This window comes from Nocardioides sp. AN3, assembly GCF_054653495.1.
In genome coordinates this window covers 57672-115342 of sequence record NZ_BAAIGC010000013.1, presented here as the reverse complement: position 1 = coordinate 115342, position 57671 = coordinate 57672, and the positions used below count along the sequence as shown (strand labels likewise).

The following is a 57671-nucleotide window of genomic DNA, read 5'->3' as shown; positions in this document are numbered from 1 at the left end:
CGGACGGAATACGTGGCGCAGCGTGTGACGCGATGCTCGAAGTTCGCACGTTTCTGTTGACACCTCGCCTCGTGCATTCATAGCATGCGGACCACAGAGACCGCTTATCGGTACCCATATCGCTCGGAATCACTATTAGACCGGCATTCGGAGCCGCAAGATCGAGAGGCGAAAAGTCATGGATCGCGCAACCCGTAGGGGGTTGGACGCTCAACGGCGCACCCTCGGGCCGATTGAAAACAACCTGATCGACGAGTGGATGTCAGGGGCCATCAGCCGACGAATGTTCGTAAGAGGCGCCAGCATCATCGGACTGTCGGTCCCGGCGGTCGGCCTACTATCGGCATGTGGAACAGGGAGCGCCAGTACGTCGGCAGCTGGGGTGCTGCGGATCGGCGCGCTGACTCCACCCAACGGGGAGGTCAACCCCTATGCACTGCGAAACCGCGCTGATGCGGTGCCGATGTCGGTGGTGGGCGAGTACCTGTTCCGAACACGCAAAGACGGTGGACTCGAACCCGAATTGGCCGTCGAGTGGTCGCCGAACGATGACGCCACGGTGTGGCGCATCAAGCTCCGGCCGGACGTGACGTTCCATGACGGCAGCCCGATGACGGCTGCGGACGTCATCGGATCGCTCAAGCGATTTGCGGACCCCAAACTGTCGTCTGCCGGAGCCAACGCTGGGTTGCATGACCTCATCAGCCCCGAGGGGCTTTCGGCCGAGGGTGACCTCATGGTCGTGTGCCGCCTCAATTCGCCGAGCGGGACATTCCCAAGCATCCTCTCGTCTGGTAGCTACTGGCCGATCATCCACCGCGCGGACTACAAGGCCGGGACCTTCGTATCGACGCCCCAGGGAACCGGTCCGTACGTCTTCAAGTCGTATGACCCGTCCTCGGGAGCGTCTTACACCCGCAATAATCACTACTGGGGTGGCAAGGTGCCCGCTTCCGGCGTCGAGATGACGTTCTTCGCGGACGACTCCAGCGCGAGCACGGCGATGCTCGACGGGCAGATCGATATTCTTCCCAACATCGTGTATTCGAACGCCACCGCGCTTCTGAAGGCCAAGGACCTCAAGGTCCAGAGCGTACCGTCGACCGAGAACAGGTGGCTTTCGTTCCGCTGTGACCGACCGCCATTCGATGACGTCCGAGTCCGTCAGGCTGTCGCCTACGCGATCGACCGCCAAGCGCTCGTCGACACTCTCCTCGGAGGCTACGCAAGCATCGGCAACGACTCGCCGATTGCCCCCGGATATCCGGCGTACGACTCGACCGTGCCGCAGCGCCAGCGAGACCTTGACCGTGCAAGGAGTCTGCTGGCGGACGCTGGGCAATCAGACCTGACGTTCGAGTGGAGCACAACCCCGGATTACGAACTGCTAAAACTAGCCCAGCTCGCGCAGCAGCAGTTGCGTGAAGTCGGCATCACGACCACCATCAACGTCCAGCCAGCCTCTGTGTTCTATGAGGAGCCTGACCCCTTCGACAATTACGCGGCAGCTATGGTCTATGGAAGCCCGCGTCCCAACATCGACGGATGGCTCCGATATGGATACGTGTCGGGGACAAACCGGTCGAAGTATTCCAATCCAAAGCTTGATACGCTGGTCAAGCAATTGACAGCAGCTGTCGACATCGAATCCCAGCGGCGCGTTTGCCGTGAGATCCAGTTGACGTGTCTCGACGATACGCCCGCTGTCATGCCCTACTTCCCCGACAAGTTGGCGATGACGTCGAAGGCCGTGGATGGCTACGACGTTCGACCCGAGAACGTCGTCGACCTCAGGAACACCTCGGTCAAGCGCTAGTCCTGGTCTTGATCCGGTTGCGTGAATCCACGCGACCGGATCAAGAATCCGTTCCACATCGCATCGGCCAGCTACGAAACCCACATCGAGGAAACGTGCTTGCACTCTCAGAACTTCGATCGCGTTATCCGGACCTGACCTACTTCCTCCTGTTTCTGATCCGCAGGATCTTGCTCGCACTGGTCACGCTTGCCGTACTGTCCACTCTGGTGTTCTTTCTCGTGAACATGCTTCCCGGTGACGTGGGGCGGATTCTGCTGGGGCACGAGGCGAGTGCGGAATCGGTCGCCAGACTCAACCATGAACTCGGGTTGGATCGCCCCCTCCTCGACCAGTACAAGGACTGGATCACTGGCCTGCTTAGTGGCGATTTGGGGACCTCGATCCAGTACAAAATCCCTGTCGCCGACCTTCTGTGGACGTCGCTGTGGAACTCGGTGCGACTGGTCTCTCTAGCGCTTCTTATCGCGTTCGTGTTGGCAGTAATGTCCGGAATGATCGCGGGCCTGAGGGCGGGTCGAGCCCCGGATCGGGTCCTGACGATCACTGGTTCGGTCTTCCTGGCTGTGCCGGACTTCGTTTTCGGAATCGGGTTCATCGTCATCTTCGCGCTCGGGTTGGGGTGGTTCCCGACGAGCGCGCGGATCCCCGAAGGCACTCCGCCACTGGGCTACCTCCATTACCTGATCCTGCCGGCGATCGTCATCGCGTTGTACGAGTATGCCTTCCTGCAGAGGCACTTGCGCGCCAGCGTGATCGAGACGCTGCAGTCCGACTACACGCGGACCGCTTATCTGATGGGCGGGAGGTCGATCCACGTCGCACTTCGGCATGTACTGCGCAACTCCCTCGCCCCGACACTCGCGGTGTTGGCCGTCCATGTCGGAGCGCTGATCGGCGGCTCGGTCGTCGTGGAGGTGATGTTCAACTACGACGGCGTCGGGAGGAGAATCGTGACGGCCGCCGAGGCGAAGGATTTCCCCTTGCTTGGCGCGTGCGTTCTCGCAGTCGGGACCATCTACATCGCGGCGACCTTGGTCGTCGACATCGTTCAGGCCTGGACGAGTCCGCTAATTCGGCGTGTCAACGGCTAGGGGCCTCGATGAGTGACAGCATGTTGGTGATCGCTCCCACTGGCGACGGAGCTCAACCAGGGGACCGAGTTCAACCACGTTCTCGGAGGCTGTGGCGCCGGATCTTCGGCTCCTGGGCGGTCTTGGTAGGGACGGGCATCTTGGCCTTCTGGGTGTTGTGCGCACTCTTTCCCGACTTGGTATCTCCGCAGGACCCGCTTGCGGTCGGGGGAGGCATCTCGCAGGCGCCGAGTTCGGCGCACTTGTTCGGCACAGACCCATTGGGCCGTGACGTCCTTTCCAGGGTTCTCTCGGGATCTCGGGAGATACTGATCCTGGCTCCGCTCGCAATGGTCATTGGTGTTGCCGGGGGCACAGTCCTGGGCCTTGTCGCCGCGTACTGCGGGGCTTTGGTCGACGATGTCATCGGGCGGCTGACGGATGCGCTTCTCGCGCTGCCGGCCATCGTGGTTTCCGTTGTCGTGTTGACGTCACTTGGTCAATCCAAGTGGCTGGTGGCCACTGTCGTGGGATTTGCCTTCGTCCTTCGGGTTAGTCGGACTGTTCGTGCGGCGGCTCTGGTTGAGAGTTCGATGGATTACGTGACGGCGGCGAGACTGATGCGGGAGGGCGGTACTCGCATCATGGCTTCGGAGATAATGCCGAACGTCCAGGGAACGATCGCTGTCGAGGCCACGGCTCGACTGGGTACGGCGATCTTTGTGATCTCCGGGCTGACCTTTATCGGGTTCGGGGTCCAGCCGCCACAGCCCGATTGGGCACTCGACATCAGTAGCAACTATTCGCTTCTGGCCGCCGGGATCTGGTGGCCTGTCGTATTCCCTGCCTCGTGCATCGCGCTTCTCGTCGTATCCGTTTCCCTGATCGCCGACGGTGTGAGGAAGGTTCTCGATTCGTGAGCGTTCATGAAGCTGAGTGCGCCTTGAGCGTCAACGATCTGCGGATCTCCTACAGCAACGGTGAAGATGTGCATGACGTTCTGCGCGGCGTGTCTTTCTCGGTTGGCAAGGGCGAAACCTATGGAATCGTTGGCGAGTCGGGTTGCGGGAAGTCGACTCTCGGCTACTCGGTCGTTCGCTACCTCGCGGGCAATGCGATGGTGCGATCGGGGTCGATCCACATCTCGGGTCGGGATGTGAACCAGTTGCCGCCAAGCGAACTTCGGAGACTGCGTGCGCGGAAGGTGTCGGTCGTCTACCAGAATCCCGGCGCCGCGCTCAACCCGACGATCCGTATCGGCGAACTCCTGGAGGAGGCGTTCCGGTTGGCCGGGGTCGCAAGATCAGAAGCGCGTTCCCGGGCGCTGGCGATGTTGAAGGCGGTGAAGCTGACGGACCCGGAGTCGGTGATGAAGCGCTTCGCGCATCAACTCTCTGGGGGAATGCAGCAGCGTGTGGTGATCGCCATGGCGCTTGCCAAGGATCCAGAGTTGCTGATCCTGGACGAGCCGACGACCGGCCTCGATGCCACGGTCGAGGCCGAGGTTCTGGACCTGGTCGGAGAACTTCAGAGGAAGTTCGGCACCGCGGTGCTCCTGATCAGCCACAACATCGAGGTGGTCCGCCGGGTCTGCGCACGCGTGGGCGTACTCTACGGTGGCCGGATTGTCGAGGAAGGCGCGACCAACGACGTCCTCGAACGTCCGTCCCATCCGTACACGGCTGGTCTGCTGGGTTGCCTGCCACAGCTGGGTGTCGACAAGCGGCGCAATTCACTGCACACCATCCCTGGCCACCCGCCCGAGCCGTCGACAAAGATCGCAGGGTGCCTGTTTGCTGAACGTTGCCCTCGAGTCGAAGAGGTGTGCCGCGTCGACGAACCACAGTTCACCACGGTGGGACGTGGTCACAGGGCTCGTTGCCACTTCGCCGAAGAGATAGCGATGGTACCCGCGGTGGCGGCAGGGGTGGAGTCCGGTGCCCGCGTAGATACGGACCCGATTCTGCGGGTCCGGGGAGCGACGAAGACGTACCTACAGAACGGCAGGACGATCGCCGCGCTGACGGATGTTTCTCTCGAGGTGCGACAGGGCGAAACGTTGGGTCTGGTGGGTGAGTCAGGGAGCGGCAAGACCACCCTGGCCAAGGCGATCCTGGGGCTGATCGAGTTGACGTCCGGGACTGTCGAGTTAGACGGTCGGGAGCTTCCGCGGCTTTCGCGTAGGAACATCGAGTCGGTGCGCGCCATTCAGCTCGTGTCCCAGAATCCGAGCACCGCCCTAAACCGGCGACACAAGGTGCGGCACATCCTGACGCGAGCAGTCGTCAAGTTGGCTGGAAAGTCCCGCCGTGATGCTCGTGAGGTCGTCCCTGCTTTGGCTGGCAGGGTTCGTCTGCCGGCCAACACGCTGGAGCGGCGCGCCGCACGGCTCTCCGGGGGGCAACAACAGCGAGTGGCGGTCGCTCGTGCCGTCGCGGGCGAGCCCCGGGTGGTTGTCTGCGACGAGCCCACGTCGTCCCTCGATATCTCAGTTCAAAGTGCGATCCTGAATCTGCTGGTGAGCATGCAGCGTGAGCAGCAGCTCTCCTACGTTTTCGTCTCCCACGACCTGCGAGTCATCCGCTACATCAGCGATCGCGTGGCTGTGTTGTACCTGGGTCGTCTGATGGAGGTCGGCCCTAGTGACCGTGTGTTCTTCGGCCCCAATCACCCCTACACCGAGGCGCTGCTGTCCTCGCTAGGCTCGGCTGCCGGCGGCAAAGCTGCGAGGATCCGCCTCGAAGGCGAACTGCCGAGCGCTGCGGACATGCCCACCGGCTGTGTGTTCCACACGCGATGCCCGAGGAAACTGGGTGATGTCTGTGAAACGACGGTGCCGCCGTTGCGGGACTTCGGCGCCGAGCACATGGTCCGATGCCACATCCCAGAGGGCGAGCTCCGCACGCTGCAGATATCTGCCTGTGCACCGGAGGTGAAGGTCTAGCGATCCTTGGTCGCTAGAACTTCGAGGGCGGTCTTGAGTTTTCAGGCTGCGGTTCCCAGGCGTGCCGTGTCGAGGTAGCCGCGGACGTGCTGGTCGATGGTCGCCAAGGCGTGGCGGAGGTCGGGTGGGGCGGGGGGTCGGTCGGCTGCCGGCAGCGGGCGCAGGACGCAGTCGTGGATCTTGGTGTAGAAGATCGCGACGCGTTGCCCGTCTGGGGTGAGGTCGTAGGTGTTGGTGCCGGGTCGTCGTTGGATGAGCCCGTTGAGGCGGAGTCGGGCCAGGTCGTAGCTGGCCTGGTTGACGGTGTAGCCGGTGCTGGTGACGCCGAGCAGGTGGTTCACCTGGGCGCGGAGGCTCCGGTTGGTGAATCCGAGGGCGTTCAGGCCGACACATAGGGCGCCGAGCAGGGCCATGACCCGAGGATCGCCGAACCGTAGCGCGGGCGACCTCCTGCCGTCCTGGGTGAGGGTGGGCTGTGCGACCCGCTCAAAGGCTGGGCTCGCAAGGACACACCCCTGCCCGACACGTTCAGTATCGAGCAGACGACGGTTGATGTCGCGGGACATCGCCTGCAGCTCGTCGAGGTGCTGCAGCCGACGCGGGCAGCGCAGGTCGGTGGGCGAGTTGATGACGGTCTCGATCCGCAGGGCCCGGCCGTCCTTGAGGTACTGCTTGATCCGGGAGTGCTTGTAGAAGGTGTTCACCGTGATCTCGGTGTCGCGGCTGACGACCTTGGTGTTGAACACGTCTTGGGTCCGGCGCTGCGGGCCGCGTCGGATCTGGCGGCCAAAGATCAGTTCCAGGGTGTCGGGACGGCCGATGGTGAGGTTGTCCACGATCAACGCTTCGAAGAAGGCGCGGGCCCGGCGTGGGGCATCGAAGACGATGGTGCGAGAGGTCTCGATCTGCCGCATCGACAGCTCCCACCAGTAGCCTGCTGCCCGGTCAGCGTCGGTCAGGGGCCGCGGCAAGATGCTCATCCATCGTTCGAAGAAGACCCCGATGGTGCCCGGTCCGAGCCGGTCACAGATCGCCTGTAAACGATCGTGATCATCGCAAGTGGCGAATCCGTTCGACAGTTCGGTGAACCCGATCCCGGCGTGGGTTGCCTGACGCTTGGCCCACTCGTGCCCGTTGAGCCAGACCTTGACCGGATAGGGGAAGTAGGAGCAGATCTTGATGAACGCGGGCCCGAAGTCCTCATCCCAGAGGTAGAAGTAGAAACACGTGACCCGTCGGTCGGCCTTGGTGAAGGAGAACCACGGCAGGTTGGTGGAGGTCTGGCGCTGGGTGGCGGCGAAGACGTTCTGGAACTCTTGTGCCACCCCGACCGCGGCCACCCCGGAGCGACCGGTCCGTGCCTGTGCGCTCACGTAGCGGCGCATCACCTCCTGCTTGCGTTCCCCCTTGCCGAATCGCACGACCGGGATGTGGTTGGCCGTGGCGAAGGCAGAGACCTCCCGCCGGAATGCGGTGCCGATCTTCTCCATGATCGCGGGCGAGGGGATGGGGTAGCCCAGAGGCTCGGTCATGAACGAGACCACCTGGCCACCGACCTGCAGGTTGGGCACATAGCCGTTCAGGTAGATCCGATCCAGACACTCGATGTCGAGACCGACGTGGCCCACGAGAAGGTCGTTGATCGTGACCGGGGAAGCAGCACTTGCAGCCATCCCCACAGCCTGACCCGCACCCGGCAGCGCGGCCAGCCCCGGACTCGGTGGTCAGAGGCGCAGCCTCACTGGGAGACTGCCGAACAAAGGGTCATCGGGCGCAGCGGAGGCGTTGCGGCGAGCGGAGCGCCCGCCAGCCCTGTGACTTCTCGCAACACCGAGCACACAGCTGCCGGGGCCCCTGGTCACTGCTACCGGCCGAGCAGAATGCCCGCCCGGACCCGGCCGGGGCCGGGTTCGGGCGCGCAACGGTTCCGGCTGTCTCGACGGCTGTCTCGGTTCGGGGGCATCGGGATCAAGTCTGGCGGCTGCCTCGGCGCCGCGTGCTACAGCATCGGCAGTCGCGGTAACCCATGTCCTTGGGCCGACTGGGGACGGTCGTCGGCGAATGTCCACGGGTTCTCCTGCGGACTATGTGCGGACTAAACTGCCTCGAAAAAGGTAAACCTGCAGGTCACAGGCCTGTTCGTGACGGGCTGGCCTGTAAGCCGCGTGGTGGAAGAGACCCGGCGACCGTGTCGGGGAAAGCGTCTAACGGTCCGTGAGACGGTCGAGGCGAAGCGTGCCCTCCGGACCAACCGACGCTCGGGCTGACGCGCCGAGACTGCCCGCCGGACGCGCACCGCGGGTCTTTGAGTCCACCAGCGCCCATGTGCATGACGTGACGTCGGGCGAACCGACCCCACAGCGGCGAAACGCTAGGGCCGGTCGTCCTCGACGATCTCGCCGCCGACCACCCCGTCGTCATCGGCGGACACCGGCCCGGCGGCGGTCGTGTCCTGCTCGACGATCACTGTCTGGGTTATCACCGGAGGCGCAACGGCGTCGCTCGGCATCAGCGGGGCACACCGCCGGCGGCGCCGAGCGTCAGCATCAGACCGGCCCACACCTTCGCGACCCGAGGGCCCCACTTCGACTCACCGAGCCGATCCCACCAATCCCGCTCCTGCCGGTAGGAGCCCCACAGGATGTTGACGCCCCGCTCGACGCTGGGCGTTCCGAAGATCAGCGCCTCAGTCAGCGCGTCCTGTACCTCACGCAGCCGCGCCAGGATGAACTGAACCGCCCTGGGTTCCTTGGAGGCTCCCGACCTTGGAAACGAGGATGGAGCCATGGGAAACACGGATGCCTCTGGGAAGCCGACGACTCGTCGGTACTCGCCTGAGGAGAAGGCCAGGGCGGTGCGGCTGGTGCGGCAGCTGCGCAAGGAGATCGGGACCACGCATGGGACGGTCCGGCGGGTCGCGGACCAGATCGGCTGCGGGGTCGAGTCGCTGCGGACCTGGGTCAAGCAGGCCGACATCGACGAGGGTGTCGAGCCGGGCCTGACCACGGCGGAGGCCACGCGGATCAAGGAGCTTGAGCAGGAGAACCGCGAGCTGCGCCGAGCCAACGACCTGCTCAAGCGGGCCTCGGCTTTCTTCGCGGCGGAGCTCGACCGCCCCTCGAGGTGATCGTCGCGTTCGTCGACGAGAACCGTGACCAGTTCGGAGTCGAGTTCATCTGCAAGATGTTGCAGGTGGCTCCGAGCAGCTACTACGCCGCGAAGAAGCGGCAGACCGCCCCGTCCCCCCGTGCGGCCCGAGACGTGGTCATGATGCAGGTCCTGTTGACGATGTGGATCGCGAACCGGAAGGTCTATGGGGCCCACAAGCTCTGGAAGGCCGCCCAACGTGCCGGCCACGACATCGGCCGTGACCAGGTCGCCAGGCTGATGCGCGAGCTGGGCATCGAAGGCGTCTCCAGGCTGCGGAAGAAGGTCTTCACCACCAAGCAAGACCCCGACGCCGCACGGGCGCCGGACCTGGTCAACCGCAACTTCACGGCCGACCGCCCCGATGCCCTCTGGGTGACCGACCTGACCTATGTCCCAACCCGCTCCGGGATGGCCTACGTGTGCTTCATCGTCGATGCGTTCAGTCGCCGCATCGTCGGGTGGCGAGTCGCATCCAACATGAAGACCGAGATGGTGCTGGACGCCCTGGAGATGGCCCGGACCTCTCGCGGCGGACACCGGCTGATCGGCCTGGTGACGCATTCGGATGCGGGCTCTCAATTCACCTCGGTGAGGTTCACCGAGCGGCTGGCCGAGATCGGCGCTCGGCCCTCCATCGGGACCGTGGCCGACTCGTTCGACAATGCACTGGCCGAGACGACCAACGGGCTCTACAAGACCGAGTGTGTCTACGGCCCCGACACCGGCGGCTGGGACGACGTCGATGACCTCGAGCTCGCCACGCTGTCGTGGGTGCACTGGTTCAACGAGGACCGGCTGCACAGCCACTGCCACGACGTACCGCCAGCGGAACACGAAGCAGCGTTCTATGCTGCCCAACAAGCCGACCCCGCCGGGGTTGGAATCCAATAGAACGAGCCTCCAAGGAACCCAGGGCGGTTCAGCCACAGCCGGGCGCCCTCGCCCAGGTCGAGGAAGTCGGCCTCCGCGCTGTTGCGCGCGCGGGGCTGGCGGTCCAGCGGCCCGGGCGGCTGGGGTGGGAAGTGCTCGTCGTTGATCTTCGGTGTGCCCGGGGTGGCCCGGGCGTGGCGGGCGACCTCGAGTGGCCCGTCATCGGCGACGTGGACGATGACGAGCTGCTCGTCGGTGCCGACACCCTGGACGCGCACCCACACGGTGGCGCCCAGCAGCGTGTGGGGCACTGAGTACTGCCCGGACTCGAAGGTGACCATCGGGGTGTTGCCCGGCACCTGCCTGGTGGTGCCGAACGCGACCGTGTGCGGGGTTGCGGCCACCGGGTGCAGGCGGGCGCGTTCCTCGGCGAGCATCTCGACAGGCGGGCGCCGGGTGAGCCGATGCGGGCGGGTGTTGACCTTCTCGCAGAACTCCACACAGGCGGCCTCGAGCTCGGCGAACGAGCCGTAGGACTCGCGCAGGTTGGTGTCCTTGGGGACCAGGTCGGCCTTGCTGATCTTCACCGACGCCTCCGTGCCGCCCTTGGACGCCGGATCGGCCGGGACGCAGGTGTGTACCGTGACTGAGTAGTGCTCGGCGAAGGCGACCAGTTGCGGGTTGCGGACCGGGATCCCGGCGATGTGCTCTACCGTGACGGTCTTCTCGTTATCGGTCAATACATAGGTCGGCACCCCGCCCAGCCGCCGAAACGTCTGATCGAGGGCGGCGAACACGCTCGGCATGGTCTTGTCCCGCAAGGCGATCACCACCCGGAAGCGTGACCAGGCCAACCACGCGACAAACAGCACCGTCTTGACCCCGTCGACGACGGGGCCGTCGCCGTAGTCGTACTGCAGCCACATCCCCGGCTCGGTGATCCAGGGCCGGTGCACCCGGACATGCCCAGCCCGATACGCGCGCTTGACGGCGGCGACCGCACGGCGGGTGGTCCGCTCCGAACCGGCATACCCCAAGGCGAGCAGCTTCTCGTGGGCCACATCAGCACGGACCTTCCCGAGGCTGTGTTCGACCCACTCCTCGACCTTGGGCAGGTGCTCATCGATCAGCTGCGGACGGGCCACCGCCTGATCGAGCTCGCCGCCGGCAGCCCGTCGTTCGACATAGTGCTTGACGGTGTGGTGGGAGCAGCCGGCCAGCTCGCCGGCATCACGCAACGACCCGGTCAGGTCGTAGGCATTCAGGATTTCCATGATCTCCTCGGCAGACTTCAACTCATCCCTTCCTCGGGAGCGGTAGCGACTTCAAGCACCGCTCATCGCACCCGAGGAAGGGGCCTCAACCGCGGACCGCGGCAAGGAAGACGACGTCGTGTCGGGCAGATCCCATGACCGTCAGTGGGCAGTTCTCATGTCCGCCAGCGGGCAGCTTCGTGGCCGTCTCCGGGAATTTTCTCGTGGCCGCCGACAACTTTTCGCCTGGAAATCGGCGCGACGAACCGCTCGAGGACGAGCCCATCACACCCCCCGACTGAGCCCTCAAAACGGTCGATCGAGAGGTTCCGAGGACTAGTGAGCCGGGCCGCGGCTAGCCTCCTCTCGCCCGCGGAACGTGCCGCTGGATGGTGGGGGAGGCCTGTGTGACGTTGACCAGAGGTTGGTATCCCGATCCTGGCGGCGATGGCGAGCGGTTCCACGACGGAGTCCGGTGGACGGGTGTCACCCGCGGCGGAGCGGCGGCACTACCGGTGACTGGGCGGACCCAGACGGTGGTTCGCAGGCGACGCGGCCGGCGTCGGTCCAGGGCGGCCGGGGCCGTCATGGTGGCGGCATTGGTGCTGCTAGCTGCCGCCGCGGTTGTCCTCCAGAAGGGGCCACTGGTGCCGCTGGCGCACAGCCTCGGCATCGGCGGACCCGACCGCCTCCTTCCTGCCGTCGATCCATCCCAGGAATCGGACGCCTTCGTCATCCTGAAGGCGGACGCCGTCGGTGATCCTGTGACCTACGACCCGTGCCGACCGATCCACTACGTCATCAACTCGGATGGCGCGCCCGCCGACTACCCGACGTTTATCCTGCCTGCGGTCAACGCTGCTCAGGAGGCGTCCGGGCTGAGTTTCGCTTATGACGGCCTCAGTGACGAGACCTGGGATGACCGACAGAGCGGTGCGGCCTCCGGTCCAGTGGTGATCGCCTTTCCGACGAGCGTGGAGGAGGGAGACGTCTCAAAGGACACCGTCGGGCTGGGAGGTAGCACGGCGCTCACGATGAACGGGGCGTTGATGCCGCACTACGTCACAGGCGCGATCGCGTTGAAGCGCGACTGGTTCGTACAGCAGAGCGCGGAGCACCACACCGCCGAAGAGCAGGCCGTCGTGATGCACGAGCTCGGGCACGTCCTCGGCCTCGGGCACGTCGAAGACCCCGATCAGCTGATGTACGCCTCCAATCGGGGGCAGCTGACCTACGGTGGCGGCGACCTCAATGGCCTTGCCAAACTCGGCTCCGGGGACTGTGGCAGCTGACCTCCGAGGGCACGTGCCGTTCGGGAGAACAAAGGCGTCGCGACGCTCCACATTTCCGATCAGATCTGTGGCGACTCCGGACGGAGCCGCCACCAATCACGCGGGTCCCTCGGTCGGGTACGCGCCCAGTGCCTGGTGCCGCTTCCGGGCATGGGCGCGACGCAGCAAGGGCGACCGGGGGAAGCCTCGGGCTCGCCTCGTTCTACGCGGAGACAGTCCCCGGTGGCTGGGTCGGCCGGGTGGCTCTTCAGCGCCGGTCGGCGCGAACATCGGCGCCGAAGTGGGCCTGTCGGATTATGAGTACGGAGCGCGGCGCTGCGTGCGGCACTGCCCGGCCCCCACCAACGTTCTCAGCGTCCGCCGCGCCCGAAACAAATCGCTGACTGCGTTCGACATGGCGCGTGGTCGGCGCGATCTATCGAATAGCAACCGGGTAGCATTCTGCCCGAAAGGCGATGGTCCTTGATCTGCGTTTCTGCAGGTCAAGGGCCTTTTTCGTGCTGGTGGGTGATACTGGGTTCGAAGGAGAGCCCCCTACCACTTGCCGGATGAAGCGAGTTCGCTCATGCGCTCGGCGTGCTGCTTCATGCGGCTCTGCGCCGCTCGCACGTAGCGCTGCGCTGCCTGAGGCGTCGAGTCGCCGAGAAACGCCTGGATCTCGGCCTCGGTTGCGCCCTGCTGGGCCATGAGTGTCGCACCGGTGGCGCGCAGGTCGTGGAAGTGCAGAGTGGGGTGTCCGGCGGCAGCGCGGGCGGCGTACCAGCCGGACTCCCGCGGCGTGAAGAGGTGCTTCTGCTTAGCGGTCTTCTGTCTGCTTCTGCACTGTGCTGGCGAGCGCTTGCACGTTGAGCAGGTGACTTTGCCGTAAAACGTCGACGGGGCGAGGTGGCGGGCGCGGACGGTATTGCCGTCTTCGTCCTCGTCGGGACGGCCTGCGAACAAGAGGTGATCTCGATGCGGCGCGAACTTGTCGAGGTGCTCGCGCAGGGAAGGCATCAGCGCGGTCGGGATGTGCATGTCGCGGTTTCCGGCCTCGGACTTCGGGCCTTTCACGAGGACACCGTCGATCCTCGACCTGGACACCGAGCGGCGCACCACGATCATTTGCTGTTTGAGATTGATGTCTTTCCTACGCAGCTCCACGATCTCGGAAAAGCGCAGGCCGGTCCACAAGCCGAGGAGAACCAGCAGCCTCCACTCAGGGCGGATCGTCGCCAGGATCAGCTCTAGCTCTGATCCGCTGACGAGCTCGACGCGCTTCTTGCTGGGCAGGGATCCGCCGCCGCGGACCGCGAACGGGTTCACCTGACCGACTAGCGGGCCGTGGGCGCCGGTCGCGGTGTTCATGATCGCGCGGCCGAGAGCGTAGGCGTGTGCCCGAGTCGTTTCGCCGGTGTGACCGGGCCGGCGGCGTCGGGGCTTCAGGTTGTCGTACCAGAGGTTGACCATGACGGGCTCGATCTCGTCGAGGGGGAGTGGCCCGAAGGTCGGACCCAGGTAGTCGCGAAGGAGGTCGATGTAGTGGTCCTTGGTGCGACTCGCGAGTGGTTTGCCTTTCACCTTCCGCCCCATGATCCAGGTAGTGGCGTAGTCGTCGAACGTCGGCAGGCGCGCGGCCTGCCGAGCCTGGAGCTTCGCCGATCTACGGGCGGCCGGTGACGTCCAGAGTCCGGAGCTGATGAGCCGGCGCTCGTCGGTCAGCCAGGCCTCGGCGTCCTCACGGGTGTCGTAGGTCGAGGGTGCACTATGGAGGGCGCCGTCGGGGCCTGAGTATCGGGCCCTTACGCGGCCGCTCGGGAGCTTGGCGAGCTGTCCGAACCCTCGTCTTGGTGCCACGTGGGGCCTCGTTTCGTGTCGCATACGTGTCGAAATAGAGTCCAAATTTGGTGATTCGTGACCACTGTTGTCCGCGGATGAGCGAAGAGTTTCCGCAGGTCAGAGTGCTAAATTACCTGGTCACGTCAGGATTTCACAAGGGCACGCGCATTGGTTCAAACCCAGTATCGCCCACCATCGGAAAATGGCCCCTGATCAGCGGAAACGCTGATCGGGGGTCGTTCTGCTTCAGAAGTTGCATCGGACATGCATCGGATCGGAGCCGATTTAGTCGCCGGATCGAGCGCTCGGGATTCGATCCCAGATGCCTCGAGGTCCTCCGGCGTCGAGGCACTCGCTGACGCGCTCACCGCGATCCTGCGCGCCTGACGACGGGCTGGCCGCCCAAGCACGTGGCCGACCCCGTGGGTCGACCAGAAGGTCTCACTGGTGTGACGGCCCGGTCGCGGGGGCGGTTGTCGCGCCTTCGCGTCATTGAGGCGTGGAACTCGTCGTCTATCCGGCGGTGCCTGATGACGCTGATCTCACGCGAGATCGGTCTGCCACGGGGCCCTGGAGAAGTCCGATGTTTCGAACACCACGCTCGGACACTCGACGGATCTGAGTGTCTGCTCTAGTGTTCCTGATGTTACGTACAGGCGATATCAAGCAGGGATGTACTGATTGCTACATCGGTTGCTCGATCGCGGGGGAGAGGAAGCACATGCGTAAGAGATGGTGGATCGGTGCTGTGGCCGCGGCACTCTCGGTCGGGCTGGCAGCCTGTTCCGGCGTGACCGGCGGCAGCCCTGCCGGGAGTGGTGCCGCCAAGGGTGGAGATCTTGTCATCGGGCGCGATGGGGAGGGAACGTCGATGGACAGCACCTCGGCGGCGATGGAGAACTACTCGATCGCGGTGGTCCAGCAGATCGGCCAGTCGCTGTTCACGGTGACCAGCGACGGGCAGAAGTTGGAGCCCCTGCTCGCTGCGAGCTACACGATGTCTCCGGACGGTGTCACGTACACGATCAAGTTGCGTGACGACGTGAAGTTCTCCGACGGCGCGCCTATGACGGCCAAGGACGTCAAGTTCTCCATCGACGCGGACACGGCGGTCGGTGACGCCGGATGGGGCTTCGTCAACGCGGCGATCAAGAACGTCGCCGTCGTCGACGATCACACGGTCACCATCACGCTGAAGCATCCATGGGCGCCGCTGATCGCCGACCTGTCGATGTTCAGCAACGCGATCGTGCCGGCGAACTACGGCGGCAAGTCGAAAGAGGCCTTCTATCAGGCTCCCGTGGGCACGGGGCCGTTCAAGTGGGGGGAGTGGAAGAAGGGCGAGTACATCAAGCTCGTCAAGAACCCGAACTACTGGCAGCAGGGCAAGCCGAGCCTGGACAGCGTGACCTGGAAGGTCGTGCCGGATGCCAACACGCGCCAGCTGCAGCTCCAGGGCCGTCAGATCGACGTCGACCAGTTCCCGGCCTGGTCGAGTTTCTCGACCCTGAAGGCGACGCCCGGCCTCAAGGCTGAGGCCTTCCCGTCGACCGAACTCGACTACATCATGATGAACACCAAGCGGGCGCCGTTCACCGACGTGCACATTCGTCGCGCGATCGCTGACGCCGTCGACCGCGAGGCCCTCGTCAAGGCTGTGCTGTACGGCAACGGTGAGCCGGCGAACTCGATGCTCTCGCCGGGCACACCGTTCTACAACAAGGACAACCCGGGCCCGACCTACGACCTGGCGAAGGCCAAGCAGGAGATGGCGGCGTCCTCGAAGCCGAACGGCTTCAGCACCACGCTCCTGATCAAGTCCGGAGATGCCAACCACGCCGCGATCGCGCAGATCCTGCAGTCCTCGCTCAAGCAGATCGGCATCGACTTGAAGATCGCGCAACTCGACGCGACCGCGAACAAGCAGGCCCGCATGAAGAGCGACTTCGACATGGCGCTGAGCGGTTGGACGATGGACATCCCCGACCCCGACCAGTGGACCACCTTCGCACTCGACCCGAACGGCGGCGCGAACTCGGCGTTCACGTTCTACGACAACCCGCAGATCCTCTCCCTGAACAACCAGGCGCAGCAGGAAGGCGACCAGGCCAAGCGGGCCTCGTTGTACAAGGAGATCCAGGAGAAGGTCCTCAACGACTCGTCACTGGTGTACCTGTACTACGTCCCGTTCGCCTACGCGTACTCGGACAAGGTCTCGGGCTTCTCGGTGACACCGCTGGGCGCCACGCACCTGGAGGACGTCCACAAGTCCAAGTGAGCGTTGCGGGCGGGAACGCGGCTCAAGCGTTCCCGCCCGCAACCGGCAAGGGGGTGTACCTGTGCTGCAACGACTCAACTTCATTCCCGGGCGCCTCGTGCAGGCGATTCCGGTCGTCTTCGGCGTGACGATCTTGGTCTTCTTCCTCTCGCAGTTGCTGCCAGGCAACCCCGCGGTCGCCATCCTCGGGGACAAGGCGACGCCCGAGCGCCTCGCGGCACTCAACCACCAGCTCGGGCTCGACAAGCCCGTGTGGCAGCAGTACCTCAGCTACCTCGGCCGGCTCCTGCACGGCAATCTGGGCGACAGCATCATGTACCAGCTGCCCGTCTCGGGGTTGGTGATGAAGGCCCTGCCGGTCACCTTGCTGCTCGTGGGCTATGCGATTGCGTTGGCCCTGCTGATCAGCGTGCCGCTTGCGAGCCTCGCAGCATCGCGGCCGAACGGCGGCCGTGACCTCGGCGTCCGAGGCTTCACCTTGCTCGGGCAGGGCATGCCGCAGATGTGGGTCGGCATCATGCTGATCCTCCTGTTCGCACTGCACTTCCGGGCCTTCCCGGTGGGTGGGTACGGCAGCGGCATCGACCTGATTCGCGTGCTGTTCCTGCCAGCGCTGACACTCGCCATCGCGCTGACTCCGACGCTGATCCGCAGCCTGCGCGCGTCGATGATGACGGTGTTGGACGCGGACTTCATCGCCACCGCCCGATCGAAGGGAAGTGGGGGACTGGCGCTCTACCGCGGTCACGTCGTCCGGAACGCCTTCCTGCCGGCCATCTCGGTCATCGGCGTGAATCTCAGCTACCTCGTCGGCGGCTCGATCATCATCGAGAAGGTCTTCGCGCTGCCCGGCCTCGGCTCGTTGATGATGGGGGCTGTCTTCGCGCGAGACTTCCCGCTCATCCAAGGCGTCACCTTGTTCGTAGGGCTGATGGTCGTGATCGTCGGCATCTTGACCGACGTCGTCTACGCCCTGCTGGACCCGCGAGTGAACCTGGGGCGTGGGAACTGATGAGCGCCCTGACCGCCCTGATACAGGGCAAGACCCCGTCGACCCGTGTCCGGAGCCGCAGTCGTCGACTGCGACCCTGGTACGCCAACACGTCGCTGATCGCGGGGCTCATCGTCACTGGCACTCTCATCGCCGTTGCTGTGCTCGCTCCCTGGCTCGCACCGCACGATCCGCTGAAGCAGGACCTGAACCATGCCCTTCAGGGCCCGAGTGGGTCACACTGGCTCGGCACCGACAAGTTCGGCCGTGACGTGCTGTCCCGGCTGATCTGGGGAGCGCGCGTCAACCTCCGCATCGGCTTCCTCGCGGTCCTCATTCCGTTCGTCGTCGGCTCCATCGTCGGCGCGGTCGCCGGGTACTTCGGCGGCTGGTTCGACGCGCTCGTCATGCGCATCGTCGACATTTTCTTCGCCTTCCCGTTCTACGTCATGGTGATCGCCCTCGTCTTCGTGCTCGGCGCCGGCGAGGCGAGCATCTACCTCGCGATCGCAGCGGTGTCGTGGGTCTCCTACGCCAAGATCGTGCGCGGCGAAGTCCTCGTGGTCAGGCAGTTGGACTACGTGCGCGGCGCGAAACTCGGGGGCCTGAGCGACCGACGCATCCTGTTGCGCCACATCGCCCCGAACGTGATGGGTCAGGCGATCATCTTCGCGATGAGTGACATCGTGATGGACATCCTCGCCGTCGTCACCCTTGGTTACCTGGGCCTCGGCATCGCCCCGCCGACGGCCGAGTGGGGCGGCATGATCCTGGAAGGCCAGGAGTTCATCACCACCAACTGGCAGCAGGCCACCATCCCGGGGCTTGTCGTCGTGATCACCAGCCTGGGCCTGTCCTGGCTCGGTGACGGGCTGGCCGACCTGCTCAGCCCGGACAGGAGGAAATGATGACGACCTCTCAGCCGCTGCTCTCCATCCGGGACCTGTCCATCGGCGTCGACCGGAGCGGGCAGCAATTGAAGATCGTCGAGCAACTCGACCTTGAGATCGGCCAAGGCCAGCGTGTCGGGCTCGTCGGCGAGTCCGGATCGGGCAAGTCGATGGCCCTGCGTTCCATCGCGGGACTCCTGCCCCGCGGCGTGAAGGTCTTGTCGGGATCCATCGAGTACGACGGCGAGAGCCTTCTCGACCTGTCGCCCGCACGACGCCGAAGGCTCATGGGTCCGGAGATCGCGATGATCTTCCAAGAGCCGATGACCGCACTGAATCCGCTGGTGCGTGTGGGTGACCAGATAGCCGAGGGCCCGATTCGGCACCGAGGTCTGAGCGCCAAGGCCGCTCGCGACTACGCGATCGACCTGATGGGGCGCACCGGCATCCCCGACCCGCGGCGCCGCTCCCGCGCCTACCCGCACGAGCTGTCCGGCGGGCTGCGTCAACGCGTCATGATCGCGATGGCCCTCTCGTGCGAGCCGAAGTTGCTGCTCTGTGATGAGCCGACCACCGCCCTCGACGTGACCGTGCAGCACCAGGTGCTCAAACTCCTGGAGCGACTGTGCGACGAAGTCGGCGCTGCCTTGCTGTTCGTGACCCACGACCTGGCCGTCGTGAACCAGACCTGCACGCGCGTCGCCGTCATGTACGCCGGCCGCCTGGTCGAGTCCGGTGAGGTCAAGCGGGTCCTCCACGATCCGCGCCACCCCTACACCGAGGGGCTGCTGGAGTCGGCCCCCGACTTCGATCAGCCGGACCGAGAACTGGTCGCGATCCCCGGCTTCCCGCCCAACCTCGCCGATCGGCCCGACGGTTGCGACTTCGCACCCCGCTGCCGCTACGCCACGGCCTCGTGCACCGAGCACGTCGGCGACCTGATGCCGATGCGAGACGGCCGCATCACGGCGTGTCTGCGCGCCGACGAACTGTTCGAGGAAGTGTCATGACCGAAGCCGGAGGCCAGCACCGCCTGGTCCAGCCCGTTCTGCGAGCACGGGGCCTGACGAAGCGGTACGGCGCCGGCCGCTCGACAGCGGACCGGCTGAGGCGACGCGACGAGCGGACCTTGACCGCTCTGGACGGCGTCGACCTCGACCTGCAGCGTGGCGAAGTGCTCGCAGTCGTCGGCGAGTCGGGGTCTGGCAAGTCCACGCTCGCGAAGCTGCTCGTCGGAAGCGAGGTGCCGACCTCAGGTGAAGTCTGGCTCGACGGCGAGCCAGTCGCGGCCCGCCGGCGCGGCGAGGCTGCCCGGCGGATCCAGATGGTGTTCCAGGACCCCTACTCCTCGTTGAACCCGCGGCTGTCGATCGGGACCGTTCTCGGCGAGTTGCTCGGCTTCCATCGCATCGTCCCGCGCGCTGAGATCGAGGAGGAGTCGAAGCGACTGCTCGCGCTCGTCGGGCTCGACGAAGATGCGCTCACTGCCTACCCGAGCCAGTTCTCTGGTGGCCAGCGGCAGCGGTTGGCCATCGCGCGTGCGCTGGCAGTGCGCCCGGACGTGCTCATCGCTGACGAGCCGGTCTCCGCGCTCGACGTGTCGGTCCAGGCAACCATCCTCGACCTGCTCGCGAACCTGCGCGACGAACTCGGTCTGAGTGTCTTGTTCATCGCGCACAACCTCGCCGTCGTCCAGCATCTGAGCCAGCGAGTCGCCGTGATGTATCTCGGCCGGATCGTCGAGGTCGGCACCGCCGAGCAGTTGTTCACCAACCCCTCCCACCCGTACACGCGCGCACTGATCTCGTCGATCCCACGGATGTCGCCCGACAGCGTGAACAGCGCCTTCGAGGTCGAAGGCGAACCGCCCAGTCCCTTCGCCATGCCGCAAGGGTGCCGCTTCCATCCGCGCTGCGCGATGGCCGTCGACGTGTGCCGAGCCACCGATCCCGCGTTGATGCCGGTCAGCGACGGACATCTCAGCTCCTGCCTGCGCCTGGGGGACCTTCCTGCCGTGAAGGCGGGCGCCGCCGCAGCCCGCGGCTGAGCGTCGATCGAACCATCCTCTGAAGAAAGGCCATCCTCGTTGTACGTCTATGCCCCGAAGGGGTCGCGGAGTTGGGCACTCGCCATCCATGGAGGTGCCGGCGGTCGGGTTGAGGAGTTGGCCGTGCAAGGCGACGGCGACTACGAGGCAGGTCTCAGGTCTGCCTACGATGCCGGTGCCCGGGTCCTCGACTCCGGAGGCATCTCCCTCGACGCCGTCTGTGCGGCCGTCTGCATCCTCGAAGACAACCCGCTGTTCAACGCCGGGAGAGGCTCAGCCGTCCGATGCGACGGCTCGATCGAGATGGACGCCGCCGTCATGTCCGGATCGGGACGTGCCGGCGCTCTGGCTGCGACCCGATGGGCACGCAACCCGGTCACGGCGGCACGCCGCATCATGGAGGACGGCGACTGCGTCCTTCGCGCGATGGTGCCGGCCGAAGAGATCGCGGCCTGGGGCCTGCAGATCGCCGACCAGGCCTACTTCTCGACGCCCGGCCGCGTCGCGCAGATGACGAGCGTGCAAGCCGGCCTCCTCGTCCCTCAGCAGCACGGCACGGTCGGCGCCGTCGCCTGCGACACCGCCGGCCGGCTCGCTGCCGCAACCTCGACGGGGGGCACGGTCAACCAGGTGCCCGGCCGCATCGGGGACACCCCGATCATCGGCGGCGGCACCTACGCCCGCGACGGGGTCGCAGCGATCTCCTGCACCGGCTACGGCGAGGCGTTCATCCAGGGAGTCGTCGCCCATGAGATCGCCTCCCGCGTCAGGCATGCAGGGCAGGACTTGGCTGCGTCGGTCAGAGACGTCCTCGACCAGGAGGTCGGCGGACGAGGAGCCACGGGAGGCCTCGTGGCAGTCGCCGCCGACGGTCGGGTGGTCGTGGCCCACAACTCCCCGGCGATGTTCGCGGTGTTCCGCGACGACGACTTCCGCGCCGACGAGATCATCGTCCTGACCTGACGGAGGGAGGTGCATCCAACTGGCAGGTTCAGGCAGATGCAGCGGCCCGGGTCCCAGTAAGGTCACGTCTCGTGGATGATGTTCGGGAGGTCGTTTCGGCGCGGGTCGGAGACCTGACACCCGCCGAGAAGCGCTGCGCACGGGTGCTTTTGGCCGACTACCCGGCAGCTGGCCTCGGCTCAGCGGCCGCGCTCGCCAGCGCGGCCGGCACCTCGATCCCGACGGTCCTCCGGTTCGTCGGCCACCTCGGGTTCGGGACCTACCGGGACTTCCAGCAGCGGCTTCGCGAAGAGGTCACGCGTGCTGCGATGAGTCCGGTTCAGCGGGCCGCGCGCAGTCGCGACGGCGTGAGCGCGACGGGACTGAGCGCTGCTGTGGAGCGCCGGATCTCGGTGGCTCGTGAGCTGCTGGAGACGGTCCCGACGGCAGAGTTCGACGCGGCTGTGAGCCTGCTTGCGGCGCAGCCCAAGAGCGTCCTGCTCGCAGGCGGCTTCTTCTCCCGTCATCTGGCGGCGCTTCTGGCCTCTCAGCTGAACCAACTCCTCAAAGGGGTCGACTACACGCCGGACCCGCTTGCCAGGGATATCGGCAAGTACCTCGACCTGGGACGCGACGGTGTCGTCGTGCTCTTCGACTTTCGCCGCTACGAGGACTCGGCGCGCCGCGTCGCGGAGTTGACGAAGAAGCGTGGGGCCCGGCTGATCATGGTCACCGACCATGAGCTTTCGCCCACGGCGGACTTCGCAGACGTCGTCCTGCCTGTCTACGTGGACGGGGTGCCGTTCGACTCCGACGGTGGTGTCGTCATCTTGCTGGAGAGCCTGGTGGAGTGCCTCTTCGATGCCCTCGGCGCCACCGCGATCCGACGGATGTCGCGCTGGGAGGAGAGCGTGAAGGTCACGCGCGCGTTCGCGAAGCCGGTGTCGCTGGAGTAGCGACATCGCTGCCGCCGAACGGCCGCGTGGCCGCCTGCATCGGCTTGGTCGAGTTCGTGCTGTAGTACGACGTTCATCCGGCGGTTCAAGGCGCGGATGACCCGGCTCGCCCGTCGGCGTGCGCCCCCGGAGTGATCCAGCGTGACTTCCTCACACCTCTACGGTCCTGACGCATCAGGCAGCACCGCGAGCGACCAAGGAAGTCTGCCGTGTATCACTTGTTAGATTCAGGTCACTATGCCAAGGTTCTGTATGTAACAGAACATCGCACTCTGAGTGAATCAGACCAATGGGCGAACGAACATCTGGGGGATGTGTGTCGAACTTCGCGAGGCTCACGGCAGCAGTGACCGGGACCGCTCAAGGCATCGGCGCGAGCATTGCGGAAGCCCTCGAATCCGCAGCTTGCACCGTTCACCGCATCGACCGGGACCAGGTCGACCTCGCAGACGGAGAAGCGGCCACCGAGTACCTGCGGAGTCTCGGCCAGGTCGACATCCTGGTCCACTCCGCCGGCGGAGTCTGCGGGCAGACGCACACGCCGATCGAGGACCTGGCCGATGCGGACTGGGACGCGGTGGTCGACGCGAACCTGCGCACCGCGTTCAACGCCGTCCGCGCGGTCGCACCAGGCATGAAGCAGCGCGGCTTCGGTCGGATTGTGACGATCTCATCGGGTGCAGGTCGCAGCATCAGCCTCACCGGCATCCAGGCCTACACCTCATCGAAGGCCGGCCTGATCGGCTTCACCCGCCAGATGGCCTGGGAACTGGGACCCTTCGGCATCACCGTCAACTGCATCGCCCCCGGCTTCGTCCTGTCCAACCCGACGACGCAGCGTCAGTGGGAGGGCTACGGCGCACAGGGCCAGAGCGAGCTCGTCGCCCGGATCGCCACACGCCGCACCGGAACGCCCGATGACATCGCGCGCGGCGCCCTGTTCTTCTCTGCCCCTGATGCCGGCTGGGTGAGCGGACAAACCCTCTCGATCGACGGCGGCCACGCCCTGTTCTGACCGGCCCGGACCATTCCGAAAGGACTCACCCATGAACGGAACGCGGCAAGGTCAGGACAGCCGGGCAACAGCCGGCGGGCTCCGGGAGCTGGGCGCGCGGTACTTCTACGCCCAGCACACCTACGACCCGTGGAATGCCTCGCTGCTCGGGCTGACCGAGTTCGACGACATGGTCAACGACCCGAGCCAGGAGGCGAGCGCTGCGGCCGCCGACGAGTTGAAGGACATCCGCCTGGCGGCCGAGCACATCGAACCGCGCGACCTTGCACCCGAGGATCAGGTCGACCGAGCCATCCTGATCTCGCTGGCACGGGGCGCTGAGACAGACGCGCGCGACGCCCTGTGGTCAGCGAACGTGTCCGCCAAGGGATACGTGAGCCCCCTTGGTCTCATCTTCCAGACCATCCCGGCGATGACCGTCAATGACGAGGCGGCGCATGACGGCGACGACCAGACCGCGTCGGACGCCTACATGTCCCGCATGAGCCGGATCGGGAACGTTCTCAGTGCCATGGGCGACCGGTACCGCGCCGAGGTCGCCGACGGCAGGACGCCGACGCGGGTCTGCGTGGCACGGGCCGTCGAGCAGCTCAGCGGCTATCTGGCGCTCCCTGTGGACGAGGACGTCCTTCTCGGGCCGGCTACGACCTCCATGTGCCGCCCGAAGGCGCGCGACCTGGTCGAACGAGAGATCCGGCCAGCGATCTCTGCCCTCATCGACCTTCTCCGCGACGAGCTCCTCCCGCTGGGACGCCCCGACGACCACGTCGGCATCAGCAACATCCCCGACGGGGAGGGTGCCTATGAGCGGGCCGTGGCGCGTCACACCACCACGTCGCTGACGCCCAGCGAGATTCACGAGATGGGCCACCAGGCCCTCGCGGACCTGCACTCCCAGTGGGCCCAGGTAGGAGAACGCGCCTTCGGCATCACCGATCCCGACAAGATCCGCCAGCGCCTGCGAACCGACCCGGCCCTTCGGTTCCAGACGTCCGATCAGATCGTCGCCGTCGCGCAAGCGGCGCTCGACCGCGCCACGGCCGCATTGCCGACCTACTACCACGGTCCGACGGTCGGTCCTTGCGACATCGTCGAGATCAACGCGGTGGAAGCCGCGCACGCCGCTCTCGCGTACTACCGCCCGCCGGCAGTCGACGGCAGCCGCAACGGCGCACACTGCCTGACCACCACGAACCCGACCGCGCGCTTCCGTTTCGAGTACGAGTCCCTCGCCTTCCATGAGTCGGTGCCAGGGCACCACCTGCAACTGGCCAGTTGCCAACAGCTCGACATTCCTCGTTACCGCCGCCACCTCGACATCGAGGCGTGCTCCTTCAACGAAGGTTGGGGCCTCTACAGCGAACTGATGGCCGAGGAACTCGGTCTCTACAGCACCGACCTCGACATCCTGGGCCGCCTCTCGTTCAGCGCGCTGCGCGCGTGCCGACTCGTCATCGACACCGGTATCCACGACCTCGGCTGGACCCGTGCCCAAGCCGTCGACTTCATGCGCGCCAACACGGCCACCACCGAGGCCAACATCCACAACGAGGTCGACCGCTACATCGCATGGCCCGGCCAGGCCCTGGCCTACATGGTCGGCATGCGCGAGATCGTCCGACTGCGCGAAACGGCGCGCACCCGCCTCGGCGAGCAGTTCTCGCTCAGCGAGTTCCACCGTCGCGTCCTCGAACACGGCGCCGTGCCGCTCTCCGTCCTCGCGACCAACGTCGAAGCCTGGGGCGCGACCCCGGACCCGTCCTGAAACCCAAGGAGACCTCATGGAACTGACCATCAACGGCTGCCGGCTCAACGTAGAAGACCTCGGGCGTCGCGAAGCTCCTCTCGTCATCGCCCACCACGGCGGGGGCGGGATCGGCTCCCTCACCGAGCCACGCAACACCTTCGGGCCGCTCAGCGACGAGTACCGGGTCATCGTCTTCGACGCACGTGGATGCGGTGTCAGTGAGGCGGTTCCGCCCTACTCCCACGCTCAGTGGGCGGCCGACGTCGACGCGCTGCGGGCCTGGGCCGGAGCCGAGAAGGTCACCGTCGCCGGCGGATCCTACGGCGGCTTCATCGCACTGGAGTACGCCCTGGCCTACCCCGAGCACGTCGAGGCGGTGATGCTGCGCGACACGGCCGCAGACGGCTCGAACCTCGAGCTGGCCTTCGAGAATGCGAGGAACCAGGACCGCATCGAGATCCAGTGGGACAACTTCAACCGCTACTGGTCCGGCCAGATCCGCGACGACGCAGACCTCAAGCAGTGCTGGAGCGAGATGATCGGCCTGTACGATCACGACTACGACCCGCAGCGCTCCGCCGCCGCCGTCGAGGAGGGCTCCTACCGCCACGAGGCCCACAACTGGTGCTTCGAGCACAATTGGCCCGGCTATGACCTGAAGGACCGACTCGGCACCATCAAGGTTCCGATGCTCGTCACCGTCGGCCGCCACGACTGGGTGACGCCGGTCAGTTGCTCCCAGACGATCGCCGATCTCGTTCCAGACGCCGAGCTCGTCGTCTTCGAGAAGTCCGGTCACTCCCCGCAGAGGGAGGAGCGCGACCTGTTCCAGCAGGTCATCCGAGACTTCATGCACCGCGCCGTGCCGCTCGGAGCCGAGGCATGAGGTATGTCATCATCGGCGCGGGCGCCATCGGCGGCACCCTCGGGGCACACATGGCTCGCGCCGGCCACGACGTCCTGCTGTGCGATGCCGACGCCCAGCATGTTGCAGCGATCAACAGCGGCGGCCTGGAGATCTACGGCCCGGTCGAGGAGTTCACCGCCGAGGTCCGCGCCGTCGCACCCGACCGTCTCCCGGACCGCATCAACCGGGCCATCGTCGCCGTGAAGAGTCTGCACACCCGATCCGCCGCTGAACTGCTGTCCACGCGCTTGGATCCCGATGGGTTCGTGCTCAGCGTGCAGAACGGCCTGACTGCCCAAACGCTGGTCGACGCCGTCGGTGCCGACCGTGTGCTGTCGAGCTTCGTCAACTTCGGGGCGGACCTGATGGCGCCCGGTCGCATCATGCAAGGCAACGTGGCGACGTTCCGGGTCGGAGAGCTCACGAGCGGTCAGATCACGGACCGGGTTCGCGAACTCGTCGGCGTCCTGCCGTACGCCGTGGCTACCGACAACGTCCTCGGCTACCTGTGGGGCAAGGAGGCCTACGGCGCCATGCTCTACGCCGGCGCCGTCTCCGACCTGTCGATCGCCGACACCCTCGCCAGCCCGAAGTACCGCCCGTTGATGCTCGCCATCGCCCACGAGGTCCTCGCCCAGGCGCCAGTCCCCGTCGAGAGTTTCGACGGGTTCGTCCCCACCGACCTCGAAGGGTCCCTGGATCGGCTCGTCGAGTTCAACCGCAACAGCGCGAAGACGCACAGCGGCATCTACCGGGACTTGACCGTCCGCAAGCGCAAGACCGAGGTCGACGAGATGCTCCGCGACCTGCGCGGGCCCATCTTCGACAAGATCGGCGAGCTCATCCACGACATCGAGGAAGGCCGCCGCACCTGCTGCGTCGCCAACCTCGATGAGTTGGCTGCGTACGCCGCGACGCAGCGGTCTACCGCGTCGACTGCGATCGGACAGGCAGAGTGACCCCTACGACAAGCGCCGACACCAAGGTCGGGCTCCACCTCCCGGCCGCGGTCGACGTACTCCACGAGTTGGCCACCTACATCGCGATCCCGAGCGTAAGCCGCGACGCCGACCCGGCGACCATGCGAGAGGCGGCGCAGTGGCTGTGTGATCGCCTCACCTGGGCGAACGCCCACCTGGTCGAGACCGCCGGCAACCCGATCGTGCGCGCGGACTGGCTAGGTGCGCCGGGAGCCCCGACGATCCTCGTCTACGGCCACTATGACGTCCAGCCGGCCGGTCCGCTCGAGGAGTGGGACGCCCCGCCGTTCATCATGACCCGAACCGACGACATCGTCCGCGGCCGGGGCGTCACCGACGACAAAGGCCCCGTCTTCCTGGTCCTCAAGCTCGCCCAGGCGTTCATCGAGCAGGAAGGCGCACTTCCTCTCAACGTCAAGTTCCTCATCGAGGGCGAGGAGGAGATCGGGAGCCCTCACCTCGCCGACTTCGTCCGTGCCCATGCCGACGACCTTGCGGCTGACCTGGTGATCTCCGCAGACGGAGCGATGTGGCGCCCCTCAGAGCCTTCCGTCTCCCTCGCCTCCAAGGGCATGGCGATGATGTCGGTCATCGTCGAAGGTCCATCGATGGATCTGCACTCCGGCCGGTTCGGAGGCACGGTCGCCAACCCCGCGATCGAGCTCGCCAGGCTCCTGGCGACCCTCCACGACGACGACGGTCGCGTGGCGGTTCCAGGCTTCTACGAGGGTGTGTGGCCGCTGACGGATCGTCGACGCGCCGAGATCGCGGCCGTCGACTTCGACGATGAGACCTTCCGCGCACAGATCGGCGCGCCCGCGCTTGCCGGCGAGACGGGGATGACCACACTCGAACGTCTCTGGGAGCGCCCCACGCTGGAGGTGAACGGGATCGAGGCCGGGGGGAAGTACACCGTCATCCCGCACAAGGCGGTCGCCCACCTGTCATGTCGCCTCGTGCATGATCAGGATCCACAGCGAGTGCTCGGCGCGATCACCGACCATCTGTGCCGACACGCGACCAGCGCAGTGACCGTCACCGTGGCACCTGACCCCGGTGGCGTTGCCGCCTACCGAGTGAGCCCCGACGACCCATCGATCCTTGCCGCTGTCGCAGCACTCGCCGAGGTATACCCAGGCCAGGAAGTCCTGCGTGCCGTGATAGCCGGCACCCTGCCGGCCACTCGGCTCTTCGAGGACACCCTCGGCATCAAGACCCTGTTCTTCTCCTTCTCAACAGCCGACGAGAACCTGCACGCGCCCAACGAGTTCATGCGGATCAGCCGCATCGACGAAGGGATGCGCGCCTGGGAGGCGCTGTGGAGGCGCCTCGCCACAACCCTGCCCCGGAGGACCGCATGACCGAGACCAGTGCGACCTACGTCGCCTACTCCTATCTGGACGAACACGTGTGGAACAAGGACCTCGCTCCCGAGTTCGGACGCGTCCCCGCCTTCCAGCACCACCTCTCCGACGCCGTCGTCGAACGCGCCGAGCGTCTCCTGAACGACAATGTCACGATCAGCCTCCACGATCACCCCGTGCGATTCCCGGCCGACATGGCAGACACCCCCGAATACAACCGCACGGGCCGACAGCACACCGCCTACGAAGGCCTCATGGCGTCGGGGCTGACCGTCGTCTTCGACAACATGATGGACGGCACCGCCTGCGTCACCGGCTCCGCACCATGGCAGTTCGAAGACGTCGTCACCGACCTCGGCATGCGGCAAGCCGACATCGCCCAACAGGACAAGGTCTTCGTCGTCCGCACCCTGGACGAGATCGACGAGGCCCACGATCTCGACAAGGTCGGCCTGGTCTTCGGTCTGGAGGCGGCCACCCCCATCGGCAACGAGGTCGACAAGCTCGACGTCCTCTACGGACTGGGCATCCGCCAGATCGGGATCGCCTACTCCGACTCGAACGCTCTCGGGTCAGGGCTCAACGAGCGCGTCGACGGCGGGCTGACGATGCTCGGGCGACGATCAGTGGACCGCATGAACGGCCTCGGCATGGCCATCGACATCTCGCACTCCGGTGACCTGACCGGCATCGAGACGTGTCGGGCGTCCACGAAGCCGGTCCTCATGACCCACGCCGGCGCACGGGCACTGTGGGACATCCCGCGCCTGAAGAGCGACGACGCTCTCAAGGCCGTGGCGGACACCGGAGGCCTGATCGGCATCTCCGCAGCGCCCCACACCACCTGCTCGACGGCGCACCCGCGGCACACCATCGAGTCGGTCATCGACCACTTCCACTACTGCGTCGACCTGGTCGGCATCGACCACGTCGCCTTCGGACCCGACACCCTCTACGGCGATCACGTCGGCCTTCATACGACCTTCGGGCATCTGCTGAGGATGGGGGACTGGACCGCACCCGAGCACGAGAAGGTGCCCTACGTCGACGGCTTGGAGAACCCGACGGAGTGCTTCCACAACCTGGCTGCCTGCCTGGTGCGTGACGGGCACTCAGACGAAGACATCGCAAAGGTGCTCGGCGGCAACATCCAGCGCGCGCTGGCCGAGATCTGGCACTGACAGGCGAGCCTCACTCCATGTTGCCCCTCAGTGGCCTGCGCATCCTCGCGCTCGAACAGTACGGCGCCGCGCCGTTCGGCAGCTCGCACCTGGCCGATCTCGGCGCCGAAGTCATCAAGATCGAAGACCCGAGCGCCGGCGGCGACGTCGGCCGGAAGGTCCCGCCGTACGCCGAAGGCGACGACTCGCTGTTCTTCGAAACCTTCAACCGAGGCAAGAAGTCGATCGCCCTCGACCTGGCAACGCCAGCAGGCCGCGACTGCTTCGAGCGGCTCGTGACAGTCAGTGACGTCGTCTTCTACAACCTGCGCGGTGACGTCCCAGAGAAGTTGGGCCTCACCTACTCCCACCTCGCCCACCTGAACAAGGGCATCGTCTGCTGTTCGCTCAGCGGATTCGGGATGACAGGCCCGCGACGCGCCGAGCCCGGCTACGACTACACCCTCCAGGCCCTGGCCGGCTGGATGGATGTCACCGGCGAACCCGACGGTCCGCCCACGAAGTCCGGGCTCTCCGTCGTCGACTTCTCCGCTGGGTACGTCGCCGCCATCTCGATCCTCGCCGGTGTGTTCGCCGCACGGCGAGACGGAGCCGGGATGGACTGCGACGTGAGCCTCTACGACACAGCGATCGCGATGCTCACCTACCCTGGTGTCTGGCACCTCAACGCCGGCTATGAACCGCAGCGCGCCCGCCACTCGGCGCACCCTTCCATCATCCCCTTCCAGGTCTTCGAGACCGCGGACGGGTGGGTGACAGTAGCCGCGCCGAAGGAGAAGTTCTGGCGATTGTTCTGTGACGCGATCGAACGTCCCGACCTCGCCTTGGACCCTCGTTTTGAGACTCTTGCCTTGCGGCACGAGAACGCAAGCGTCCTGCTCCCGATCTTGGAGGAGACGATGCGTGCTCGTACGACGAGCGCGTGGGACGAACGGTTCAGGAGACTCGGTGTGCCCAGCGGGCCGGTCAAGACCGTCGCAGAGGCGCTGACAGACCCGCAATGCCACGCTCGCGGCCTTGTCGTCGAAGCGGACCATCCACGCTACGGCACGGTCCGCACGATCGCGTCGCCTGTGCGGGTCGGTGAGCGCCGTGCAAGACCTGTTCGCGCTCCGCGTCTCGGTGAGCACACCGTGGAGGTCGTCAGCGAAGTCCTGCAACTCGATCCCGCAGAAGTCCGGAGCTCACGCGAGGCCGGCGCGTTCGGTCCGGTGACGGGGGACGTGATCCCATGACGGCGGCCCTCACGATCTCTCGCGTTCTTGCGGTTCCTGTCCGTGGCGGGTACTTCTTCGATGATCAAGCGGCCATTCGTGCGGGCGCGACCCGTGACGGTGTTCAGTATCTGGGGCCAACGGCGACAGCCGGCTTCACTCAGGTGCGCGAACCCGCCGAAGCCGTGTCCATCCTCCTCGGACTCTCCGACGGATCCACGGTCGTCGGCGATTGCGCGACGGTGCAGTACGCCGGCGTCGCCGGTCGTGAACCGCGACTCCGAGCAGCAGAGTTGGCTGCCGAGATCGAGGTGGTCGGCCAGGGGCTGATCGGTCGCTCCGTCAGCCGCTTCCGGGAGGCCGATGCGCATGCACGAGCGCTGTGTGCCAGCCTCACCCATCCACGTGCTGGTGCCTACGGGATGTCCCAAGCACTCCTCGCTGCGGCCGCGCACGCAGCTGGCCATGGCGTGATGGCCTGGGTCATCCAGGATGAGTGGAGGATCGGCGCGCCGTTGAGTGCCTTGCCGCTCTACGCCCAATCAGGGGAGTCGCGCTACACCAATGTCGACACGATGATCCTCAAGCGCGTCGACGTGCTACCGCACGGGCTCATCAACACACCGGATCTGGTCGGTCGTGACGGACAGACACTCGTGGACTACGTCGCCTGGGTGGGTGAACGCGTCGATTCGCTGGGCGGACCAGACTACCGACCGCGACTCCACTTCGATGTCTACGGCATGGTCGGCCTGGCTGCAGGCGGGGACATCGGCAAGACGGTCGAGATCCTGGTGCGACTGGAGAAGGCGGCAGGTCGGCATCCCCTTCAGATCGAGCATCCTATCGACGCAGGCAGTCGCGACGGGCAGATCGAGGCGATGCGAAGCATTCGGCTCGAGCTCGCGGCGCGTGGCTCGTCAGTCCGGATCGTCGCCGACGAGTGGGCCAACGACGTCGACGACATAGCAGCCTTCGCTGCCGCCGGCGCGACCGACATGATCCAAGTGAAGACCCCTGACCTGGGCTCCATCGTCGACAGTGTCGAGGCGTCGTTGACGTGCACCAACGAGGGCGTCGAGGTGGTGCTCGGCGGATCGTGTGCGGAGACTGATGTCTCTGCTCGCGTGTCCGTCCACATCGCGATGGCCGTGGGCGCCAGCCAGCTCCTGGCGAAGCCTGGAATGGGCGTCGATGAACCTCTGATGATCGCGAACAACGAGATCACGCGGGTGCTACGGCTCGACACCGAACGTCGCAGCGCCGCGGTCGATGCCTAGCGTCGCGCGACGACGGCCATTCACAGGCATCCCATGTTGCTCTCGCTGAACGAACGTCGGCAGCGCCGGGAGCGCCGAAGTCGGATACGGCTCATCCTGATCTCCGCATCTGTGGGGCACCTCGGCTGGGGAGCGATCCTTCCCTACCAGTACGTCTACGCCTCCCAAGCCCGGGGATGGGGACAGCTGGTCGCTGCGCTCGCGGCGGGGCTCTTCTCGGTGGGCTCCCTGGTGGGGTCCCCCCTCTTCGGACGCGTCGCCGATGGACGCCGCCCCGAGCGAGTGCTGATGGCTGCACAAGCTTTCGCAGCCGCAGCCTGTCTCGGACTGCTTGCCAGTGGCTCGCCACCGTGGTTCTGTCTCTCCTCACTCATCTTCGGTCTCGGAATGATGGGGGCCGCTCCAGCGAAGTCGGTCCTTGTCCTTCACTGGACACCGGCGGCGGCTCATCGACGTGTCTTCGCCTACCGTTTTGCCGGGGAGAGCATCGGCATGGCGTCGGGCGCCGTCGTCTCAGGTCTGCTCGTGGACGTGACGCACCCCGATGGCATGACTCCGGCTTACGTCATCGGCGCGCTCAGCCTGTCGACGGCGCTCGCGGTCAGCGCATGGGCCGCACATCGCGCCCCTGAGCGCATGGCCGACCGCGAGCAGCACACTGTCCACGTCAGCATGGTCCGGTCCTTGCGGCTGCTGAGCGCACATCGCACGCTCTGTTGGCTCGCCGTCCTGACGACCTGCTTGGCGCTCGCGTTCTACGCCCAGTTCGAGGCGGGTCTGCCTGCGTACGCCGTCACCGAGCTGCACGCCGGCCAGACAGCCATCGGCCTCGCCGCGGCGACCAACTGCGCGACCATTGCCGCGTTCCAGATGGTGATGCTCCGCATCACTGATCGCCAAGCACCCGGACCGCTCCTGGTGGTTGTCGGCCTCATCTGGGTGGCATGCTGGACGTTGCTCGGCGCCGCGGCGGTGCTCCCCGTCTCGTGGGGGGCCGTCATCTTCGTCGCGACCTATGGGGTATTCGCCCTCGGTGAGACCATCTTCACACCGATCCTCAGCCCCCTGGTCGCGCGCCTTGCACCGGCCGGAATCGTCGGGACAGCGCTGGGGGTGTTCGGTGGCCTTCAGACAATGTTCTCGGCACTGGGCCCCCTGATCGCCGCCGTCTCGTTCGGACTCGGGCTCCCTGTACTCTTCGTCGGCGTGCACCTCGCCCTCAGCATGGTGGCTGTCCTCGCGGCAGGACGTCTTGCCGTGCTGCTCTCCGTTCGGTCCGCGCCTTTGACTCTCGGCCCGTCGCCCGTCCCACGAGGCTGCGCATGTTCGCCGCAACTCACCTCGATGATGGACGGGTCGAACAGATCGACCGCCGATTGAGACGAACATAGGTAAAAGTATCGACATCGGCTACAACGGACATCCTCCGGCGCCCTCCGACAAAGGAGCGGACGGATGACGGCGTACACGGCATTCGAGCGAGGGTGTTCCCGGGGAGTTGTGTCGGAACGGCTCCAGATCACCCACGCCTGACGGTCCAGGCGGATTGGCGATTCGTGCACGACCGGTCTAGACCGCTACTGTGCCGCGTGCCGATGGCCGGACGGGGGGCGTCCAGTGGCGGCTTCCGATGGAGGTCCGCTGAACGTCTGTCAACGGCGATTGACAACGACACAGCATGACGCAGGGTGACCGCGTGATGGCGCGGATCTCGACCTCCCTTGCGATCTCATCATCGACATGTTGAGGTCGCCGCCTGGAGGCCGGTATCGCCCGTGAGCAGTTGAACGCCCGGGGCAGGGTGCGACGTGCGTGCGGAGGCAAGTCTCGGCGCGTCTCTTTGCCTCCCGTCTGTGGAACTTTGCAGGACCTCGGTTGAAACATCCAACAGAAGAAGGCGGCCCCTTGCCGCGATCTCTTTCGTCCTGGCCGCTTGTGGTTGAGATGCTCGAGGTCCATGAGGGAGCGGCCCCACACCCGGTGGATTCGCCTCATCCCGCCGTGCCTGCGCGCCGCATTGTTGGCGCGCACGGCGGCATGCGGTGGCCTCACCCGGTTCGCGAGGCGTCGACGAATGAGACGCCGCCCACGAGCCGACACAGTGAGAGGAAGAGGAGAAGATGTCTCGGAAAGGACTGACCGCCATCGCGGCGGTGCTGACGATCGTTCTGGCCGCCTTGGGCGTGTTCGCGTCGGCTCAGTCGGCGACGCCGAGGAGGACGTCTACCCACGCGTGGGATGCCAGGAAGCCACATCGGACGAGGACGGCGACCCCGACGCCGACCCCCACCCTGAGCGCAGCGGCGACGCCGGTGTCGACGCCGACGGCGACCAACACGGTCACGCCGACACCGACGCCCACGGTCGCGCCGACGCCCGTGGTCACGCCCACGCCCACCCCGACGGGCACGACGACCCAGAGCTCCACCCCGACTCCCACGGCGACTTCCGGCACCTGGTCGTGCGTCGTGCAACTGGGCGGAGGCTGCCCCAACGGCAGCGGTGGCTACAAGGACACCGCCTTCAGCCCGAACTCCAACGGCTGGAACAGCTATGTCAACAACCAGGACGTCGGCTTCAACGGCGTGGGCACCGAAACCCTGTACGTGAACGGGCCGCGCAACTGGCAGGTCGTCTCCAACCTCGGCGCCTGTGGTGGCTGTGTCCAGACCTTCCCGGCCTCGCAGCAGTTGTTCGACAACTGGGGCAGCAGCGGTTTGGGTTCGGGCACCTCGGCCACGCCGATCAGCTCACTGTCAGCGCTCTCGGTCAACTACGACGAGACGTCGCCTGGCGGTTCGGCCAACGGCTACGAGTTCGCGCCCGACATCTGGCTGGACGGCTACCCCTGGGACATCATGTTCTGGGTCGACACCAACCTCCGCTGCTCGCTCGGTGTCGGCAGTGTGGGCGAGGTCATCGGCAGCTTCTCGATGGACGGCCAGAACTGGACCGTCCACCGCTACGGCAGCAACGGCGGGGCGGGCTCGAAGTACGGCGATGAGATCATCGTCACGCTCGACGGCGCCGGTGGCTCTGGCACGTGTGCTCAGCAGCCGAAGGGCACCATCAACGTCAAGGCAGGCCTGGAGGCGCTCGCCTCGAAGGGGTTCATCCCTGCGTCTCCTGCGGTCAGGCAGATGAACACCGGCTGGGAGATCACGGAGTCGAAGAGCGCGACGTTCACCGTCCACGATCTTTCCTACACCGTGACGCCCAAGTGACGCCGACCCTTCCCCGAGCCATTCGCTCGATGTAGAGAGGCGGCAGTCGGCCGCGCTCCCGTCGACACGGCTCATGGCGGCATGCGTGAAAACGGCCCCTCGCTGGCGGAAACGCCGGTGAGGGGCCGTTTTCTCGTGCTGGCGCGTCTGTTGGGCGACGGGTGACAGGCGTCTCCCTTCGGACTACGGCACCGTGACGACGTCAGCCACTTGTGACAACGAGCGCCCGCTGCCTCGCAGGGTCGTCGACGGCGCAACCCCATACCAGGAGCGGTACTTCGCCGCGAACCGGCTCTGGTGCAGGAAGCCCCAGCGCGCGGCGATCTGAGCCACCGACGTCGACTCGGGGGAGCCGGCGACGAGGTCGCGGTGGGCCTGGTCCATCCTCACCCGGGTCAGATACTCGTGGGGAGTGCTCCCGAGGTGCTCGGCGAAGCCTCGCTGCAGCGTGCGAGTCGTCATGCCGACAGCGGAAGCGATCCCAGGGATGGTGAGCGGCTCCTGAGCGTTCTCCTCGATGTAGCGAACCGCGCGCTGCACATGAGGCGCGGTGGCCGGCGCGGCGGGCGCCTCGAGCTCGCCACGGTGCGGGTGATCGGCCGCGAGCAGGAGACCGGTCATCAGTGTGCTCGAGACCTGGGCAGCGATGAGCGGGTTGGTCACGAGTCCGCTGAGTGCCTGTCCTGACGTCAGTGCCGCTCGGGCGAAACGCGCCCACTCGGCCCCCCGGCCTGCGTGGAGGTCGAGCGACGGCTGGAAGTCGATCTGGCCGATGCGGTCGGACCCCGACAGGCGGCGCAGCTCCGCCTCCATGGCGCGGCGCTCGAACTTGAAGATCGTGACCTTCTCGTTGCCGGTCCACCACCCGGTCAGGACGCGCGGATCATGGGGCCGGACGATGCTGGCGGTCTTCGGGGACACCGTGAGGACCCGCGTGGCGGTGGCGACGTCGAGCAGTCCGCCCTCGAACAAGTGCACGGCATAGGTGTCGTCGACGCTGTCGACAGCAATCCGAACCGTCCCGTGATAGGTCACCTGGCCCGCCAGCACTGGCCCGACCGCGGCCGCCTCGATGTCGCACCTGAAGGGACGCTTGTCCCGCTGGGCGATGTGGATGCTGTCCCGGAAGAACGTGCTGCCCAGTCTCACAGCATCGTCGATGTCGGTCAGCGAGGTCAGTCGCGGCAAGACGTCGCCTGGTGCGGCTCCGTGGTCCGCCGGCTCATGTCGCTCCACTGCGACCGCTTCAGATCCCATGCCCGACATGCCTCCCCTGCTTCGGCGTCGCTGGCCGGACGCTCACGCGAGCGTGCTGAGCGGACGACGAGCGCTGGAGAGACCGGCGCGTGAGCGAGGTCTGACGCGGGATGCGAAGTGATCCACGTCACAGTCAACGGGTGCGCGATCCGGCTGACGGGGTGTCGCGATCTGTGTGTCGAGTGGCTGGCACCCCCGCCTACCGTCCGTGCCAGTAATGCCAGTCGGGGGAACGCGCATTGACGCGTCCGGCCCAATCAATTGTCGACTCCATGAGTCGCCGGGGGGAATCACCACGTGAGTCCGTCGTCACGTGTGCGCAAGGCAGACCGCTTGCGCACGTTCATCATGGCCCTGGTCAGCGGACTGCTGGTCGCGGCGGGGCTCTCGCTCGGTGCAAGTCCCGCGCACGCGGCGGGCACTGCGACCCTGTCCGTGACCATCGCGCCCGCGACGACGCCGATCCTCTCGGGGGCGACGGCTCAATGGGTTGTGAACTACCAGTGCTCCTCCGTCGACCCGTCCGTCACCACCTGTGACAACGCGCAGATCAAGATCGACATCACCAAGCTCTCCCCGCAGGGCAACCCGGTCACGTGCATGGTCGGCGGCTCGACTGGCAACGGCGACTTCAACCCGACGACGACCGGGTTCATCGGCTCGGGTGCCGGCAACAGCATCCCGGTCGGTGCCTCGGGCCAGCTGACGTTCGCGTGCAAGACGGCGTTCGGGACGACGCCGGACCAATCGACGCTGGTGGCGACCGCGACCTTCAGCTCCGACTCCGCGACAGGCTCGGTGACCAAGACGTCGGCTCCGATCGTGATCACGGCTGTGCCCGGCGTATCGGTCGACAAGGCCCTCCTCGGCGACTCGGTCCTGGACGGTGTCACCGCCTACCAGATCACCGGCGACTACATCAAGGCCATCAAGAGCAACGGCGACTGGGACACGAAGAATCCGGTCCTGGTGGACACGCTGCCGGCCGGTGCGGTGTTCGTCAGCGCCTCCAACGGAGGCGTCTACGACGCGGCCACCAACACGATCACGTGGCCGTCGAGCGCCTGGAGCAACAACTCCATCGGTCCTGACATCAGTGCGATCGTCCACGTGACCTATCCGTCCTCGACGTTCGGCCCGACCGACACGGTCACGAACAAGGTCAAACTCACGACGACCACGGTCACCGACCCGCATGACATCACGGCGACCGACAGTGTGAGTCACACCTTCAGCAACGCGACGGGTGGGTCGGGCTCCTTCCGCAAGACCGTGTCGAACAACGACATCGCCGCTAGGGCGATCTTCAAGACCGACGAGTACCACTGGAACCTGACGATCACGAACACCGGCACCGTGCCGATCGGCGGCACACTCTACGACTATCCGCCGTGCCAGAGCGCCCCGCTGAACAACTCGCTCCCGCAGAGCTGCACAGACCCCGGGTTCAAGATCAGCAGGATCAGCAATGTCCCTCAAGGATCGGTTCTCACCTTATATCTCGCCGACGGAACCACCCAGACGGTGACGAAGTCGACCGACGCGTCGGTGACCTACGCCGTCCCGGCGGCCTGGTCGATCAGCGGCTACGCGATCAAGCTTCCGGACGGGACAGTTGATCCGACCACGACCTACTACGTGTACGTGTATGGCAACCTGACCGCGGGCAACGCCTACGTGCCGATGACCCAGACGAACTGCGCGCAGTGGTCGATGACCAACGCGGCGCCGACGACGCTGACGAACCTCGGCGACAAGGACAAGTCCTGCGCAGTCGCGTACTTCAAGAACGCCGCAGCCAACCTCCAGATCCGCAAGGCCTACACGGGCGGCCCTGACGCGCTGATCTCGGGCCAGGTCGCGCCCTGGAGTCTCGTCGTCTCCAACCAGGGGGCCACCAGTGACCCCCACTACGTCGACGCTCCGGTCCACGTGACCGACACGCTGCCAGCCGGCGTGACCTACGTGCCAGGAAGTGCGGTCGTGACCAACGCGGCCGGCGCCTACACCTACGACGCGGACTACACCACTGCCGGCATGACGGTCACCCAGAGCGGGCAGACCCTCACGTTCACCTTCCCCTCGAGTGCCGTCCTCGACAAGCAGCATGCCTTCACCATCACGTTCAAGACGATCGTGAACGCAGGCGTCGGGGTCACCACGCAGACGAACACCGCCAGCGTGTGGAACGATGCCGACCCGACCTGGGTCCCGAGCGCCGGCGGTGGCAGCATCAGCAGCGCGTCGTTCACCACGGGCACCTCGGCACAGGCCGGCGCGCAGAAGATGGTCGAGGGCCAGTACGACAGCCAGTACCTGTTCTCGGTGGCCGGCTCGCCAGCGGTGGGTCAGTCACCCGCGGGCGGCATCTCCCACTGGAAGCTCAGCATCGGGTCGCTCGGCTCGACCACCATCGACGACCTGGTCGTCTACGACGTCTTCCCGTACGTCGGCGACACCGGGGTCTCGGGCGGCCAGAGCGGGGTGTCCCGTGGGTCGCAGTTCCAGCCGACGCTCGCCGGGCCGATCACCACGCCGGCCGGCGTGACGGCGACGTACTCGCTCAGCACGAACCCGTGCCGTCCGGAGGTCTATCCGAGCCAGCCCGTCGGGTGTGACCCGACCTGGTTGACCGCCGGGCAGGTCACCGACTGGTCGAAGGTGCGCGCCGTCCGGATCGACGCGACCACCAAGACCTACCAGCCGGGCCAGACCGAGCAAGTCACCTACGACATGAAGCTGCCGGTGGGGGCTGACCCGGGCGACATCGCGTGGAACTCGCTCGCCTACACGGCCGCAGGCCCCAACGGCCCGCTGCTGCCCGCCGAGCCCGTGAAGGTCGGCATCAAGGTCGTGGCGCCGCCGAGCGTGGACATCGAGAAGGCCGACGCGGCAGGGAACGACGCCGACACGGCGGCCGATGCGGTCACGCTCGACCCGACGGCGACAACCCAGTTGAAGCTTACGGTGAAGAACAACGGCGGGGAGCCCCTGAAGAACGTGAAGGTATCCGACCAGGTCACCGTCGGCTCTGCGAGCGTGACTGGACTGACGTGCACGTTCCCCGACGGTTCGACGGGCACCCAGTGGGCTGGCCCGCTTGCGGTCGATGCCAGCTTCGGCTGCACCGCGACCCTGAGCGCGCTCGGCTCCGGAGCGCAGCACGCGGACGACGCAACCGTCGATGCCGTCGGGACGTTGAGCGGCACATCGGTGACCGACGACGACGAATACCACGGGAAGACCCCCGCGAAGGTCGATGTGTACCTGCGCAAGGTGGGCGCCGACGCCAGCGGCAGCCTCACGGCCCTGGACGGCTCGCAGTGGACGCTGCAGAGGGATGCGAACGGCGCGCCGGGGACGACGATCGCCGGGGGAGTCCAGCCGGTGGCAGGGCAGACTGGCGAGTTCGAGATGGCCGGTCTGCTGCCGGGGACGTACTGGCTGACCGAGGCGTCGGCTCCCGGCGGCTACGTGCTGCTGGCACAACCGATCAGCTTCACCATCGCAGCCGACGGCACCGTGACGCTCGGCTCGGGGACGGGCCGGTCCGTGACGCTCGGGCACACCTCAGACGGCGATCCTGAGATCACCGTGCAGGACGCACACGCGCTGGCGCTTCCGTTCGCGGGCGGGAGTGGATCCACCGCCTACTCGCTCGCCGGGGCGGCCCTGCTCGCTCTCGCCGGCCTGGCCTTCGTGCTGCTGCGGCGTCGTTCGTCGAGGTCCCCCGGCTCCGGGAGGCGGATGAGGACGTAGTCGGACCAGACACGACGTCACCACGAAGTCATCTCGGTTGAGAGAAGAGGAAGAAGACAAGCGCATGATCACCCGCAAGAAGACGCCGCTGCATGCGGTCGTCCTGGCAGCGGTCCTGGCGACGATGGCGATGGCCGGGTTCGCCCGCCCTGCGTCAGCCGCCTCGCCGTCGCTGCCAGACCCCAGCAAGACCGGCACGATCGACATCCACAAGTTCGAGACGCCACCGCCGAGCGACGGCGGCAGCGGCGGCAACAACCTCGTCGCACCCTCCTGGCTGCCGAACAACGGCACCGCCGTCGACACGACTGGCCTGACCCCGATGGCCGGCGTGACGTTCAGCATTCAGCAGGTGACCGGGATCGACCTGACCACCAATCAGGGCTGGCAGGACGCGAACGCCCTGAGCGGCACCTTCGACCCCGCGAACGCGACCGGATCGATCACCAGCGCGGGCTACGGGCTGTCCGCCGCGGCCGGGTCACCTGTCACGACCGACGCCAACGGTGACGCGTCCCTGTCGGGCCTCCCGCTCGGCCTGTATCTCGTGACCGAGACGTCGTGGCCGGCCGGCGCGACCCCGTCCGTGCCGTTCCTGGTCTCGGTCCCGCTGACCGACCCGAACAACCCGAGCTCGTGGCTCTACGACGTCAACGTCTACCCCAAGAACGCGGTCACGACGGTCACGAAGAGCGTGCAGGACGCCGACGCCGTCAAGCTCGGCGACCCGGTGACGTGGACCATCACCGCCGACATCCCCGAAGTGAACACGATCGACGGCTACAAGATCACCGACAAGCTCGACACGAAGCTGGACTACACCGGCGCGACCGTGACGCTCGCCGACGGGACGCCGATCGTGGAGGGCACCGACTACACCGTCGGCTTCGACTCGGTGACCCACACCCTCACCGTCACGTTCACTGCCGCGGGCCGGGCGATCCTCGCTGGCGACAGCGCCACGCAGGTCGTGGTGAAGGTCAACACGGCGGCCAACGCCGTAGGCGTGATCGCGAACACCGCGGTGCTCTACCCCAACAAGGCGAGCTTCGACGTCGCTCCGGGCCAGCCCGGTGGTCCGGTGGAGTCGCCGCAGGTCGAGACCAAGTGGGGCGAGATCACGGTGCTGAAGACGAACGAGACCGGCGCCGCGCTGCCGAACGCGGTGTTCAGCGTCTACACCTCGCAGGCCGACGCAGAAGCGGGCAAGAACCCGGTGTCGATCAACGGGCAGACGGTGTGGTCGGCAGGCGCCGACGGTCAGCTGACCATCTCCGGACTTCGCTACTCCGACTTCGCAGACGGCGCGACGGTCGCTCCGGGCGACCCGGGGTATCGGGAGTACTGGCTCGCCGAAGTCACGGCGCCTCAGGGCTACGAGCTGCTGGCCGACCCGGTGAAGTTCCTGGTCACCGCCCAGACGAGCACGGTGGGGGTCGACCTGACGATCAAGAACGTGCCGTCCAACGCCGGGTTCGAGCTGCCCTTCACCGGCGGCCCCGGCGGGCTCCTGCTCTACGGCGGCGGCGCTCTGCTCCTGCTCGGAGCAGCGGCGATCGCGGTGGCACGGCGACGCGAGACCGTCTGAAGGATCGAGGACTGATCCCGCCGGATCGGCCCAGAGACGCGGGGCGGCGACCAGATCGGTCGCCGCCCCGTCGTCATGTCATCCCTGCTCGGCGTACCCAGACCGCCCATGCCCCGCAGGCCGATGGCGGGAGAGATCGGGCAATGGCCTCGCCGTCTCGGCGACACGGATGTGGGCGGCGTCCGTCCACGCCTGGTGGACATAGACCTTCTCGCCGTGCGCCGGCGTGCCACCGGCCCACGCGCTGATCACCCAACCCTCCCACCCTGGTCGGCCGTCGTGCTGGACGCGGCGCCACCCGAGAAGGATGCCCGGGTTCGGGTTGACCCACGAGCCCGTGACGTCCACCCAGACGAACGTCGGCAGAGGGGTCGGCACAGGACCCAGGATAGAACGTGTGTTCGAAGATCGGCGATGACGGCCCCTCGACTGGTCCGGTGGCTCAGTCGAGGCAGGCGCTGGCGAGCTGACCGTCGTCGGCCGCGCCACGCGGCGGCTCGCGCCTCGTCGGCTCGGCCGGCTTCTGTTCCGCCCTGGCCGGGCCGGCCGGCCTCTGTTCGGTCTGTGGCGGCGGCACGCGGGCACCATGCCGCTCGGCGCCGATCCCGGCGGCCACCACGAAGCCGACGCCGAGGGCAGCCACCGGGCTCGGCACCTGGTGGAGCACCAGAAGGCCGATCACCAGTGCAAGGCCGGGCTCGAGTGCCATCAAGGTGCCGAACGACCCGGTCGTCAGCCGTCGCAGCGCGAGCAGCTCGAGCGCAAACGGCACGACAGGAAGCAGGATGGCGAGTCCCAGCCCGATGGCGAGCAGCCCAGGAGTCAGATGGCCGACCGTTCCTGGTCCGGCTACCAGAGTCGCGACGACGGCGGCGACCGGCATGGAGACTGCCAGGCCGGTGATCCCGCTGGCGGCGTCGCCCACCTTCTGGGTGAGCAGGATGTAGGCCGCCCAGCACACCGCCGCACCGAGGGCGAACGCAACGCCGACGAGATCGGCTGAGCCGGTCCATGGCTCGGTCAGCAGCACGACTCCGAGTGCTGCGACGAGTGCCCAGATCCTCGCAACGCCGGTCGTGCGCACCACTGCCACGCCCAGCGGTCCGAGGAACTCGAGGGCGCTCGCCGTCCCCAGCGGCAGCCGGGCGACCGCGGCCATGAAGAACAACGTCACCCCGCCTGTGGCGACCCCGAGCGCCACCGCCGCCAGGAGCGCGTCGCGGCTGAAGTCGGAGAGGCGCGGTCGCACGATGACCAGCAGCAGCAGCCCGGCCCAGGTCAGACGCAGCCACGCCGTCCCCTCCGGGCCGATCCGGTCCATGAGATCGACGGAGGCCGCGAGGCCGAGTTGGACGCAGAGCATCGAGCAGACGGCCATCGAGGCTCCGACGCGGGCGGCATGACGTGACATGTGTCCAGTGAAGACGTCAGATCTGTTCGTGTCCACGTGACTTTCCTGGACATATCGTTCAGCAAGCCCACACAATCGACCAGTGGATCTCCGTCGCCTGCGTCTCCTCCTGGAGCTCTCGCGCCTCGGGTCGATGCACGAGGTGGCGGCCGAGCTCGGCACGACCACCTCGAGCGTCTCCCAGGGCATCGCCGTCCTGGCTCGCGAAGCGGGTACGCCGCTGGTCCAGCCGGATGGTCGACGGGTTCGGCTGACACCAGCCGGTCGTCGGTTGGCCGAGCATGCGGTGACCATCCTCGCCGCAGTCGACGCGGCCCGCCTCGACCTCGACCCGACCGCGGAGCCGGTGGGCGTGCTCCGCGTCGCCGGCTTCGCGACCGCGGTCCGCCGATCGCTGCTGTCGGCCATCGACGATCTCGCCCACACCCATCCCGGCATCGAGGTGCGTGTCCACGAGCACGAGCCGCAGGAGTCGCTCGGTCTGCTCGCCCGCGACGCGGTCGACCTTGCGCTCGTCTATGACTACGACCTCGCACCCGCCTCGTGGGACATCGACATCGAGGTGACGCCGCTGTGGGAGGCCGAGTGGGGACTCGGCGTGCCCAGTGGTGAGAAGCGCGCGCCGTTCGCGGCGTACGCCGATCGCGACTGGATCGTGAACTCGCGGCACACCGCTGACGAGCAGGTGCTGCGAACGTTGGCCGCGCGCGCGGGGTTCACGCCCCGCGTCGTCCATCGCATCGACAGTCTCGAGCTGGTCGACGACCTCATCGTCGCCGGTCGAGGCGTGGCCCTCCTTCCGAGGGGCCCGGCTTCCCGGCGCGGGGTCCGCGTGCTCGCGCTCAACGATCCCCGGGTGCGGCTGCGGGCGTACGCCGTCACGCGTCCTGGCCGTCGAGCATGGCCGCCTTTGCAGGCGGTGCTCGACCGTCTGACGCGCTCCTGAGCGGCTCGCCCGACCCATCTGAGGCGTCCGGTCGCTCCGAATGGGTACCAGCGGGCATCACCCCACCCTCTCTCGGAGGAGACACCATGGACACCTCGAGCACGACCCGCTCCATGACGGCCACCCCCGTCCAGACAGCCGCGACGGTTGTCGCTGCGGTCTTCCTCATCGTCGGCATCGCCGGCTTCATCCCCGGCATCACGACGCACTACGGCGACCTCAGCTTCGCGGGCCATCACTCCCAGGCCAAGCTGCTCGGCCTCTTCGAGGTCTCCGTCCTCCACAACATCGTCCACCTGCTCTTCGGCGTCGTCGGGCTCGCGATGGCGCGCAGCTGGACTGGTGCCCGCAGCTACCTCATCGGAGGCGGGATCGTCTACTTCGTCCTCTTCCTCTACGGGCTCATCGTCGACCGCAACAGCGGCGCGAACTTCGTGCCGGTCAACAGCGCCGACAACTGGCTTCACCTCCTGCTGGCGGTCGGCATGGTCGTGCTCGGCCTGGCGCTGAGCCGCAACCGCGCCGGTGCCTACGGCGGAACAACGCTGCGGTAGCGGCAGCTCTGACATCGATCAGAGGCCACTGGGCGGTGCCCGCGCAAGAGATGTCTTGCCATTTGTGACACTCATGGGTCATCCTCATGGCCCAGGCGTCAAGAGACCGGCGTCTGACAAGCGGCTCAAGGGAGCGTCGCGCATGACGACGAGCTATACCGCCGAGACCGGCGACCAGCCACTCATCCACCAGTTCATCAGGCTCTTCGGCCACCGTCCCACCCCCTACGAGCTCGAGCGCTACGAGCGCGCCCGAGCTCGTCTCTCCGGCCATCTGCCGGCCCGCATCCGTCGCAACGCAGCGCGGCTGATCACCCGGACCTGAGGCGCCACGGCCGACGGGATCGAGCACCGGCTGAGGTGGCGCTAATCGAGGTGACAGCCACCGATAGGCTCAGGTGCGTGAGCAAGGCATGGGAGCTGTTCGCCGACGACCCGACCATCATCGCGGCGCGGGTGAACGGCACGCTGAAGGACCTGTCCACCGACGTCGCCGACGGCGACGAGGTGGAGGGCGTCGCGATCGACTCGACCGACGGCCACAACATCCTGCGGCACTCGACGGCGCACGTGCTCGCCCAGGCCGTCCAGCAGCTCTTCCCCGAGGCGAAGCTGGGCATCGGCCCACCGATCCAGGACGGCTTCTACTACGACTTCGACGTGCCGACGCCGTTCGTGCCCGAGGACCTGGTCAAGATCGAGTCCTTGATGAAGAAGATCATCAAGGCGAACCAGCGCTTCTCCCGTCGGGTCACCAACGACGCGGACGCCCTCGTCGAGCTCGCTGACGAGCCCTACAAGGTGGAGCTCATCGGACTGAAGGGCTCGGGGAGCGAGGCCGCGGAGGGTGCGGGCGTCGAGGTCGGCGCCGGCGAGCTCACCATCTACGACAACATCGGCCGCAACGGCGAGGTGGCGTGGAAGGACCTGTGTCGCGGGCCGCACCTGCCCACCACCCGCCGCATCCCCGCCTTCAAGCTGATGCGCAGCGCTGCGGCGTACTGGCGAGGCGATGAGAAGAACAAGCAGCTCCAGCGGATCTACGGCACGGCGTGGGAGTCGCAGGAGGCGCTGGACGCCCACCTGCACCGCATCGAGGAGGCCGAGCGCCGCGACCACCGCAAGCTCGGCCGGGAGCTGGACCTCTTCTCCTTCCCCGACGAGCTGGGCTCCGGCCTGCCGGTCTTCCATCCCAAGGGCGGCATCATCAAGCGGGAGATGGAGGACTACGTCCGCCGCCGGCACATCGAGGAGGGCTTCTCCTACGTCGGCACGCCGCACATCAGCAAGGACGGCCTGTTCCACACCTCGGGGCACCTGCCGTACTACGCGGACACGATGTTCCCGCCGATGGAGCTGGAGGGCAGCAAATACCAGCTCAAGGCGATGAACTGCCCCATGCACAACCTGATCTTCGCCAGCCGTGGACGCTCCTATCGCGAGCTGCCGCTGCGGCTGTTCGAGTTCGGCACGGTCTATCGCTATGAGAAGTCAGGCGTGGTGCACGGGCTCACTCGCGTCCGCGGTCTGACCCAGGACGACAGTCACTCCTACGTCACCGCCGAGCAGGCGCCCGCCGAGATCAAGCATCTTCTCGACTTCGTCCTCGGCGTGCTCCGCGACTTCGGCCTCGACGACTTCTACCTCGAGCTCTCCACTCGGGACCCGGAGAGCGACAAGTTCATCGGGAGCGATGAGCAGTGGGAGACCGCGACCAGGATCCTCGAGGAGGTCGCCACCGAGTCGGGCCTCGAGCTGGTCCCCGACCCGGGCGGTGCCGCGTTCTACGGCCCGAAGATCTCGGTGCAGGCGCGCGATGCGATCGGCCGCACGTGGCAGATGTCGACGATCCAGTACGACTTCAACCAGCCGGAGCGGTTCGGGCTGGAGTATGTCGCGGCCGACGGCTCCAAGCAGCAGCCGGTGATGATCCACTCGGCCAAGTTCGGCTCGATCGAGCGCTTCTTCGGCGTCCTGGTCGAGCACTACGCGGGCGCGTTCCCTCCGTGGCTGGCGCCGGTGCAGGTGCAGGCGATTCCGGTCGCCGACGCCTTCGCCGACTACCTCGACGACGTCGCCAAGCAGCTGCGGGCGAAGGGGATCCGCGTGGAGACCGACCACTCGGCTGACCGGTTCCAGAAGAAGATCCGCAACGCCCAGCTGCAGAAGGTGCCGTTCATGGTCATCGCCGGCGGTGAGGACGTCGCGAACGGCGCGGTGAGCTTTCGCTACCGCGACGGGCGCCAGGAGAACGGCGTACCGGTGGCGGACGCCATCGCGCGGATCGTGGCAGCGGTGGAGTCGCACGAGCAGGTCTGAGGCGATGCGTGTGACGTCGTGTCACAGCAACCCTTGTTAGTGCGACTGTTGTCGCACTAATCTGGGTGCATGAGCGCTGTCGAGCACGTCTTCCCAGGCAAGCAGGAGTACGACGACGCCCTGAGGACCCTGTCCCAGGCATCGCTGGACCGGCACTTCGAGGCGTTCCGCGACATCGCGTGGGACGCCCCCGAGATGCAGGTCGCCGAGCAGGATGAGCGCTTCATCCTCACCGACGCCGACGAGATCGGCCGACACGAGTGGTACAAGGCGCTCTCGCGCGCGCGCCAGATCGAGATCGGCCGCTACCGCTACGCGCAGATCGCCAAGGTCGGCCGCCAGTTCGAGCAGATCCTGATCGCCGGAGTGATGCACCACCTCATCCGCATGGAGAACAACAATCCGGAGTTCCGGTATGCCATGCACGAGGTCACCGAGGAGACCCACCACATCCAGATGTTCCAGGAGTCGGTGAACCGCTCCGGCGCCGACGTCTTCGGCGCATCGCGCCGTTGGACCCGCGTCGCGCCGCTCGTGACCTCGGCCGGCCATTGGTTCCCCGAGCTCTTCTTCGTCGGCATCCTGGCGGGGGAGGAGCCCATCGACCACCTCCAGAAGAGCATCATGCGCGCCGGTGGCAGCCACCCGCTGATCGACCGGATCATGCAGATCCACATCGCCGAGGAGGCCCGCCACATCGGATTCGCCCATGCCTACCTCGAGCACCACTGGCCGCAGCTGAGCAAGCGGAGGCAGCGCGTGCTCAAGGTCCTGTTCCCGATCGTGATGCGCGTGCTCTGCGACGTGATCATGGTCCCGAGCAATCAGGACCGTCGCGCGATGGGCATCCCCGAGGACGTGGCGAAGGAGATCTGGTGGGAGTCGCCCGAGTCCAAGAAGCTGCTGCGCGACCTCTTCGGTGACGTCCGGATGCTCGCCGACCGCCTGGGGATCCGGTCGGGGGCGGCTCGGCTGATCTGGAGGAGGCTGGGCATCGACGGGGATCCCTCGCGGTTCCGCAGCGCTCCGAGCCCTGCTCGGTCCTGAGTGCGAGGAGGAGCGGAGCCACCGTGCCCCACGTCGTCACCGGGTCCTGCTGCTCCGACGGCTCGTGCGTCGTCGCCTGCCCGGTCAACTGCCTCCATCCGGCTCCCGGCGAGCCCGGCTTCGCCGAGGCCGAGATGCTGTACGTCGACCCCGCGTCGTGCGTGGACTGCGGTGCCTGCACGACGGCCTGCCCCGCGGACGCGATCGTGCCCCACACCGCCCTGACGCCGGAGCAACAGCCCTTCCTGGCCCTCAACGCCGAGTACTACGAGGTGTTCCCGCATGCCGATCGCACCCCGCTCGCGCGGATCCCGGCGCCACGGCGGCTCGCCCGGTCGGGCCCGTTCCGCGTGGCCGTCGTGGGCGCCGGACCGGCGGGCCTCTATGCGGCGGACGAGCTGTTGACCCACCCCGAGATCAGTGTCGACGTCTACGACCGCCTGCCGACGCCGTACGGCCTCGTGCGCTTCGGCGTCGCGCCCGACCATCCGCACACCAAGCGCGTGCAGGGACTCTTCGCCGCCATCGAGGAACAGCGCGGGTTTCGGTACTTCCTCAACGTCGAGGTCGGCAAGCACGTCTCGCACGCCGAGCTCGCCGAGCACTACGACGCCGTGCTCTACGCGGTCGGCGCGGCGGCCGACCGCCCGCTCGGGGTGCCGGGAGGCGACCTGCCCGGCTCCCTGTCGGCGACGGACGTCGTCGCCTGGTACAACGGCCATCCTGACCGCCAGGACCTCGCGGTCGGGCTGGACGCCGCGTCGGTCCCGTCCGGAAGGGCCGTCGTCGTCGGCAACGGCAACGTGGCCCTCGATGTCGCCCGCATCCTCGCCGAGGACCCCGAGCGCCTGCACGCGACCGACATCGCGGCCCTTCCACTCGAGCGGCTTCGCCGCAGCAACGTGCGCGAGGTCGTGGTACTCGGTCGTCGCGGCCCGGACGAGGCCGCCTTCACCCTCCCCGAGCTCGTGGGGCTTGCGGGACACGACGGCCTCAACGTCGTCGCGGACACGGGCGGCGCTCGGATCGAGGGCCAGGACGCGCGCTCGCGGCTGCTCCGCGAGCTCGCGGGCCGCCCGGTCGACCCCGGGAAGCGGACCATCGTGCTGCGGTTCCTGGCCTCGCCGGTGCGCCTGCTCGGCGCCGACAACGTGAGGGCGGTCGAGATCATGCGGAACCGGCTCGAGGCGGACGACGGGGGCGTGCGAGCGGTCGCCACCGGCGAGACCGAGGTGCTCGAGGCGGGCGTCGTGCTCCGTGCCATCGGCTACCACGGGCTTCCGGTGCCGGACCTTCCCTACGACCCAGCCCGTGGCGTCGTGCCGAGTGACGGCGGACGGGTGTGGCCGGGCGTCTACGTCGCGGGGTGGGCCAAGCGCGGACCGAACGGCTTCATCGGCACCAACAAGTCCGACGCCCACGAGACGGTCGAGCGGCTGCTCGACGACCTCGACGGAGGAGAGCTCGCCCGACCGTCCCGCGATGCCGCCGCCATCGCCGCTCTGGTGGGGCGCCGCCAGCCGTCGGCCGTCGACCTTGCGGGCTGGCGCTCCCTCGAGCGCGAGGAGCGGCGTCGCGGCACGGAGCAGGGACGGCCTAGGGTGAAGATCGTGGACATCGACGAGATGCTGCGGGTCGCTCAGCCGCGTGCCCGCCGTCCCTGGCTGCGCAAGGTCCGGGCGTGACGGCCGAGACGGGTGCTCGGGACGGCCGGCAGGCGCGCTGGGACCGGCACAAGGAGGAGCGGCGCCAGCAGATCATCGACGCCGCCATCGCGGTCGTCGAGGACAGCGGTCCGGGCGCAGAGGTCCACGTCCAGCAGATCGCACAGCGGGCCGGGCTGAGTCGCACGGTCGTCTACCGGCACTTCGAGGACCGGGCCGACCTCGACCGGGCGGTCCAGACCAAGGTCCTCGACGGCTTCTGGGCCGAGCTGCTGCCGCAGATCACGTTGGACGGCACCGTCCCGCAGATCATCGAGCGTGCGGTCGGCACCTATGTGCAGTGGGCGGTCGCCCACCCGGCGCTCCACCAGCTCGCCGACCATGACGCGACCGGCAGCGGCCCGCTCGAGGAGGGACTCGACCGGCTGGCGGGCCAGATCGCGCAGGTCGTCCAGGTCGGCGCGGTCGCCCTGGGGGGCGAGCTCACCGCCGAGGACCGCGCCTCGCTCGACCCGCTGGCGCACGGGATCGTCGGAGCGGTCTTCTCCGCGGTCCGGCGCTGGCTCAAGCGGCCCGATCCGCTGCTGACCCCGCAGACACTCGTGGGGCTGGTCAGCCAGACCGTCTGGTTCGGGATCGACGGGCATGCCCGCCGCTTCGGACTCGAGATCGACCCCGAGCGCACGGTCGAGGACATCACCGCCGACGTGGCGGCCGGGCTGATGGAGACCAGCGGCCGGTGAACGAGGACGCCTCGACCCTGCACCAGGACGGCGTGGGCCACTCCGACGCGCTCGACCGCCTGTGGACGCCGTACCGCATGGCCTACATCCGCGGTGAGAGCAAGCCGGCGGACGGCTCGGCAGGGGAGTGTCCCTTCTGCCGGATCCCCTCGTTGGACGACGAGGAGGGGCTCGTCGTCCATCGGGGCGAGCTGGCCTTCGTCGTCCTCAACCTCTACCCCTACTCCGCCGGACACCTGATGGTCTGCCCCTACCGCCACGTCGCGGAGTACGTCGACACCACCGTCGAGGAGGCCGCCGAGATGGCCGCGCTCACGAAGACCGCCATCGGGGTCATCCGGTCGGTCTCGGGCGCGCAGGGGTTCAACATCGGGATGAACCAGGGCACCGCCGGTGGCGCCGGGATCGCCGCCCACCTGCATCAGCACGTCGTGCCGCGCTGGGTGGGGGACAGCAACTTCATGCCCATCATCGGCCACACCAAGACCCTTCCCGAGCTGCTCGGCGAGACCCGCCGCCTCCTCGCCGAGGCGTGGTCGGCGTGACCGCGGGCGGCATGGCCCAGGGCACGAGCGCGGCCGGCACGGGCGCGGCCGGCACGAGGCTGGCCGAGGACGCGCGGCTCGCCGGGGAGCTGGTCCGCGATGCCGGACGGCTGGCGCTGCGGATGCGCGCCGGCGGCATCGAAGCCGAGTCGAAGACGTCCGTCTCCGACGTCGTCACCGCTGCCGACCACGCCGCCGAGGAGCTCATCGTCACGCGTCTGGCGAAGGCGCGTCCCGAGGACGGCGTCCTCGGCGAGGAGGGGTCGGCCGACGGCGGGTCGAGTGGCCGCACGTGGGTGATCGATCCCGTCGACGGCACCTACAACTTCGTCAACGGGCTGACCTGGTGGTGTTCCGCCCTTGCCCTGACCGACGGCGACGACCTGGTCCTGGGGGCGGTCTACCACCCGCACGAGGACGCGCTGTTCGTCGGCGGCCCCGACCTGCCGACCACGCGCAACGGCGAGCCGCTTCCCAGGATCGAGGACCGGTCGCTGGGCGAGTCCTGCCTGACGACGTACCTCCACCCTCCGTTCTACGGCGACGAGGTCGGACGAGCCTTCGGTCGGGTCGTCCGCGGCGTGGCGACGCTGCGGATGCTCGGGTCCGGCTCGATGGACCACACCGCGATCGCGCGTGGACAGCTGCACGTCGCCTGCCAGCACTCGGTGCCGCCGTGGGACCGGCTGCCCGGGGCCGCGCTGGTGCTCGGGGTGGGCGGCGCCCACCGGCGTACGGCGTCCGCGGGCGTGGAGTGGTCGGTCACCGGCGTGCCGAGCGCCGTCGACGCGATCTGCGCGGCGCTGGAGGCCTGAGCGGCACCGGCGGATAGCCTGACGCCACCATGTTGGACAGATTCAAGGCGTTCTGGCAGGGCGTCGTCCTTGCGCCGATCGTCAACCTCCTCATCCGGCTCAACGTCAGCCCTGACGCGGTCACCCTGGTGGGCACCGCCGGCGTCTGCGTGGGCGCGCTCGCGTTCTTCCCACGCGGACACCTGCTGGGCGGCGTCGTCTTCATCACGTGCTTCGTCTTCAGCGACCTCATCGACGGGGCGATGGCACGCAAGACCGGCCGCAGCTCGTCGTTCGGCGCGTTCCTCGACTCCACGCTCGACCGGATCGGCGACGGGGCGATCTTCGGCGGTCTTGCGCTCTACTTCGCGGGTCCGGGCGATGACCGGCTCTACCTGTGGCTGACGATGATCTGCCTGGTGATGGGCTCGGTGACGTCGTACGCGCGGGCTCGGGCCGAGAGCCTCGGCTACACCGCGCAGGTGGGCATCGCCGAGCGGTCCGACCGGCTCGTCGCCATCCTCGTGATGACCGGTCTCGGCGCGCTGCTGGGTCTCCCGATCCTCATGGAGGTCACCATCTGGGCGCTCGCGATCGCCAGCACCGTCACGGTCGCCCAGCGGATCCTGACGGTGCGCAAGCAGGCCCTCGCGGCCGAATAGGGTCATCGCGGCAAAGAGAACTAGCATTTGGTGTATGGAGCTTTCCGACACCGCAGCGGCCCCCACCACCGGCACCACGCGCGTCAAGCGCGGGATGGCTGAGATGCTCAAGGGTGGCGTGATCATGGACGTGGTCACCCCTGAGCAGGCGAAGATCGCCGAGGATGCCGGCGCGGTGGCCGTGATGGCGCTGGAGCGCGTCCCGGCCGACATCCGCGCCCAGGGCGGGGTGTCGCGGATGTCGGACCCGGACATGATCGACGGCATCATCGAGGCCGTCTCGATCCCGGTGATGGCCAAGGCCCGGATCGGTCACTTCGCGGAGGCGCAGGTGCTGCAGTCCCTCGGGGTGGACTACATCGACGAGTCCGAGGTGCTCACGCCCGCGGACTACGCCAACCACATCGACAAGTGGGCCTTCACGGTCCCGTTCGTGTGCGGTGCGACGAACCTGGGTGAGGCGCTGCGCCGGATCACCGAGGGTGCGGCGATGATCCGCTCGAAGGGCGAGGCCGGCACCGGGGACGTCTCCAACGCGGTCACCCACATGCGCACGATCCGCAAGGAGCTGCGCCGGCTGACGGTGCTCTCCGACGACGAGCTGTACGTGGCCGCGAAGGAGCTGCAGGCGCCCTTCGAGCTGGTCAAGGAGGTCGCCGCGGCCGGCAAGCTGCCGGTGGTGCTGTTCACCGCCGGCGGGATCGCCACCCCGGCGGATGCGGCGATGATGATGCAGCTGGGCGCCGAGGGCGTCTTCGTCGGCTCGGGCATCTTCAAGTCCGGCAACCCCGCCCAGCGGGCCGAGGCGATCGTCAAGGCCACGACGTTCTACGACGACCCCGACGTGGTCGCCAAGGTCTCGCGCGGCCTGGGTGAGGCCATGGTCGGCATCAACGTCGACGACATCCCCGTCCCGCATCGCCTCGCCGAGCGGGGCTGGTGAGCGTCGGAGGCGCCGTCCGCATCGGAGTCCTCGCCCTCCAGGGCGACGTCCGCGAGCACGTCGGTGCCCTGGGCGCGCTGGGCGTCGACGCCCTCGCCGTACGCCGCCCCGCAGAGCTCGAGACCATCGACGGTCTCGTGATCCCGGGCGGGGAGTCGACCACGATGGCGAAGCTGGCTCGCACCTTCGACCTGCTCGAGCCGCTGCGGGCCCGGATCAAGGACGGCATGCCGGCCTTCGGCACCTGCGCCGGGATGATCCTGCTCGCCGACCGCATCGTCGACGGCACGGCCGACCAGGAGACGATCGGCGGCCTCGACATCACCGTCCGGCGCAACGCCTTCGGGCGGCAGGTCGACTCGTTCGAGGGCGAGCTCGCCGTCGAGGGGCTCGCCGACCCGGTGCACGCCGTCTTCATCCGCGCGCCGTGGGTGGAGGAGGTCGGGCCGGAGGTCGAGGTGCTCGCGGCTGCTGCGGGCCACCCGGTCGCCGTACGCCAGGGGCGCCTGATGGCCACCAGCTTCCACCCCGAGGTGGAGGGTGACGGACGCATCCACCGGCTCTTCGTCGACGTCGTCCGCTCCGCGGGGTGACGACCGCCGGCTGGGGTGGCCTGGTCGCACGGCGGTAGACTTCACCGGCTGTTCGAGCGACAAGAAGAGGGACTGATGTCTGGCCACTCCAAATGGGCGACCACGAAGCACAAGAAGGCCGCGATCGACGCCAAGCGCGGCAAGCTGTTCGCGAAGCTCATCAAGAGCATCGAGATCGCGGCGAAGATGGGTGGCCCCGACCCGTCCGGCAACCCGACGCTCTACGACGCCATCCAGAAGGCCAAGAAGCAGTCGGTCCCCAACGACAACATCGACCGCGCCGTCAAGCGCGGTGGCGGGCTCGACGGCGGCGGCGTCGCCTACGACACGATCATGTATGAGGTCTACGGCCCCCAGGGCGTCGCCCTCCTGGTCGAGTGCCTGACCGACAACAAGAACCGCGCCGCGATGGAGGTCCGCACCGCGGTGACCCGCAACGGCGGCACGATGGCCGACCCCGGGTCTGTCTCGCGGCTCTTCAACCGCAAGGGCGTCGTGGTGGTGCCGAAGGAGCAGGAGTCGAAGGCCGTGGATGAGGACGCGGTCCTCGAGGCGACCCTCGACGCCGGCGCCGAGGACGTCAGCGACCTGGGCGACTCCTTCCAGGTGCAGTCCGAGGCGACCGACCTCGTCGCCGTTCGCACGGCGCTGCAGGACGCCGGCATCGACTACGACTCCGCCGACGTCGAGTTCGTCGCCAGCATGGACATCCCCGTCGCCGACGCGACGGCCGCGGCGAAGGTGATGCGGCTCGTCGACGTCATCGACGACCTCGACGACGTGCAGAACGTCTTCACCAACGCCGACATCCCTGACGAGGTCCTCGAGGAGATCGACGCCTGACGCGCCGGGCGGGCTGCCTGTTCGACGAACCGTCGCTGGGGCGTGTCGCGGCCGAGCCGGCCGGCGGGACCAGGTAGCCTGCGAACATGTGTTCGACGCAGGAGCTCGGCTGATGCGGGTCCTCGGGATCGACCCCGGTCTCACCCGATGCGGCATGGGCGTCGTCGAGGGGCAGATCGGACGACCTCTCGACCTCGTCGACGTGGGCGTCATCCGCACGACGAGCACGCTGGCCGTCCCCGAGCGGCTGGTGACCATCGAGAAGGGCATCGACGCCTGGATCGAGGAGCACCGGCCCGACGCCGTCGCGGTCGAGCGGATCTTTGCCCGCTCCGACGTCAGCACGATCATGGGCACGGCGCAGGCGAGTGGCCTCGCCATGGTGTGCGCCGCACGCCGAGGCATCCCGGTCGCGCTGCACACCCCCTCGGAGGTCAAGGCCGCCGTCTCCGGCAACGGCCGCGCCGACAAGGCGCAGGTCGGCGCCATGGTGACGCGTCTGCTGAGGCTCGACGCGATGCCCAAGCCGGCCGACGCCGCCGACGCGCTGGCGCTCGCCATCACGCACATCTGGCGGGGCGGTGCCCAGGCCAGGATCGACGCAGCTCTGGCTGCAGCAGGGAGGAACCGATGATCGCCCACGTGCGCGGCACCGTCGCCGCCGTCACCCTCTCGAGCGCGGTCGTGGAGGTCGGCGGCGTCGGGCTCGAGCTGCTGTGCACGCCCGGCACCCTCGCCGGTCTGCGCACCGGACAGGAGGCCACGCTGCCGACGTCGCTGGTGGTGCGTGAGGACTCCTTGACCCTCTTCGGGTTCGCGGACGAGGACGAGAAGTCGACGTTCGAGCTAGTCCAGACCGCCTCCGGGGTCGGGCCCAAGCTGGCCCAGGCGATGGTGGCCGTGCTGACGCCGGACACGCTGCGCGTCGCGGTCTCCACCGACGACGTCAAGACGCTCACGAAGGTGCCGGGGATCGGCCAGAAGGTCGCCCAGCGCATCATCCTCGAGCTCAAGGACCGCTTGGGTGCGCCCCTCGGATCGTCGCGTCCCGCCGCTCCCGTCGTGGCGGCCGCATGGCGCGACCAGGTCCAGGAGGCCCTCCAGGGGCTCGGCTACAACGCGAAGGACGCCGAGCGGGCGGTGGCCGCCGTACCGGATCCGGCCGGCACCCCCAACGTGAGCGCCTTGCTCCGGACGGCCCTGCAGGGCCTCAGCAAGGCGTAGCGGATGGCGTTCGGAGAGAACGAGCTGGACGCCGCGGAGTCGGCCCACCTGCAGCGACTCACCGCGGCGGAGGCCGAGGGTGACGAGCGGGCGGTCGAGGCGGCGCTGCGTCCGCGCACCCTCGACGAGGTCGTCGGCCAGACGCGCGTGCGGGAGCAGCTCGGTCTGGTCCTCGAGGCGGCGCGCCAGCGGGGGCGAGCCCCCGACCACGTCCTGCTGAGCGGTCCTCCGGGGCTCGGCAAGACGACGCTCGCGATGATCATCGCCGCCGAGATGGGCACGCCGCTGCGGCTCACCTCCGGGCCAGCCATCACCCACGCCGGCGATCTCGCCTCCATCCTCTCCGGGATGAACGAGGGCGACGTGCTCTTCGTCGACGAGATCCACCGGATGTCGCGGCCGGCGGAGGAGATGCTCTACATGGCGATGGAGGACTTCCGGGTCGACGTCGTCATCGGCAAGGGGCCGGGCGCCACGTCGATCCCGCTCGAGATCCCACCCTTCACGCTGGTGGGCGCCACGACCCGCGCGGGGCTGCTGCCTGGTCCCCTGCGGGACCGGTTCGGGTTCACCGGCCACCTCGAGTTCTACGAGCCGCACGAGCTCGACCTCATCGTGCACCGCTCCGCCGGGCTCCTGGGCGTCGAGCTGACCGACGCGGGCTCCTCCGAGATCGCGTCGCGATCCCGGGGCACGCCGCGCATCGCCAACCGCCTCCTGCGCCGGGTCCGCGACTTCGCCCAGGTGCGCGCCGACGGCGTCGTCACGCTCGACGTCGCCAACAGCGCCCTCGACCTCTACGAGGTGGACGCGCTCGGGCTGGACCGCCTCGACCGAGCCGTCATCGACGTCCTGTGCCGTCGGTTCGGCGGGGGTCCCGTCGGCGTCTCGACGCTGGCGGTCGCGGTCGGGGAGGAGCGGGAGACGGTCGAGGAGGTCGCGGAGCCGTTCCTCGTCCGCAACGGCTTCCTCGCGCGTACTCCGCGTGGGCGGATCGCCACCCCGGCCGCCTGGGCACACCTCGGGCTCACCGCGCCGGCACCCCTGCCCGGCCAGGAGCCGCTCTTCGAGGAGTGAGGACGGGGCGCCCATGAAGCGATCACGACGCTCCCATGGCCGGCTGGCGACGCTCCGGTGGCCCTCCGGTGACGCTCTGGGTGACGCTCGCGTACGGCGCCGTGAGCGTGCCGCGGCCCAGATGCGCGGATTCACGACGCACACCGGGCGCGCGGCTAGACTTGCGCGTCGGCCGACGCCTGTCGGCTGTGCCCCGTTGTCAGCTGGAGAGAAGCTCTCGTGTCCTCACTCGGCCCGATCGTGCCGTTCGTGCTCATCCTGGCCGTCTTCTGGCTGCTGATCCTGCGTCCCCAGCAGCGTCGGCAGCGGGAACTTCGCACCCTGCAGTCCGCGTTGACAACGGGGAGTGACGTGATGCTCAGCTCAGGCATCTACGGCACTGTCACGAGCACGTCCGACGACCACCTCCTGGTCGACATCGCGCCTGGCGTGACCGTCAAGGTCGCCCGCGGTGCGATCGCCCAGGTCCT

At 67.4% G+C, this 57671-nt stretch carries 49 protein-coding genes, 3 pseudogenes and 1 other annotated feature (1 of these 53 only partly in view); of the genes and pseudogenes, 43 read left to right on the top strand and 9 right to left on the bottom strand.

The genetic code is table 11. From position 1 onward, the window contains the following. Nucleotides 1-178: 178 nt before the first annotated feature. From ACYQ1K_RS15810 to ACYQ1K_RS15795, 4 genes are all read left to right on the top strand, one after another. A complete protein-coding gene (locus tag ACYQ1K_RS15810; RefSeq protein WP_459984071.1) occupies nucleotides 179-1816 on the top strand; it encodes an ABC transporter substrate-binding protein in 1638 nt (545 codons plus the stop codon). 95 nt (nucleotides 1817-1911) lie between these two features. Further along, the gene (locus tag ACYQ1K_RS15805) at nucleotides 1912-2910 is read left to right on the top strand and encodes an ABC transporter permease (RefSeq protein WP_459984070.1); all 999 of its coding nucleotides are present in this window, start codon (nucleotides 1912-1914) and stop codon (nucleotides 2908-2910) included. Between the two features lie 140 nt (nucleotides 2911-3050). Continuing rightward, nucleotides 3051-3809, top strand: a complete 759-nt coding sequence (locus ACYQ1K_RS15800) for an ABC transporter permease (RefSeq protein ID WP_459984069.1) — start codon at nucleotides 3051-3053, stop codon at nucleotides 3807-3809. Continuing rightward, on the top strand, nucleotides 3806-5833 hold the full coding sequence (locus ACYQ1K_RS15795) for an ABC transporter ATP-binding protein (protein ID WP_459984068.1): 2028 nt from the start codon (nucleotides 3806-3808) through the stop codon (nucleotides 5831-5833). Before ACYQ1K_RS15800 ends, ACYQ1K_RS15795 begins: the two co-directional genes overlap by 4 nt. A gap of 41 nt (nucleotides 5834-5874) precedes the next feature. On the opposite strand, the gene ACYQ1K_RS15790 is transcribed toward ACYQ1K_RS15795, so the two are convergent. Beyond that, nucleotides 5875-7506: a hypothetical protein gene (locus tag ACYQ1K_RS15790; protein ID WP_459984067.1), complete on the bottom strand. Its 1632-nt coding sequence runs from the start codon at nucleotides 7504-7506 to the stop codon at nucleotides 5875-5877. 835 nt (nucleotides 7507-8341) lie between these two features. Beyond that, nucleotides 8342-8620, bottom strand: coding sequence for a hypothetical protein (locus ACYQ1K_RS15785; RefSeq protein ID WP_459984066.1), 279 nt, complete (start codon nucleotides 8618-8620; stop codon nucleotides 8342-8344). On the opposite strand from ACYQ1K_RS15785, the gene ACYQ1K_RS15780 reads away from it, so the two are divergent. Continuing rightward, nucleotides 8619-9874, top strand: a protein-coding gene (locus ACYQ1K_RS15780) for an IS3 family transposase (protein ID WP_459984065.1) whose coding sequence is annotated in 2 segments (ribosomal slippage) — nucleotides 8619-8922 and nucleotides 8922-9874 — 1257 coding nt in all. Because the reading frame shifts where the segments join, the coding sequence is not laid out codon by codon here. The genes ACYQ1K_RS15785 and ACYQ1K_RS15780 overlap by 2 nt on opposite strands. Continuing rightward, nucleotides 8921-9034: a sequence feature (AL1L pseudoknot), on the top strand. It overlaps the preceding gene by 114 nt. 2 nt (nucleotides 9875-9876) lie before the next feature. Here ACYQ1K_RS15780 and istA read toward each other — a convergent pair. Continuing rightward, nucleotides 9877-11148: pseudogene (gene istA / locus ACYQ1K_RS15775) on the bottom strand (IS21 family transposase); the annotation flags it as partial. 347 nt (nucleotides 11149-11495) lie between these two features. Between istA and ACYQ1K_RS15770 the strand changes: the two are divergent. Both ACYQ1K_RS15770 and ACYQ1K_RS15765 read left to right on the top strand, forming a co-directional pair. Next, nucleotides 11496-11600: pseudogene (locus ACYQ1K_RS15770) on the top strand (DUF2510 domain-containing protein); the annotation flags it as partial. Between the two features lie 108 nt (nucleotides 11601-11708). Then, a complete protein-coding gene (locus tag ACYQ1K_RS15765; RefSeq protein WP_459984111.1) occupies nucleotides 11709-12398 on the top strand; it encodes a matrixin family metalloprotease in 690 nt (229 codons plus the stop codon). A 534-nt stretch (nucleotides 12399-12932) separates the two neighbouring features. Here the strand turns inward: ACYQ1K_RS15765 and ACYQ1K_RS15760 are convergent. Continuing rightward, complete coding sequence (locus ACYQ1K_RS15760) at nucleotides 12933-13970, bottom strand: tyrosine-type recombinase/integrase (protein ID WP_459984064.1); 1038 nt, start codon at nucleotides 13968-13970, stop codon at nucleotides 12933-12935. 114 nt (nucleotides 13971-14084) lie between these two features. Beyond that, nucleotides 14085-14258: pseudogene (locus ACYQ1K_RS28090) on the bottom strand (hypothetical protein); the annotation flags it as partial. Between the two features lie 679 nt (nucleotides 14259-14937). Between ACYQ1K_RS28090 and ACYQ1K_RS15755 the strand changes: the two are divergent. The 16 genes from ACYQ1K_RS15755 to ACYQ1K_RS15680 all read left to right on the top strand — a co-directional run bounded on the left by ACYQ1K_RS15755 (nucleotide 14938) and on the right by ACYQ1K_RS15680 (nucleotide 33388). Further along, a complete protein-coding gene (locus ACYQ1K_RS15755; RefSeq protein ID WP_459984063.1) occupies nucleotides 14938-16494 on the top strand; it encodes an ABC transporter substrate-binding protein in 1557 nt (518 codons plus the stop codon). 61 nt (nucleotides 16495-16555) lie between these two features. After that, nucleotides 16556-17506 carry an ABC transporter permease gene (locus ACYQ1K_RS15750; protein ID WP_459984062.1) on the top strand — a complete coding sequence of 317 codons (951 nt, stop codon included), beginning with the start codon at nucleotides 16556-16558 and terminating at the stop codon, nucleotides 17504-17506. After that, nucleotides 17506-18393 carry an ABC transporter permease gene (locus tag ACYQ1K_RS15745; RefSeq protein ID WP_459984061.1) on the top strand — a complete coding sequence of 296 codons (888 nt, stop codon included), beginning with the start codon at nucleotides 17506-17508 and terminating at the stop codon, nucleotides 18391-18393. Before ACYQ1K_RS15750 ends, ACYQ1K_RS15745 begins: the two co-directional genes overlap by 1 nt. Next, a complete protein-coding gene (locus tag ACYQ1K_RS15740; protein WP_459984060.1) occupies nucleotides 18393-19385 on the top strand; it encodes an ABC transporter ATP-binding protein in 993 nt (330 codons plus the stop codon). Before ACYQ1K_RS15745 ends, ACYQ1K_RS15740 begins: the two co-directional genes overlap by 1 nt. Continuing rightward, nucleotides 19382-20422 carry an ABC transporter ATP-binding protein gene (locus ACYQ1K_RS15735; RefSeq protein WP_459984059.1) on the top strand — a complete coding sequence of 347 codons (1041 nt, stop codon included), beginning with the start codon at nucleotides 19382-19384 and terminating at the stop codon, nucleotides 20420-20422. Before ACYQ1K_RS15740 ends, ACYQ1K_RS15735 begins: the two co-directional genes overlap by 4 nt. Nucleotides 20423-20461: 39 nt before the next feature. Next, nucleotides 20462-21385 (top strand): isoaspartyl peptidase/L-asparaginase family protein, encoded by a 924-nt coding sequence (locus ACYQ1K_RS15730; protein ID WP_459984058.1) that lies wholly within the window; start codon nucleotides 20462-20464, stop codon nucleotides 21383-21385. A 71-nt stretch (nucleotides 21386-21456) separates the two neighbouring features. Beyond that, the gene (locus tag ACYQ1K_RS15725; protein WP_459984057.1) at nucleotides 21457-22320 is read left to right on the top strand and encodes a MurR/RpiR family transcriptional regulator; all 864 of its coding nucleotides are present in this window, start codon (nucleotides 21457-21459) and stop codon (nucleotides 22318-22320) included. 346 nt (nucleotides 22321-22666) lie between these two features. Then, the gene (locus ACYQ1K_RS15720; protein ID WP_459984056.1) at nucleotides 22667-23335 is read left to right on the top strand and encodes an SDR family NAD(P)-dependent oxidoreductase; all 669 of its coding nucleotides are present in this window, start codon (nucleotides 22667-22669) and stop codon (nucleotides 23333-23335) included. A gap of 31 nt (nucleotides 23336-23366) precedes the next feature. Continuing rightward, nucleotides 23367-25100, top strand: coding sequence for a DUF885 domain-containing protein (locus ACYQ1K_RS15715; RefSeq protein WP_459984055.1), 1734 nt, complete (start codon nucleotides 23367-23369; stop codon nucleotides 25098-25100). Between the two features lie 16 nt (nucleotides 25101-25116). Then, nucleotides 25117-25968, top strand: a complete 852-nt coding sequence (locus ACYQ1K_RS15710; RefSeq protein ID WP_459984054.1) for an alpha/beta fold hydrolase — start codon at nucleotides 25117-25119, stop codon at nucleotides 25966-25968. Next, nucleotides 25965-26948, top strand: coding sequence for a ketopantoate reductase family protein (locus ACYQ1K_RS15705; RefSeq protein ID WP_459984053.1), 984 nt, complete (start codon nucleotides 25965-25967; stop codon nucleotides 26946-26948). Before ACYQ1K_RS15710 ends, ACYQ1K_RS15705 begins: the two co-directional genes overlap by 4 nt. Next, nucleotides 26945-28330, top strand: a complete 1386-nt coding sequence (locus tag ACYQ1K_RS15700; RefSeq protein ID WP_459984052.1) for a M20/M25/M40 family metallo-hydrolase — start codon at nucleotides 26945-26947, stop codon at nucleotides 28328-28330. The genes ACYQ1K_RS15705 and ACYQ1K_RS15700 overlap by 4 nt, the downstream gene beginning before the upstream one ends. Next, nucleotides 28327-29514 carry a dipeptidase gene (locus ACYQ1K_RS15695; RefSeq protein WP_459984051.1) on the top strand — a complete coding sequence of 396 codons (1188 nt, stop codon included), beginning with the start codon at nucleotides 28327-28329 and terminating at the stop codon, nucleotides 29512-29514. Before ACYQ1K_RS15700 ends, ACYQ1K_RS15695 begins: the two co-directional genes overlap by 4 nt. Nucleotides 29515-29531: 17 nt before the next feature. Beyond that, nucleotides 29532-30749: a CaiB/BaiF CoA transferase family protein gene (locus ACYQ1K_RS15690; RefSeq protein WP_459984050.1), complete on the top strand. Its 1218-nt coding sequence runs from the start codon at nucleotides 29532-29534 to the stop codon at nucleotides 30747-30749. Then, entirely contained in the window at nucleotides 30746-32008 is a 1263-nt protein-coding gene (locus tag ACYQ1K_RS15685) for a methylaspartate ammonia-lyase (RefSeq protein WP_459984049.1), read from the top strand. The genes ACYQ1K_RS15690 and ACYQ1K_RS15685 overlap by 4 nt, the downstream gene beginning before the upstream one ends. A gap of 33 nt (nucleotides 32009-32041) precedes the next feature. Continuing rightward, nucleotides 32042-33388 carry an MFS transporter gene (locus tag ACYQ1K_RS15680; protein WP_459984048.1) on the top strand — a complete coding sequence of 449 codons (1347 nt, stop codon included), beginning with the start codon at nucleotides 32042-32044 and terminating at the stop codon, nucleotides 33386-33388. An 817-nt stretch (nucleotides 33389-34205) separates the two neighbouring features. On the opposite strand, the gene ACYQ1K_RS15675 is transcribed toward ACYQ1K_RS15680, so the two are convergent. Beyond that, complete coding sequence (locus tag ACYQ1K_RS15675) at nucleotides 34206-34436, bottom strand: hypothetical protein (RefSeq protein WP_459984047.1); 231 nt, start codon at nucleotides 34434-34436, stop codon at nucleotides 34206-34208. Nucleotides 34437-34476: 40 nt separating this feature from the next. On the opposite strand from ACYQ1K_RS15675, the gene ACYQ1K_RS15670 reads away from it, so the two are divergent. Then, nucleotides 34477-35232 (top strand): glycoside hydrolase family 12 protein, encoded by a 756-nt coding sequence (locus ACYQ1K_RS15670; RefSeq protein WP_459984046.1) that lies wholly within the window; start codon nucleotides 34477-34479, stop codon nucleotides 35230-35232. Nucleotides 35233-35415: 183 nt separating this feature from the next. Here the strand turns inward: ACYQ1K_RS15670 and ACYQ1K_RS15665 are convergent, their stop codons facing one another. Beyond that, the gene (locus tag ACYQ1K_RS15665) at nucleotides 35416-36489 is read right to left on the bottom strand and encodes an AraC family transcriptional regulator (RefSeq protein WP_459984045.1); all 1074 of its coding nucleotides are present in this window, start codon (nucleotides 36487-36489) and stop codon (nucleotides 35416-35418) included. Between the two features lie 333 nt (nucleotides 36490-36822). Between ACYQ1K_RS15665 and ACYQ1K_RS15660 the strand changes: the two genes are divergently transcribed. After that, nucleotides 36823-40248 (top strand): SpaA isopeptide-forming pilin-related protein, encoded by a 3426-nt coding sequence (locus tag ACYQ1K_RS15660; RefSeq protein ID WP_459984044.1) that lies wholly within the window; start codon nucleotides 36823-36825, stop codon nucleotides 40246-40248. Nucleotides 40249-40312: 64 nt separating this feature from the next. Continuing rightward, a complete protein-coding gene (locus ACYQ1K_RS15655; RefSeq protein ID WP_459984043.1) occupies nucleotides 40313-41836 on the top strand; it encodes a SpaH/EbpB family LPXTG-anchored major pilin in 1524 nt (507 codons plus the stop codon). Nucleotides 41837-41914: 78 nt separating this feature from the next. Here the strand turns inward: ACYQ1K_RS15655 and ACYQ1K_RS15650 are convergent, their stop codons facing one another. Further along, complete coding sequence (locus ACYQ1K_RS15650; RefSeq protein WP_459984042.1) at nucleotides 41915-42214, bottom strand: hypothetical protein; 300 nt, start codon at nucleotides 42212-42214, stop codon at nucleotides 41915-41917. Nucleotides 42215-42278: 64 nt separating this feature from the next. Beyond that, complete coding sequence (locus tag ACYQ1K_RS15645) at nucleotides 42279-43247, bottom strand: EamA family transporter (RefSeq protein ID WP_459984041.1); 969 nt, start codon at nucleotides 43245-43247, stop codon at nucleotides 42279-42281. 82 nt (nucleotides 43248-43329) lie between these two features. Here ACYQ1K_RS15645 and ACYQ1K_RS15640 point away from each other — a divergent pair, with 82 nt between their 5' ends. From ACYQ1K_RS15640 to yajC, 17 genes are all read left to right on the top strand, one after another. Beyond that, the gene (locus ACYQ1K_RS15640) at nucleotides 43330-44193 is read left to right on the top strand and encodes a LysR substrate-binding domain-containing protein (RefSeq protein WP_459984040.1); all 864 of its coding nucleotides are present in this window, start codon (nucleotides 43330-43332) and stop codon (nucleotides 44191-44193) included. 86 nt (nucleotides 44194-44279) lie between these two features. Beyond that, entirely contained in the window at nucleotides 44280-44747 is a 468-nt protein-coding gene (locus ACYQ1K_RS15635; RefSeq protein ID WP_459984039.1) for a DUF4383 domain-containing protein, read from the top strand. A gap of 142 nt (nucleotides 44748-44889) precedes the next feature. After that, nucleotides 44890-45072 carry a hypothetical protein gene (locus tag ACYQ1K_RS15630; RefSeq protein ID WP_459984038.1) on the top strand — a complete coding sequence of 61 codons (183 nt, stop codon included), beginning with the start codon at nucleotides 44890-44892 and terminating at the stop codon, nucleotides 45070-45072. A gap of 35 nt (nucleotides 45073-45107) precedes the next feature. Further along, nucleotides 45108-47066, top strand: coding sequence for a threonine--tRNA ligase (gene thrS / locus ACYQ1K_RS15625; protein ID WP_459984037.1), 1959 nt, complete (start codon nucleotides 45108-45110; stop codon nucleotides 47064-47066). 69 nt (nucleotides 47067-47135) lie between these two features. After that, nucleotides 47136-48113, top strand: a complete 978-nt coding sequence (locus ACYQ1K_RS15620; protein WP_459984036.1) for an AurF N-oxygenase family protein — start codon at nucleotides 47136-47138, stop codon at nucleotides 48111-48113. 23 nt (nucleotides 48114-48136) lie between these two features. Next, on the top strand, nucleotides 48137-49798 hold the full coding sequence (locus tag ACYQ1K_RS15615; protein ID WP_459984035.1) for an FAD-dependent oxidoreductase: 1662 nt from the start codon (nucleotides 48137-48139) through the stop codon (nucleotides 49796-49798). Continuing rightward, on the top strand, nucleotides 49795-50520 hold the full coding sequence (locus ACYQ1K_RS15610; RefSeq protein ID WP_459984034.1) for a TetR/AcrR family transcriptional regulator: 726 nt from the start codon (nucleotides 49795-49797) through the stop codon (nucleotides 50518-50520). Before ACYQ1K_RS15615 ends, ACYQ1K_RS15610 begins: the two co-directional genes overlap by 4 nt. Next, complete coding sequence (locus ACYQ1K_RS15605; protein ID WP_459984033.1) at nucleotides 50517-51065, top strand: HIT family protein; 549 nt, start codon at nucleotides 50517-50519, stop codon at nucleotides 51063-51065. Before ACYQ1K_RS15610 ends, ACYQ1K_RS15605 begins: the two co-directional genes overlap by 4 nt. Next, the gene (locus ACYQ1K_RS15600; protein WP_459984032.1) at nucleotides 51062-51880 is read left to right on the top strand and encodes an inositol monophosphatase family protein; all 819 of its coding nucleotides are present in this window, start codon (nucleotides 51062-51064) and stop codon (nucleotides 51878-51880) included. Before ACYQ1K_RS15605 ends, ACYQ1K_RS15600 begins: the two co-directional genes overlap by 4 nt. A 29-nt stretch (nucleotides 51881-51909) precedes the next feature. Further along, the gene (gene pgsA, locus ACYQ1K_RS15595) at nucleotides 51910-52521 is read left to right on the top strand and encodes a phosphatidylinositol phosphate synthase (RefSeq protein ID WP_459984031.1); all 612 of its coding nucleotides are present in this window, start codon (nucleotides 51910-51912) and stop codon (nucleotides 52519-52521) included. Between the two features lie 34 nt (nucleotides 52522-52555). Continuing rightward, complete coding sequence (gene pdxS, locus ACYQ1K_RS15590) at nucleotides 52556-53464, top strand: pyridoxal 5'-phosphate synthase lyase subunit PdxS (protein ID WP_459984030.1); 909 nt, start codon at nucleotides 52556-52558, stop codon at nucleotides 53462-53464. Further along, nucleotides 53461-54057: a pyridoxal 5'-phosphate synthase glutaminase subunit PdxT gene (pdxT, locus tag ACYQ1K_RS15585; RefSeq protein WP_459984029.1), complete on the top strand. Its 597-nt coding sequence runs from the start codon at nucleotides 53461-53463 to the stop codon at nucleotides 54055-54057. Before pdxS ends, pdxT begins: the two co-directional genes overlap by 4 nt. A 75-nt stretch (nucleotides 54058-54132) precedes the next feature. Beyond that, entirely contained in the window at nucleotides 54133-54900 is a 768-nt protein-coding gene (locus ACYQ1K_RS15580) for a YebC/PmpR family DNA-binding transcriptional regulator (RefSeq protein WP_459984028.1), read from the top strand. A 112-nt stretch (nucleotides 54901-55012) separates the two neighbouring features. Next, on the top strand, nucleotides 55013-55534 hold the full coding sequence (gene ruvC, locus ACYQ1K_RS15575) for a crossover junction endodeoxyribonuclease RuvC (protein ID WP_459984110.1): 522 nt from the start codon (nucleotides 55013-55015) through the stop codon (nucleotides 55532-55534). Then, the gene (gene ruvA / locus ACYQ1K_RS15570; protein ID WP_459984027.1) at nucleotides 55531-56124 is read left to right on the top strand and encodes a Holliday junction branch migration protein RuvA; all 594 of its coding nucleotides are present in this window, start codon (nucleotides 55531-55533) and stop codon (nucleotides 56122-56124) included. The genes ruvC and ruvA overlap by 4 nt, the downstream gene beginning before the upstream one ends. 3 nt (nucleotides 56125-56127) lie before the next feature. Further along, complete coding sequence (ruvB, locus tag ACYQ1K_RS15565) at nucleotides 56128-57201, top strand: Holliday junction branch migration DNA helicase RuvB (protein ID WP_459984026.1); 1074 nt, start codon at nucleotides 56128-56130, stop codon at nucleotides 57199-57201. Nucleotides 57202-57420: 219 nt separating this feature from the next. Then, nucleotides 57421-57671, top strand: the 5' portion of a protein-coding gene (gene yajC, locus ACYQ1K_RS15560; RefSeq protein WP_459984025.1) for a preprotein translocase subunit YajC. 58 nt of this gene lie beyond the right edge of the window; only the first 251 of its 309 coding nucleotides appear in the window; it begins with the start codon at nucleotides 57421-57423; its stop codon lies off the right edge, out of view.

Coding starts and splice junctions, on each gene's coding strand:
- ACYQ1K_RS15810 (WP_459984071.1), top strand. CDS start 179: ATGGATCGCGCAACCCGTAGGGGGTTGGACGCTCAACGGCGCACCCTC.
- ACYQ1K_RS15790 (WP_459984067.1), bottom strand. CDS start 7,506: ATGGCTGCAAGTGCTGCTTCCCCGGTCACGATCAACGACCTTCTCGTG.
- ACYQ1K_RS15785 (WP_459984066.1), bottom strand. CDS start 8,620: ATGGCTCCATCCTCGTTTCCAAGGTCGGGAGCCTCCAAGGAACCCAGG.
- ACYQ1K_RS15760 (WP_459984064.1), bottom strand. CDS start 13,970: ATGGGGCGGAAGGTGAAAGGCAAACCACTCGCGAGTCGCACCAAGGAC.
- ACYQ1K_RS15755 (WP_459984063.1), top strand. CDS start 14,938: ATGCGTAAGAGATGGTGGATCGGTGCTGTGGCCGCGGCACTCTCGGTC.
- ACYQ1K_RS15745 (WP_459984061.1), top strand. CDS start 17,506: ATGAGCGCCCTGACCGCCCTGATACAGGGCAAGACCCCGTCGACCCGT.
- ACYQ1K_RS15740 (WP_459984060.1), top strand. CDS start 18,393: ATGACGACCTCTCAGCCGCTGCTCTCCATCCGGGACCTGTCCATCGGC.
- ACYQ1K_RS15735 (WP_459984059.1), top strand. CDS start 19,382: ATGACCGAAGCCGGAGGCCAGCACCGCCTGGTCCAGCCCGTTCTGCGA.
- ACYQ1K_RS15715 (WP_459984055.1), top strand. CDS start 23,367: ATGAACGGAACGCGGCAAGGTCAGGACAGCCGGGCAACAGCCGGCGGG.
- ACYQ1K_RS15710 (WP_459984054.1), top strand. CDS start 25,117: ATGGAACTGACCATCAACGGCTGCCGGCTCAACGTAGAAGACCTCGGG.
- ACYQ1K_RS15705 (WP_459984053.1), top strand. CDS start 25,965: ATGAGGTATGTCATCATCGGCGCGGGCGCCATCGGCGGCACCCTCGGG.
- ACYQ1K_RS15695 (WP_459984051.1), top strand. CDS start 28,327: ATGACCGAGACCAGTGCGACCTACGTCGCCTACTCCTATCTGGACGAA.
- ACYQ1K_RS15690 (WP_459984050.1), top strand. CDS start 29,532: ATGTTGCCCCTCAGTGGCCTGCGCATCCTCGCGCTCGAACAGTACGGC.
- ACYQ1K_RS15685 (WP_459984049.1), top strand. CDS start 30,746: ATGACGGCGGCCCTCACGATCTCTCGCGTTCTTGCGGTTCCTGTCCGT.
- ACYQ1K_RS15680 (WP_459984048.1), top strand. CDS start 32,042: ATGTTGCTCTCGCTGAACGAACGTCGGCAGCGCCGGGAGCGCCGAAGT.
- ACYQ1K_RS15665 (WP_459984045.1), bottom strand. CDS start 36,489: ATGGGATCTGAAGCGGTCGCAGTGGAGCGACATGAGCCGGCGGACCAC.
- ACYQ1K_RS15655 (WP_459984043.1), top strand. CDS start 40,313: ATGATCACCCGCAAGAAGACGCCGCTGCATGCGGTCGTCCTGGCAGCG.
- ACYQ1K_RS15645 (WP_459984041.1), bottom strand. CDS start 43,247: ATGTCACGTCATGCCGCCCGCGTCGGAGCCTCGATGGCCGTCTGCTCG.
- ACYQ1K_RS15635 (WP_459984039.1), top strand. CDS start 44,280: ATGGACACCTCGAGCACGACCCGCTCCATGACGGCCACCCCCGTCCAG.
- ACYQ1K_RS15630 (WP_459984038.1), top strand. CDS start 44,890: ATGACGACGAGCTATACCGCCGAGACCGGCGACCAGCCACTCATCCAC.
- ACYQ1K_RS15620 (WP_459984036.1), top strand. CDS start 47,136: ATGAGCGCTGTCGAGCACGTCTTCCCAGGCAAGCAGGAGTACGACGAC.
- pgsA (WP_459984031.1), top strand. CDS start 51,910: ATGTTGGACAGATTCAAGGCGTTCTGGCAGGGCGTCGTCCTTGCGCCG.
- pdxS (WP_459984030.1), top strand. CDS start 52,556: ATGGAGCTTTCCGACACCGCAGCGGCCCCCACCACCGGCACCACGCGC.
- ACYQ1K_RS15580 (WP_459984028.1), top strand. CDS start 54,133: ATGTCTGGCCACTCCAAATGGGCGACCACGAAGCACAAGAAGGCCGCG.
- ruvC (WP_459984110.1), top strand. CDS start 55,013: ATGCGGGTCCTCGGGATCGACCCCGGTCTCACCCGATGCGGCATGGGC.
- ruvA (WP_459984027.1), top strand. CDS start 55,531: ATGATCGCCCACGTGCGCGGCACCGTCGCCGCCGTCACCCTCTCGAGC.
- ruvB (WP_459984026.1), top strand. CDS start 56,128: ATGGCGTTCGGAGAGAACGAGCTGGACGCCGCGGAGTCGGCCCACCTG.